The sequence below is a fragment of the Lacrimispora sp. YZC11 genome (assembly GCF_057543815.1).
The window spans coordinates 115,344-173,014 of sequence record NZ_BAAJYQ010000002.1 but is presented as its reverse complement, the minus strand read 5'-3'; the positions used below and the strand labels follow the sequence as shown (position 1 = coordinate 173,014).

The following is a 57,671-nucleotide window of genomic DNA, read 5'->3' as shown; positions in this document are numbered from 1 at the left end:
GGGACCTTTTTAAGCCGCCCCAACCGTTTTATTGCCCACGTCCTGATTGCAAAAAAAAGCCATGGGGAAGAAGAGGTGATCTGTCATGTTAAAAATACAGGACGCTGCCGGGAGCTGCTCATCCCCGGTGTTAAGGTGCTGGTGCAGTTTCATCCGGAGGCCGCGGCCCTGGGAAGAAAAACAGAATACTCTTTGATCGGCGTATGGAAAGAACGGGAAAGGGGAGGGCCGCTCCTCATCAACATGGATTCCCAGGCCCCCAATCAGGCGGCTTACGAATGGCTGCAATCCATCCGGGAAAATCCGCCACTGCCTTTTCATCAGGCTGTGGAGAACCCTTCCATTTATCACCCTGCCATAAAAAACATCAGACGGGAAATCACCTATGACCAGTCACGGTTCGACCTGGCTTTTCAGGCGGTGCTGCCGGGAAGATGTGAGGAGCACCAAGAGGAAATCCCTGCATTCATGGAAGTTAAGGGAGTCACTCTGGAAGAAAACGGACTTGCCATGTTTCCCGATGCGCCGACGTTGCGGGGAGTAAAGCACATGCAGGAGCTTATAAACGCCCACAGTGAAGGGTATGAAGCCTACATCCTGTTTGTTATCCAGATGAAAGAGATGGAAGCATTTACGCCAAATAGAAAAACGCATCCGGAATTTGCGGAAGCGTTAAAAAGTGCGAAGGAGGCCGGTGTCCATATTTTAGCTTATGACTGTGTCATTACGGAGGATTCCATTTCCTTAGACATGCCCATTCCGGTATATCTGGCCTGATAAATGAAGGGTTTTCATAGAATATCATCCATCAAGCACAAAAACCTGCTAAAAAAGTTTTGACTTTTATCAGCAGGTTTTTGTGTTTGTTTTTCAGGGAGAAAATCTTTTATTAAAATTTCCGTCCCCCGCCCCCCATGGTGTGTCCTGAGGAGGTGTGGGTGGTACTCCTGCCGCCGGAGGAAAAACCGCCGCCGCCATTGCCTCCATTCCCCTGATTCCGTGGAATTATCATAAAGGTCACAGTCTTGTTCACCAGATGGTCGTACTGGTCCGAATACCGGAACTGACAGTTTGCACGATAGGCCATCAATGAGTTTCTGGCCCCGCCTCTCTCCTTTTTCATGGAATACCGGCTGGTCACTCCACCGCAGGCAGCGGCCGCTGCAATCAGCCCGATGAGAGCTGCCAACGCTGCCTCATACCACCGGATGCTGCGGTAAACGCTTATTTTCCCTGTCTCCTTATCATAATTATACTGTCCTCCGGGAATCCCGGCCTTGTAATATTTAGCCACGCCGTCCAGAAAGCTCCCAGCACAGGCAACGTAGTTCTGGCCGCTTACTTCTTCATAGGCGGCATCCAAAATGGAATTCCAACGTTTATCCGTTAAAAAGCGGTTCATTTTTCCTACGGGAAGGATGTAAATCTCACGGTTATCCATGTCTATCAGGAACAACGCTCCGCTGTAATCCTTTCCAACTCCAAAGGCTCCTCTTATGTAGAAATCCTCCGCATATTCCCCGGCTGTCTTTCCGCCTGCCCGGTCTGTGGTTGTGATCACCACATCCATGTTCATCTCTACTCTCAACGCCTGGATCCGGGATTCCAGCGCTTCTGTTTCCTCTCTGGAAAAGAGTCCCGCTTCATCATAGACCCGCTTTTCCCCGGAAACACCTTCAGGGCTCCCGCTTTCGGCATAAGCTTTCATGCCTCCGGAAAGAAAGGTCAGAAGCAGAAGAACCACGGGCAGAAATACAGCCACCCGGCATATCCGAAGAAACAATCCCTTTGTTTTCATCATATCAGATACCCCACAATCAGCATGGCAAAAAATACGGGCAGGAATATTTCAAGAAACAAAAGCATCAGCTTATTACGGTCCACAGGAAGCTTACCGCATACCTTACCTGTCTGCCCATTCACTGTAAAATAATACATCTGGTCTTTTGCTCCGTCATGGTAGGTAAGGGTCCACACAGGCAAAAGAGCATACTCCCACTTTTCTTCATCCAGATGGACGGTTTGATTCTGAACTCTCACAGAATCATAGGATGTAATGCTGCTTTTTAAGGACTCTTCGGCAAAATGGCGCACCTCTGACTTTACTTCTTCAGAAAATTCCTGCTCTCCCATATCCCGCCGTTCTGCCACAAAGCCGGAAAGAAACCCCATGGTAAAGGGTTTCATTTTCTCTGTTTCAAAGGGCAGTACCCCCTCCACCAGCTCCCGGTTGGATTTTTTCAAGGCATTGCGGGGCACGAATTTCACTGGCATGGTGCCTTCTCTGCGGACATCATAGGTCTGGGTCTCCGTATAGCGGCGGTCACCGCTTACCCATACCCGCAGACGGTCTGCTTTTGCATCCAGGCTTCCCTCCGCCCGGCAGCTGTAAAGCATGTAAGGAAAATATACGCCGGAGATTTTCTCGATCTGGTCTTCACTGTAAAAAGCCTTTGGAACAAACCGCTTCTTTTTCATCCATTGTTCAAAGATTTCCACAGCCCGCTTCTTTTCCATTGCAAACGGAATTACATAATCCGGATGGAATTCGCCGGAAAGCCTGCCCGAAAGGATCACCGGGTTATGGCAATAATAGCAGAAGGTCGCAGCGGTTGTTTCATCCGTTACGATCTCGGCCCCGCAGCTGGGGCAGGTATATAATACAGGCTCTCCGCCCTCTTTTTTCTTTCCTGCCTCAGGCTCCTGCGGCTCCCCGCTTTCTGTTTCTTTCTGGTTGAATTCTGATAAACAGTATTCACAGGCATACTTCTGCTTTTTCGGATCAAAGATAAGCGGCCCGCCGCAATTTGGACATTTATAACTTATGATCTCACTCATGGTCTTGGTTTTCCACACTCCGAACAAAATCTGCCATTGTTTACAGTTTTACATTCACAGGTCCATGTTTCTGCCGGCTTTGGATTTCCGCATTCCGGACAGAATTTTCCTGTGTTAACATTTCCGCAGCTGCAGGTCCATGGGCTGTCAGAGGGGCTTTCGGCCTTACTCTCTCCGCCTGCTGCCGTCCGTTCCCCAGGATTTCCCTGCTGGGTCCGATCCATCTGCATCTGCTGAAAGTTGGTGCTTGAAGCTGCTCCCATAAAGCCGCCTCCTGCATTCATTCCCATGCCCATACCCATAAATCCTGCCATGGAACCATTGGCATTGCTTCCTGCCGCTTCTAAGCCTCTGGCCACTGCTCCCTGCACATAACCCTCCCTGACACCGGGATCGCTTAACATGGCCCCCTGGTTGCGAAGGTGGATCAGCTCCTTTGATTCCTCATCATAGGAAATACTGGCAATACCTACGGACTGTATCTCTATTCCTCTCTGGATCTTCCACTCATCATCAAGAATATCAGCCATATACTGGCCCAGCTCTCTTCCCTTGGAAGCTACATAAGAAATCCGGATGCCATCGGCGGACATCTGGTTTATGGAAGACTGAAGAGCCTCTAAAAATTCAGATAAATACTGGGCGTTGATGTCATCCACTTCAACCCGGGAAGTATTTTTCGGTATGGCCTCCGCATAGAACTGCAGAGGGTCTGTCACCTTGATGGAATACGTTCCATGTGCCCGTAAAAACAATTCCGCATTATAGAACTGGTCAAAGTAGTTAATTGGATTTGGGGTACCGAACTTGATTCCTTTAATCTCCTGTAGATTGATAAAATATACTTTCTGGGCAGTGGGCGTCTGACCGCCAAAGCGGATCCGGTCAAAGGATTCCTTTAACGCCTCATCAAACTGGCCGTTAAAGAGGGAGGGAAGGGAAGAGTTCTTCACGGTAAAATAGCCTGGTTCCCCTGTGTAATCGATCACCTTTCCGCCATCTACCAAAAGCATGAACTGATTGGGGTAAACGTGAATGACGGAACCGTCGGATACGGTATAATCTGTGCTCTTGGTATTGGATCCCTTGCGGATCTTCACTCCGCCTGCGAATACGGTCTGGTCTCCCATATTGCCTGCTTCTATCACTTCAAGCCACTGGTCTGCCAGTGAACCTCCTACTGCGGTAGTAAGTGCCTTAACAATTCCCATGTCATTTCCTCCTTAACGGTTATTTATTTTTATGCGGTTCTTAATCGGCATTCGCCGTTCGCGCCGATGAGCAAGCTCATCTTCGCTCTCTTTCGCTCTATATATCACGAACCTGCGGTTCCTGATCGTCATTCGCCGTTCGTGCCGATGAGCAAGCTCATCTTCACTCTCTTTCGCTCATTATACTACACCATTAACTGGTTGGCTATACCGTTCCTCTCATCATGGATATTTCTTTCGCATACCCGGAAAGGTCATTGGGCGTTTCCAGATAAAAAGGAAGGCCCTTTAAAGCCGGGTGAACCGTCATCCGCTTCAGCGCCTCAAAACCGATAAAGCCCTCTCCGATTTTTGCATGGCGGTCCTTGTGGGCCCCCAGAGGGTTCTGGCTGTCATTTAAATGGATTGCCTTTAATTTATCCAGGCCGATAATCCGGTCAAACCGGTTTAAGACTCCGTCTAAATCACCGGAAATATCATAGCCCGCATCCCATACGTGGCACGTATCCAGGCAGACTCCTATGTGGTCCTTTTGTTCTACCCGGTCCAGGATCTCCCGCAGCTCCTCAAATTCCCGTCCTATCTCACTGCCCTTGCCGGACATGGTTTCTAAAAGGACCGTGGTATGATGTTCCGGAGTCAGAATCTGATTTAACATATCTGAAATATAGCCGATCCCCGTTTCCGCCCCCTGACCTACATGGCTTCCCGGGTGAAAATTATAGCAGTTTCCTGGAGTGTATTCCATCCGTTCTAAATCATCCTTCATGGTGTCTATGGCAAGGGCCCGAAGCCCTTCATCCGCGGAGCAGGCATTTAAAGTATAGGGCGCATGGGCCAGAATCCGGTTAATTCCATGTTCCTTGGCAAAGGCCAGGAAACGGTCCACATCCTCAGGATTCATGGCCTTGGCCCTGGTTCCCCTGGGATTTCTTGTAAAGAACTGAAAGGTGTTGGCATCAATCTTCACAGCCTCCTTCCCCATGGCTAAATAGCCTTTTGAGGAAGACAGATGACATCCGATTGTAAGCATAAAAACCTCCTGTCATTTTATTTTTCTTATTTTTTTCCCTTTGGCCGGACTGATGGCCTTCACGGCGATGAACATAAATATGGCGGCCAGAGCCAGCTGGATGAAAATGCTTAAGACCACCCAGTTTTCCATGATAAAGTTATCCGGATGGGGACCGAACCAGCTGTTTAAACTCCTTACCACCTGATTATCCCCTGTCTGGCCGTTGATCATGGCATAAAAGGTAGCTACCGGGTTTAACAGGAGCAGATACAAGCATGCGCCGGAATTGGTCTGGTCTGCCATGCCGCCAACGGTCATGGCATAGGTGCTGCTCATATTCATCCGTGCCATGGACAGTGCAAAGACATTGATCGCATAGGTACCTGCGGCAATGACAACCAGCACCCCATAGCTTACCACGGTGGCAATGGTGGACCGCTTGAACAGGGTAGAAAAACAGATTCCCATGCTTCCGCAGAGAAGGGCAACAGCCAGGTAGCAGAAAAGCAAGAGTAATACGTCGTAAACCATCACTCCCCCATATACAAATGATACGGCCAGAAGAGGAAAACTGGACATGATCATGAGGAACATGGTACTAAAGGATGAGGTAAACTTCCCCACTATGATCTCCCATGGTTTCAAGGTGGTGGTAAGAAGAAGGTCAAGGGTCTGGCGTTCCCTTTCTCCGCTGATGCTTCCTGCGGTCAGCGCCGGCATGATGAACATCAGCATCACAAATTCCACCGCAGCTACGAATACATACAAATTGGTAAAAGAAGAATACTGGATTTCCGCAGTGAGTTTTACTCTCTCTACCACGGAATACATATTAAGCAGAACCACCAAAGCCAGAATCGTATTAAAAAGAGCCAGGATCAGCGCCAGACGGAAGCTTCTGGAGCTGACCGTTGTCTCCCTCTTATAAACCGGATTCAATTTCATGTACAAGCACCGCCTTTTCTTTATCATGATCCGTGATCTGCATAAACAGGGATTCCAAGCTTCCCTGTTCTCTGCAGAATCCATGTACCAGCACTTCGGCATCCACCAACTGCTGCAAAAGAAGGGCCTCATCCTGCTCATCTCCAATGAAATTCACCCGGATGTCCTCGTCCTTCACCGCGATGGTCTGGACGCAGGGCTGGCTTTTTAAGATGGTCAGCGCTTTTTCCTTATTTCCTAGAACAGAGATAACCAGAGGATTGGAAGCATTGACCCTGCGCAGGATCTCCTCCATGCTGCCGCTTAAGATCATCTTTCCCTGGTCAATGATCCCAATGTCCGTACACAGTTCGGAAAGTTCGGAAAGCACATGGGAGCTGATGAATATGGTTTTTCCCTGCTCCTTTAATTCCTTTAAGATTTCTTTAAATTCAAACCTGGTTCGTGGGTCCAGCCCTGAGGCCGGTTCATCAAGGACCAGCAAAAGGGGATCGTGGATTAAAGCCCTTGCCAGGCACAGGCGCTGCTTCATTCCTCTTGATAAGCTGTCTACGTAAAAATTCACCTTATCCTCTAACCCCACCTGATCCAAAAGGGTCATATATCTGGTCCTGCCTTTAAGCCCGTCGATCCCGTAGCAGGAGGCAAAAAACTCCATATATTCATTGACTTTCAAATTGTCATAAACGCCGAAAAAGTCCGGCACATAGCCGATCTTCAGCTTTAATTCATTTAAGCCCCTGGACACATCCACGCCGTCGATCATCACCTTACCGCTGTCGGCAAAAAGAAGCCCTGTCATGATCTTGATGGTGGTGGTCTTTCCTGCTCCATTAGGCCCTACAAAGCCATAAAGAGATCCTTGGGGGATATGAAGATCCAGGCCGTTTAACGCATGGAATTTTCCAAACTTTTTCCGCAAATCCTTAATCTCTAACATCATTTATCCCTTCCTGCCACAGTCAGCATTGGCAGAGTCACATACCAGTTATTCTCAGATGTATTGTCACATACATATTTTACGGTCAGCGTGTTGCCGGGAGACAGATAAGGGGTAAGCTCCCAGGCTTTATACACGGTTTTATCTGGCTCCATGGCATCGTAATTCCCCGTATCGTGATTATAGAAATAAATATTCCCCTTAAAGATGGTGGTATAGTAAAAGTTTTCGCTGTTTAAAAATTCATCAGATGGGTTTTCAAAGGTCAGCTTTTCCACCTCCATATCATTTCCGAGAAAATACTCCAGGGATACCGGGTCTACGCCGTAAATGGCGTTAGAATCCGCATAATACTGCCCGCTTACCACCGTAGGAGTCTTCATAAGAGCAGAACGGGAGGTTTCCCCATCTTTTTTTGTCTTTACATTAATGGTAGACGTAAACATGGACATGCCGTAAGTCTCATAATTTCCCCCGGCAAGAAACTGGCTGTCTGACTGGTCCTTGCTGAAAGCCACGATCCTGGCTTCCGGATTATAGAATGAGGAATATTTATCAAGGTAAAAGCTTAAAATATTGGTTCTTGATAAAGCCAGCATATAAGCCGGGTCTTCAATATCCGCTTTTGGATATTGATAGCTTCCCGTTACCCGTGCAGATACCAGGAAGGAATTATTAATGGGATAGTTGATGACAGGCAGCCCGTTAAGGTTCATGGTCTCTCCCGGCTTCAGTTCATCAATGACCACCATTTTCCCGTACATCAGGATTCCCACCTTTTCTACCTGGAAAGGATATTCATTGGTCACAGTGCCGTATACGTTTCCCTCAAACAGGGTGATGTCCCCCAAAAGACCCTTATGCTCTGTATTAGAAGTTCTTTTCCTTAAGGAATAATATTTGGGGGTAAAGGCAGCTGCATTCTGGGCCGAAATCCTGGTGTCCTTATCTCCATAGGATATCTTCACCTTATAGTCCTCACTTCCCATAAATCTGGGAACCGGCTTCATCTCATAGGAACTGCTTCTGGTAATGGGAAGCAGATCGTATGACGGATCCAGGGCGATGGTATATGCCTTGTTGTAAGGTGTCCTCATGTTGATATAGGTATATTCATCTACATAGTTTTCCGTGGTGTCCAGAATGGTCGCATAAGTAAAAAAGGTGTCCTTAAACCTGGTTCCTACTCCCATTAAATAAACCACTGCCGAAAAAGACAGGGAAACCGTCACAACCGCGGTCCGGTAAAACCTTCTCCGTTCCTGCTTCTTCAAAAACAGGTACAGTCCCGGGCCCACTAAAACAATGTATCCCAGAATTACTGCGGTATAAAGAACCAGGTTCGGCAGCTTATCTACATTTCCGGTATTTAGCATATTCTGCACGGACCAGAACTGGCCGGAATTGCCGCTGTAAAGGTATGAGGATAAATCATTTAACTTGGTTTCTCCCAAAAGCGCCGTGAAAAGCTTATCCACATAGGAACGCTGGACCTGGCAGAAAGAAGCAATATCCACAAAATCATAGGCAGCCACACCTACTCTCCCTTTTCCCTTTGAGACGGAGGTAAGGACAGGGAATTCATCGTTGGACAGAACACCGGTCCCTCCTTTTAGGGAAACGTCTGCGCAAACCAGATTCATGAAGGAATCCCCCGGACCGTTGGAGGAATATTCCACTCCCATGTCCACGGATTTTTCCGATGGGGGAGCATAATCCTCCTCCAGGATATCGGACCGGAAGGCATAAAGGGTGTCATCCACCCGGCTGCCTGTTCCAAGAAGAAGGGTTCCCCCTTCCTTCACCCATTCCCAGATTGCAGATACCTGGTCGGTTGACAGTCTTTTGGTATCGTAATCCGTAATGACCAGCACATCCAGAAGGTCCAGCCCGATGACTTTATCGGGCATCTTTTCTGTATCCATCTCAAAGGTCTTGATCTTGACAGAGCTGTAATTCACTCCCACCCCATCCATATAGGACATAGTCTCCGGCTCATCGGATAAAACCCCAACAAACAGTTCCGCAATATCTGACGTAACATTCATTTTTAAGCGTTTGCGGATCAGCTCTCTTCCCTGGGAGTCCAGAAGCTTCACATAAAGAACATCTGCCCTTCCCACCGGAATATCTAAGGATTCCTCCGAAGCTTCAAAGGCCTTTAAGGAAACCGGATATTCATACTGGTAAATGTCGTAATCGGATTCCATGGCAATGGCCTGGACCGTCCCTTGAAATTCGGAATCCAGCTGGTTTTTGAACGAAAAATTTACCGGTACGTAGCGGCCGCTTTTTGCATTCCCCTCATAGCCGTAGGAAACATCCATGGAAACGCCGGAATTAAAAGCCGCATAATTTCCGTCTGTAAAGGAATTCCCTGCCTCCATTCCAGCCGTTGTTTCATATGCCATACCGAAAGCAGGCAGCGTTACGCTGCCTGCTATGGTGACCGCCATGGCACAAATCAGGGATATCTTTCTGAATTTCATTCTCTGTCACCCAATCTTTCCAAAGTTCTCTTTATTTATATCAAAATCCACCTGCAGCTTTATCGTAAATACCGTTCCGGATAAATCACTGGTCACTTGAATGGTTCCGCCGTGCATATCCACAATATTCTTTGCGATGGCAAGCCCCAGCCCTGTTCCTCCCGTATTGGTAGACCGGGACTGTTCCACACGGTAAAACTTATTGAAGATAAGAGGCAGCTCTTCCTCCGGGATTACGTAACCATAATTGATCACCTGGATGGTAACCAGTTCTTCGCTGCCATGGACCTTAACCAGGATGCGCTTTCCATCCGCTCCGTATTTGATGGCATTGTTGATCAGATTATCAAACAGACGGGCCAGAAGGTTGCCATCCGCTGAGATTATTTGGGCGGGAACATTGCTTTGAAGCTCATAAGATAGGTTCTTATCCACAAAACTGGGATAAAATTCTTCCAGAAGCTGACTTAAAATCTTCACCACATCCACCTTGGATACGTGCATGGAGATCTTTCCATAGTTCAGCTTTGTAAATCCGAATAAATCCTCGATCAGCTTTTCCAGCCGCTTTGTCTTCACGTATGCAATGCCTATGTACTTTTTCTGGACTTCCGGATCAAGCTTCGTCTCTCCGGACAAAAGCTCCAGATACCCGATGATGGATGTCAATGGAGTCCTTAGGTCATGAGCAATATTGGTGATGAGCTCGTTCTTGGTCCGCTCCGCCTCCCGTTCCTTATCCATGAGGCCTCTTAAATCTCCAACCATCTTATTTAAACTGGCAGCCATGACGGAGAATTCATCATCTCCCTCAATGTCAACCGTAATATTTAAATCTCCCTCAGAAATACTCTGCATGGCATCAGAAATCCGGCTGATGTAACGCATCGATTTTTCCTGGAGGAGGAGAAATGTGACCGTGAATATTCCGATCCCGAAAACCACATAAATCAGGATCACCACCACATCAAAGGAGGTCAGCATCTCCACAAATGCATTGTCCTTTTCTGTGTTTCTCATGTAGGAGGCTACCAAAGATACGTTGGTTACCAGAAATATCTCGATCAGGACCGTGACCACTGCACTGTAAAAAATATTGGCAATGACCCGTGTATGAAAACGGCGGTTAAGATCACTTTTCAATTTTGTATCCTACCCCCCAAACAGTGGTGATGATCTTGTTCTGTCTGGTATCCTCCTTCATCTTACCCCGCAGCCGTCTGATATGTACCATTACTGTGTTGTTTGCCTCATAAACCTTTTCATTCCACACCTTTTCAAAAATCTCATCGGTGCTGAACACCCTTCCGGGGTTGGAGGCCAGTAAGTAGAGGATGTCAAACTCAATGGGGGTGAGCTTGATCTCTTCCCCATAAACAGTCACCTTATGGTTATCCTTGTTAATGGTCAGTCCTCTTATTGCGATTTCATTCTTAGCTGATTCGTTTACTGCGCTGTTGGGGTTTAACTGGGTATAACGGCGAAGCTGGGATTTTACCCGCGCCGTCAGCTCCAGGGGGTTAAAGGGCTTTGTCACGTAATCATCCGCCCCTGTTCCAAGTCCCAGAATTTTGTCCAGATCCGTGGACTTGGCGCTGAGCATGATGATGGGGATGTTATTGGTCTCCCTTATTTTCTTGCACATTTGCAGGCCATCCATACCAGGCATCATGATGTCTAAAAGTACCAGATGGATCTGGTTCTTTTCCAGAATTCCCAGTCCTTCTTCCGCATTATCCGCTTTAAAAACTTTATATCCATCACTGACCAGGTAGATCTCCACCAGGTCTGCAATTTCTTTCTCATCATCCACAACCAGAATGTTTATTGTTTCGGACATGAAAAATACCTCCCTTGTCGTTATGTAAGCAGCTTTTCTTTTTATATTAAGGAAAAGCCTGCATCCATTTTACCACAAGAAAGGTATCTTTGCCTTACTATTTTCTTACAAAAAAGCTATAATTCGGTAACTTTGGAGAGCTTTCCCTTTGGCTTATCCCTGACTTTCCGTAGGAATAAATATCCGGCTGCCTACCGGATCTGACTTGCCAAGCTCCGCCTTAACGTTCTGGATTGCCTCTTCACAGAACTGTTCCTGACTATTGACCAGGATCTTGCCCCTTTTATCAGGTTTTTCATAGGTTCCGTCGGGTTTTAAGATATGGGCCTTCACGTTATCCTGAAACTGCACCTTAAGAACATGGAGGATCTGCTCTGCCAATATTTCATCCTCTACAGGGAACATGATCTCCACCCTTCGGTCTAAGTTTCTTGGCATCCAGTCGGCGCTTCCCATATAAAGCTCCGGGCTGTTGTCATTTTCAAAATAAAAAATCCGGGCATGCTCCAGGAAATTTCCAACAATGGAATGAACCGTAATATTTTCACTTAAGCCCGGGACCCCCGCCTTTAAGCTGCATATCCCGCGGACGATCAATCCGATCTTCACTCCCGCACAGGAGGCTTCATAAAGGGCCGCTATGATCTCCTTGTCGCAAAGGGAATTCATCTTGGCCATAATATGAGCCGTTTTCCCGCTTTCCGCATTTCTCGTCTCCCTGCGGATCATCCTTAAGAACCTGGCCCGCAGCCAGATGGGAGCCAGCACCAGCTTATTCCAGTGAAGAGGCTCCGAATAGCCTGAAAGCATGTTGAATACGGCGGTGGCGTCTTCCCCGATCTGAGGATTGCAGGTCATAAGGCCGAAATCCGTATAAAGCTTTGCCGTGGAATCATTGTAATTTCCAGTACCCAAATGAACATAACGGCGGATGCCATCCTCTTCCCTTCTCACCACCAGAGTGATCTTACTGTGGGTTTTTAGGCCTACCAGCCCATAGATGACGTGGCAGCCGGCCTTTTCCAGCTTTTTTGCCCAGTTAATATTATTTTCCTCATCAAAGCGGGCTTTTAATTCCACCAGAACCGATACCTGTTTTCCATTGTCGGCAGCCTCTGCCAAAGCGGCAATGATGGGGGAATTTCCGCTGACCCTGTAAAGGGTCTGTTTAATCGCAAGGACCGACCGGTCAATGGCAGCGGTTTTTACGAAATTTACCACAGGATCAAAGGATTCAAAAGGGTGGTGAAGCAAAATGTCGCCTCCCCGGATGTTGGTAAATATGTCCTCCTCATTCATAAGCCTTGGAACCTGCTGGGGAATATAGGGAACGGCCTTTAAATGGTTAAAGCCTTTCATTCCATACATCTTCATGAGAAAGGTCAGATCCAGAGGACCTGCGATCTCAAAGATATCGACGGAGCTGATGCTCAGCTCCCGCTTGAGTATTTTTAACAGGCGTTTATCCATCTTTTCTTCCACTTCCAGACGGATGGCCTCGCCCCACTGCCGCTTCTTAAGCTGTTTCTGGATCTCCTCTAAAAGGTCCTCCGCTTCCTCCTCGTCAATGGTGAGATCCGAATTTCTCATGATGCGGAAGGGATGGGCGGTAATGACATTGTAATTTAAAAACAGGCTGCCGATATTCCGTTCAATGATCTGTTCCAGCAAAATGACCGCACGTTCATCCTTTTTCCCGGTGGGAAGCTCCACAATCCTCGGAAGGACGCTTGGAACCTGGACCATGGCAAATTCCAGTTCCTCTTCCCCGCTTTTTTTCTGAAGGAGAGCCGCGATGTTTAAGGATTTGTTTCGGACCAGAGGGAATGGCCTGGAGGAATCCACAGCCATAGGAGTGAGCACCGGATACACGTTCCTCTCAAAATAGCTGTCCGCATAGCTTCCCTCTTCTTTGCTTAGGTCTTCATGGACCTGGACCACCCGGAGCCCATTCTGTTTTAATGCAGGCAGAAGGGAACGGTTATAGGTAGAATACTGCAAAGCAACCAGCTCATGGGTCCGTCCGCTGATCTTTTCAAGCTGTTCCGGCGGCTTCATGCCGGCAATATCCGGCTTTGTATATTTGGCATGGACCATATCCTTTAGGGAGGCCACACGGACCATATAGAATTCATCTAAGTTGGAGGCGGTGATGCTTAAAAACTTCAGCCGTTCAAAAAGAGGGAGGGTTTTATCTCTCGCTTCACTGAGCACGCGGTAATTAAATTCGATCCAGCTCAGTTCCCGATTTACATAACTTTCAGGATTGTTGTAAATTTCATTGGTGCCTGTCATCAGGATAACCTCCTCTTCTGTTTTAATATAGGCCTTATTCCGAATATCTCTTCAAAAAAGTCTGCTTTCTGGCGAAATGACACCGCTTCCAGGGTGATATCACCTTCATGTGAGACGGTCACCATCAGCTGCCCGTTCTTTACGCTCATATGGCTGTCTGAAAGCTTTTGCTTGTGACTGCGGTCCATGGAATTGGCCAGCCTTAAGATGGCTGTCAGCTTTCCCACAAGTATGAGGCTGTCCTCATGAGGAAATTCTCCCTTTGTGTTATGGAACACCTCCTCACTTAAATGGATCCGGTTATAATCAAATTCCACCCCGTTGTAGCGGACTGCATTGGCAATGATCTCCCGTTCCATATGGGACAGGCCGATGATCTCCGTTGACATGATGATATGGTAGGCGGATTCGCTGGGATTTCTCATACTGATAAATTTGCCGCAGGCGTGAAGGATGGCGGCAATCTGCAAAAGCAGCCTTTCCCTCTTTCCCATTCCGTGATATTTCTTCATGCTGTCAAAGATTTCAAGCACGTATTTTTCCATATTGACCGTGTGGGGACCATGGCATTTATAACGCTTTGCCATGTTGCGGGAGGCCGCAAGAATATCCTCGGAAAAATCATGGTTAAATTTTACCGCCTTTGTCTCTTCCGCATATTCAGCGGCAATGCTGTCACACAGGCGGATTCCCGGTATCCAGAAAAGCTCTGCCTTGGTCAGTTCCAGAACACGTTTAAAGATGATAGCCGCCGGGACCAGTAGAGACGCATATTCCGCGTTGACCCCAAACCGATCCTGGATCTGGTCTAAGGACATTCCCACGATCTTTTCATGAAAATATGCAAATTCCTCCGCAGTGACCCGCTCCACAGGCTTTCCGCCGCGGCTGCCCCTGGACAGATAAAGGATGCTCTCTCCGATCCCGATCAGGTTTTTGATCTCCCTGTCCTTTAAGTAAACCTTGCGGAAAGTGTACAGTTCATTATCTACCATTTCTTCGATCAGGGTATTCTGCATCTGGTTGTCGACCTGTATGGTACCCATCATTTCACGGATCCTTAAAACGCCCAGCATCAGGTTATGGGTGGAAACAAGGGCATCCCTGTCAAACAGGGAAACCTGCATGCTTCCAAAGCCAACATCTACGATGGCAGTTCCTTTTTGTATGATCTTATGGAATTCCGCATCCTTTGAGGCGATAGCCTTATAGCTGATAAAGCGCTGTTCGGAGTTGCTGATGACCCGCACTTCGATCCCGGTCCTCACCCGGATCTGATCCAGGACGATCCGGCTGTTTTTCGCTTCCCGCAGGGCGCTGGTGCCATAGGCCCTGTAGCCGATCACCTTGTAGGACTGCATGATATCGGCAAAATCCTTGACGACCTGACACATTTCCTCCACCAGCTCATAGCTGATCTTTCCATCGTTATAGGTGTCTCTTCCAAGGGCAATGACATGGCGGACATGGTCCACCTTCTGGATTCCGGTTTTCGCGGAAATCTCATAGATACCAAGCTCTAATTCAAACGATCCCACATCAATGGCGGCAAATAATCTTATTGCCATACCTTTCCTCCTTACTGCCCATTACCCAGGCAGCTTTTTATTTATTCCACTCTGTCTTTTCATCTTTCCTGACTTGCTTTCCGGGCATAAAGGTATGCCCGCAGTGCGTTCATCGGTTGTTCCTAAAATGTGTGTGATAAACTGGCTTGCCGTTCTGCCGGATAAGCCCCCGTGATTTAATTCCCATATATTCGCTTTTGCATACAGTTCTTCCAGAGGCATGTTTATGTCGCTGCGGGCGGCCAGCTCCTTTACGATCTCCTGGAATTCTCTTCTGTCCGGCGAACCGAAGTAGATGGTCACACCGAAGCGGGCCACCAGGGAAAGCTTTTCCTGGACGGTGTCATTATTATGTAAGTCATCATCCAGCTCTCTTTTATCACTGAATTTTTCCCGTATAAGATGCCTGCGGTTGGAAGTGGCATAGATTAACACATTGCCCGGCTTCTTGCCCAGACCTCCTTCAATGATTGCCTTTAAATACTTATACTCCAATTCAGAATCCTCAAAGGAAAGGTCATCCATGTAAATAATAAACTTGTAATTCCGGTCCTTTACCTGCTCCTGGACCTTTGAAAGCGATTTGAACTGATGCTTGTAGACCTCAATGATACGAAGCCCCCTGTCATAATATTCATTGAGGATTGCCTTGATGCTGGAGGATTTTCCAGTTCCGCTGTCTCCGAACAGCAGGACGTTGTTGGCAGCACGTCCATTTAAAAATGCCTCCGTATTTTCGATCAGCTTCTGCTTTTGCAGCCGGTAGCCGATGATGTCGTCCAAACGGACGTGTTCCATGCTGGTAATGGGCAGAATCTGAGGCTCTCCCACCCCATCTTCTATGCGGAAGGCTTTATTAAGGCCGAACTTCCCTACTCCGAATCTGCGGTAAAACTCCGTTACCTCAGAAGCAAAAACCGTTTCATCCCCAGCCTGTTCCAGAGCAACAGCCAGGGCAACGATCTGATCCCTGATCCTCTTATTGTAGATCTTGCTGCTGACCTCTGCCGTCCTGTAATCGGAAAGGGCGGTCCATATCCCTTTCCCCTCCCCGGGGGTTAAACGGTCCAGCTTTCGGATGTCATAATCGAACAATTCCATAATGACCCGGAAGTCGTGGGCAGCCAGTTCATTTAAGGTCCCTTCCATGGGACCTACGATCTCACAGGAGGTGCTGTAGGCGTTTTCATTATTTGCCAGGCAGAATGCTAAAAAACAATGCCAGAGATTCCCCTCAAAGCCATAGGAAGCCGCCAGCTCTATGAGCTGACCGGCGCAGGCATAGGAATCCGGCATTGTTTCTGTTTTCGACCGCTGTTCCAGGCTCAAAAGCCCGGCGGTTTTGTCAAAAAGTTCACGATGATTTAAATTGCGGTATAATATCAATTCCTGGGATTTCATAATTTGCCTCCTGAATGAATCAGGCGGATATGATTGTGTATCCGGCTGATTCATAAACTCAAGGTTAAAAGACGTTCTTCTTTCAACCATCCTCTTTTTTGTAAAACAATAAGAAACACGCTATGCGGGTTTCTTATTGTTATCGCGGCAGCCGCCGATTGAACATTCAAGCATGTTCGGTCGGTCCGCATCCCGCTTATATCCATGCCTGGCCCGATCACCAGGACGAACCTTTGCAAGCCTTTAATAATTTCCTAAAATCCTCATGTTGCTCCCCTCTTCGGCGATTCCCTTTAGGGCATTCTGAATGGAGGCATCACTTAAATTCCCTTCGATATCTATGAAAAACCGGTATTCCCAGTTTCTTCCAAGTATGGGCCTTGACTCGATCATCATCATGTTGACCCCATTATAGATAAAATTACTCAGCATATTATATAGAGAACCGCTCTTATGGGGCAGTTCAAAGCTTATGCTTATCTTTCCCGCAGCTTCCCGGTATACCGGCTCCCTTGACAGGATGATGAACCGGGTCGAGTTGTTTTTATTATGGTTGACGGAAGACTTTAAAACCTTCAGCCCATAAATCTTCCCTGCGATCTCACTGGCTACCGCCGCCTGGGTCGGATCTCCATCCTCAAGGACTTTTTTGGCGGCCACAGCAGTATTCTCCAGGCTGATCTGCTTCCAGCCCCTGTTGGAATTCAAAAATTCGGAGCACTGCATAAGAGCCTGGGGATGGGAAAATACCGTTTGGATTTCCTCCTCCTTTGACTCCGAAAGCCCAAGCAGCGCATGGTCTACGGAAAGGAAGGTTTCCGCAACAATGTAATTGTGGTACTTTATGAGCAGGTCATAATTATGGGTAACAGCCCCTGCCGAGGAATTCTCAATCGGCAGCACCGCATAATCCGCCGTTCCTGCCTCCACCTCTTTCATGGCATCCTCCCAGGAGTCCACATGGCGGGCATCCGCATCGGCTCCAAAATATTTTAAGGCCGCCTCGTGGCTGTAGGCGCCTTCCACTCCCTGATACACCACCCGTACCTGCTTTACAGGGAGTTCGTTTACCGGGCGGAAATCATTTTCCGCTTTCAATCCGTGCTCCGCCATAAGCTTGTACTGTAAATGGCGGCTAATGGTCATCATCTGGGTGAACAGCTCCCGTACCGCATGTTTATGGAATTCATCCTCCACCATACCGGTCACGGCCTCGATCTTTTGCTGTTCCCTTTCCCTGTCATAGACCTGCTTGCCTGATTCAATCTTATATTCCGCCACCTGGCTGCTAAGCTCCATCCGCTTTTCAAATAACGCTACAATCTCACGGTCAATTCCGTCAAGCTGCTTTCTGATCTCCTGTAAGTCCAATGTCTTCATGGGTATTATCATTCCTTTGTCTTATCTGTCTGTGTGCTTAAGCTCTGTCTGTAAGCTTTCCCTGGCTTTTAAGCTCTGCTTTCAGCATAGCCTTTACCTGATTCTCTACATAGGCGCCGGGGAATTTCCGGAACTCCGGCTCCAGCTCCTTTGGATAAAAGGGGTTACCAAATACAATAGTCACCTGGGAGGGAAGCATGCGGGGAAATTGCCGTTCAAACACCTCCGCAGTTCCGGTAATTGCCACCGGTACTACCGGGCAGCCGCTTTTTTCCGCAATTTTAAGACTTCCTTCCTTAAAAGGAATCAGATCCAGGGGATTTTCCTCCCGGTTTCTGGTACCTTCCGGGAAAATCCAGACGGAAACGCCCTTTTTTACCTGATCGATTCCTGTGAGAATGGTTTTTAAGCCTTCCTTTAAATTCTTCCTGTCAAGAAACAGGCAATTGACTAATTTCATCCAGGTGGAAAGGAGGGGGATCTTCTCCATTTCTTTTTTAGCCACAAATCCCATGAGACCGGGAACCGTCACATATCCTACAAGAATATCAAAATAGCTTCTGTGATTTCCCACATACAAAACGGCCTGGTCTGTCGGAATATTCTCCTTTCCCTTAACCGTAATGCTCACGCCGGCCATTTGAAGAATGATCCGGAAAATCCACTGGACCACCGCCAGACTCTGCACATCCCGCTGGCGGCGGTCCTTTTTACCAATCATACACTCAAAAGCCATGACCGGAATGCTTAAAATCAAAAATAAAATGACTGTTGCTGCTACAAGAATAAAACGTATCATTGGTCTAGCCCTCCATTTCATCTATTATATAAAATGGCGACTTTAATTACAATACTACCTGCCTTTCTTTTTTGTAATTTGTTCGAACAACAGTCCTGTGGCAAACCACAGCGGTGCAAAGTCCAGACGGATCAGCCCGTCTATATTGGTGTTTCGTCCCGTATAATCCCACGGGCACATCCCTCTGCCCCGCAAAAGTGAGCCTGCTAAATATTCCGCCACAAAAATGAGAACCATGTAAAGAAATCCATGGCGGATGGCCAGCTCCGCTTTTTTTGCCGTAAACCCTGAACCGGGAGTCACCCACCGGTCAATAAGATCTCCAATGGGGCCTAAAAGAGCTCCGCATCCATAGATGGGAAACATTAAAAGAGAGGTCTGCCCCATAAGCCGCCAATCATGGCGCAAAATGGATTCCGTGGAGGTAAATATAACCTCCAGGCACCAGCCTGTCACCCCGCATTTGCAGAAATCAAGTGGCAGCTGTTTTAAGTTTATTTGTGATAGTGTCTTCATACCCTCCATTATGCGCCGGTTATGGACTTATTATGTTCTTCTGTAAAAGAATTCTATAAAAGAGGGGACAGCAGCCTGCTGCCCTGTTCCTTGATCCGGATGATAATACTTCTCTCCTCATAAACCTCTCTTGTGATCTCTTTGCACACCTTTAGGTCTTCTAAGAACAGAGCCTCCAGCCTGCGGGTGGTCTCCTCGTCGTAGATTACGGCATTCACTTCAAAATTAAGCTCAAAGCTTCGAATATCCATATTTGCAGTGCCATAAGAGCTTACTTTTCCGTCGGTCATGACCCCCTTGGAATGGAGAAATCCGTTTTCATAAGTATAGCATCTGGCTCCGGCAGATATTAAATCTCCCACATAGGAATAGGAAGCCCAGTAAACAAAGGGGTGATCCGGCTTACAGGGGATCATAAGCCTTACATCCACACCGGAACGTGCAGCTACCTGCAAAGTGGAAAGCACAGCATCATCAGGTACAAAATAGGGCGTCTGGATGTAGATGTGATTCCTGGCCTTTGAAAACAGGCGGATATAATTGTCCCGGATCTGACGGCTCCTCGCATCCGGGCCGCTTGCAATGATCTGGATTCCAAGTTGTTTATCCTCACTATTTATGTCAACCACTCCGAGTAATTCCAGGCACCTTCCGTCTTCGTCTTCACAAAAATATTTCATGTTTCTAAACAGGTTTTCTCCTGTTGCATAATTCCAGTCCAGGGCAAAGCGGATCTGGAGGCTTAACACGGAGCCTCCCTGCAGCTTTAAATGGGTGTCTCTCCAATAACCGAACCTGGCATCCTTGGAAATGTATTCCCGGCCGATGTTAAAGCCCCCCACATATCCGACCCTGTTGTCAATGACCACGATCTTTCTGTGGTTTCTGTAATTTACCCGAAGCTGGAGCCTGCCAAGTATGGGAGGGAAAAAGATTCCCACCTTTACCCCGTTTTCCTTGAGCCGGTTCCATTTGTTCTTTGGCATGAAACGCCCTCCCATGCCGTCGCAGAGAATGCGTACTTCAACCCCTGCTCTGGCCCGCTCGATGAGGATGGGGATCATGGAATCAAACACTTCATCATCCTTAATGATGTAATACTGCATATGAATGAAATGGGCCGCATTGGAAAGCTCCATTCTTAAATCTTTAAATTTTTCCTCACCATCAGCAAATATCTCAACCGTGTTGTCAACAGTCAGCACTGATCCGGAAGTCTCTAAATTGTATACCACCAGATCCTCATAGTCACGGGACAAAGAGGATACCAGGCTGATGTCATGATTTTTTAGAAATTCCTCCTGGTTTTTTGCGGAATAACGCACACGGTCTTCCACTTCCTTAATCCGGAACAGCTTGCCCTTGCGCATATCCTGGCCCAAAAGCAGATAAACAAGAATGCCGAATACGGGAACAAAATACAGGGCCAGGAGCCAGGTCCAGACCGCTTTGGGATCGCGGCGCTGGAAAAATACGATGATAATTGAAAGAATCAGGTTGATATAGATCAGATGATCGATCAGCCAGTTCCAGATTTCAACCGTCTGTAAAAAAACCGTCTCCATAATAAATCCCTCCTGTCTAAGCGGTCATTATCCGCTTTATTCCTGCAAGCAATGAAACAGGTATAAGTAGCTTTTGCAGGGTATCTGATTGCAGAAAGGGCCACCGCTGCTGCGATGACCCCTTTATACAAACTGATTTCTCTCTCTGTTGTAATGATAATCAATCACGGCCAGAGAAAGGGTCAGGTCCTCTTCCCGGATCCCAAGACTATGGCAGCATTCCTCCAGAGAAGGATAATAATCTCTTAACTGAGTATTGACATAGCTTAGCAGCATAACCGGATCTTTAGGTATATTAAACATTTTTTCTTCCTCCTATTCTGTTACCATATTTATTCTATCATAATTTTTCCCAGTTGTGAATCTTTCAGAACGGGGGCAGAGAAAAATTCATGGAAAAATCCCTGGGCAAGCTTCATGTCTAAAGCCCTGTCTTACCCGTTTACACTCCAAAATTCTTGACAAGCCTTCGAAGCAAACGATATAATACCTTCATCGGATATTATTATAAAATTATATCGGGAAGGAAAAAGATTATTATGTTAAAAAAGTTAACGTCACTCGCAACCGCATTTCTTCTGCTGTTCAGCCTTACTGCCTGCAGCGGAAATACTCCGGTCCAGACCTCCGCAGCCTTAAGCGGAGCTGAAACGCAGGCCTCTAAGCCTGTGGAAAGCACTCTGGAAACTACATCTGAACGTGCTGCCAAAGAACGGCCTGAGACAAACATGATTCTGGTAAGCGGGTTTCTAAGTATTGGCGCCGTCAACTTACTGGAAGCCAATGAAGCCGGAACCTCTCTTAACCAGTATCACTGGACACTTGCCACTGCTCCTGACGAGGCCAGCGCCAAGCTGTTGTCAGGGGAAGCTGATATTGCCGCAGTGCCTACCAATATGGCCGCTACCCTTTACAACAAGTCAGAGGGAAAGGTAGTGATCGTAGCTGTCAACACGCTGGGAGTCACAAAGCTGATGAGCACCGATGACTCCATTAAATCTCTTGATGATTTAAAAGGCAAAACAGTATATGGAAGCGGACAGGGTTCCATTCCGGAATATACCTTTGATTATGTGCTGCGCCAGAACGGATTGGAACCAGGTGTGGATGTGACCGTTGAATACAAACCAGGGCATGAAGAGGTATCTGCCCAGATGTCAGCAGGCAATATTGAAATCGCCACCATCCCCATGCCTTCCGCAGCGCAGGTAGCCGCCAACAATCAGAATGCCCATGTGATACTGGATTTGACTGATGAATGGAACAAGCTTGATACCAAGGCCCTTATTTCCCAGGGATGTATTGTGGTCCGGCGTGACCTTATTGAAAAACGGCCTGAGGTTTTAAAAAACTTTCTGACAGATTATGAGTCTTCCTGTAAGGCTGTTCATTCTGATCTGGAAAAGACATCTGAATTATGCGAAACGTTTGGAGTATTGAAAAAGCCTATAGCCATGAAGGCCATACCGGAATCTCATCAGGTATATATTGTTGGACAGGAAATGAAGGATGGCCTGGAGCCTTTCTTTGAAGTCTTATTTAAAGCCAATCCAAAATCTGTAGGCGGAGCTCTTCCTTCGGAAGACTTCTACTACCTTCCGTAGCCTATGAAAGGTCCGTTTCGGCTAATTGCCGTTTTGTTATTCTGGCTGGGGGTGTGGCAGCTTCTCTACAAAGCAGTCGGACAATCCGTGCTTGTAGCCGCACCGGCTGACGTCATATCCAACCTATTGGATATGATGAAGACCAGAGACTTTTATATTACTGTACTTCATACGCTGCGCAACATAATTGCAGGTTTCTCCAGTGCGATGCTTATTGGCATCGCACTGGCTGTATTTACCTATGCCATACCTGTGGTACGGATTCTCATTCCTCCTTTCATCTCAGTGATGAAGGCCACGCCGGTGGCTTCCTTCATTATTTTAGCCCTGGTATTTATGAAATCGAAAAACCTGCCCATTCTGGTATCCTTTTTAATGGTCATGCCTCTTGTATGGGGAAACATGACGGAAGCACTCCACGCAGTAGACAGAAATTTACTTGAAATGTCCCGGATGTTTCAAGTCCCATTTTTATCCCAGCTGCGCCGCATTTATCTTCCTGGCTCCATTCCCTATTTCCTGGCCGCGTTTCAAACCGGATTTGGCTATGCCTGGAAATCAGCGATAACAGCTGAGGTCATGTCCTCCCCAATGCTGACCATTGGCCGCAACATGGCTGATGCCAAGGTTTACCTTGATACATTGAACCTATTTAGCTGGACTCTGGTGGTGATCCTGCTCAGCATTGTCACCGAAAAACTGGCTGCTGGTGGAATCCACCTGTGGCTGAACCGGCACTTTCCGCCGTTACATGTAAAAGGAACAAACTCCTATGATTGAATGCCGAAAAATATCCAAAGCTTTTGGAAATACAATAGTATTTAAAGATTTTGATTATATTGTGGGAGAAACCGGACTACATACGGTGACGGGCCCATCCGGCCGGGGAAAAACCACCCTTGCCCGCCTGATCATGGGATTGGAAAAACCCGACTCAGGAGAAATCCTGTATAAAGAGGGTATCTGCATCTCCCCGGTCTTTCCTGAAAACCGCCTGATTCCCACTATGACATGCCTTGAAAACGTAGAATATGCGGCAAAGGACAGGGCTAAAAGCCAGGAAATGCTGGATCTTTTAAAACTGGACGGATGGGAAGGTGCCTATCCCGGCCAATTATCCAGCGGCATGAAACGCCGGGTGGCTCTGGCCCGGGCATTGGCCTACGGAGGGAATATACTGATTTTGGACGAACCCTTTGCAGGCCTGGATGAAGCATTAAAAAGCCATGTCCTTGAGCTTTTGCTTCATTATGCAAAAACCATGCCGGTCCTGCTGTTTTCACACGAAATTTCCCTTGTTAAACCTGTATCCCTTCAGTTTTTGGATTTACAGATGCTTCCAAAACCCAATTGAAAAGGAGAATCCTATGTTTTTTACCTGTGCGGAAATTGATCATTTTATCGAAGAAGATATGCCATATATGGACTTGACCAGCCACCTTCTGGGCCTTACAGAATGGCCGGGCAATATTTCCTATTTCACCCGGGAAAGCGGGGTGGCGTGCGGTACGGAGGTGGTGGAACAAATGTTCCGCCGTCTGGACATCCGGACAGAGGAAATCATTGCGTCAGGGGAACGGATTGAAGCCGGACGTGTGCTGATATCAGGCTCAGGCTCTGCCAGACAGCTTCATACCGTTTGGAAGGCCGCCCAAAATGTACTGGATCACTGCAGCGGAATTGCTACGAAAACGCGGAACATGGTGGATGCGGTTCAACGCGTAAATAAAAACATGATGGTCCTGACCACCCGCAAGAACTTTCCAGGTGCTAAAAAGCTGAGCATTTACGCCATACTTTCAGGCGGTGCCATGCCTCACCGACTGGGTCTGTCTGAAACAGTGCTCATCTTTGAACAGCACGTTTCCATGATCGGCGGGTATGCAGAACTGAAAAAAATGCTTCCAGCCATGAAAAAACAATGTCCTGAGAAAAAAATTCTCATTGAAACCAATGAACCGGAATTAGCGGAAGAATTCCTTTCCCTTGGAGCTGACGGGATTCAATTTGATAAAATGAATGCAAAGGACATAAACCATACAGCCACATCCATCAGACGGCTTTATCCCCAATCCATATTGCTGGCAGCCGGAGGGATTCATCCTGGAAATGCGACTGAATACGCAAATACCGGAGTTGACGGCCTTGTCACCACAAGCCTGTATACCGCTTCACCCCTGGATATTGGAGTCAAAATCAGCATAAAGGATTGCTAAGCAAAAGTCCCCCTGTACGAATGAGGAAATCAGTGCTACAATCAGATATTGAAATCCTTTAGGAGGTATCCTGTATATGAAAAAAATACTTATGCTTGGAACAGGGGGCACCATAGCCTGTAAGCGGAGCGACAGTGGTTTAAAGCCTCTCCTCACCACTGACGAAATTCTTTCCTATGTTCCGGAAGCGTCAGAATTCTGTCAGGCAGACAGCCTGCAGATACTCAATATAGACAGTACCAATATGCAGCCAGGCCATTGGCTTACCATGGCAAAAGCTATTGAAACCCATTATAAGGATTATGATGGCTTTGTCATCTGCCACGGCACGGATACCATGGCTTATACGGCTTCTGCTCTTTCTTACCTGGTCCAGAATTCGGAAAAACCAATTGTCATCACCGGCGCGCAAAGGCCCATTGACATGGAGAATACCGATGCCCGTACCAATTTATCTGACAGCCTCCGGTTTGCCAGCGAACCTAAGGCTCATGGCGTTACCATAGTATTTGACGGCAAGGTCATTGCAGGCACAAGAGGGAAAAAAGAGCGCACCAAGAGCTATAATGCGTTCTCCAGCATCAATTTTCCTTATATTGCTGCGATTCAGGATGGGCATGTTCTGTTTTACGTAGATGACAAGGCTTCCTGCCCCAGGCAGGTACAGTTTTTCCAAAAACTGAATCCTAATGTGGCATTAATGAAGCTGATCCCTTCCATGGGGTCGGATGTTCTGGATTTTATGGCAGAGCATTATGATGCGGTGATCATAGAATCCTTTGGAGTGGGCGGCCTTCCCTCCTATGATACAGGTGATTTTTATAAGGCCGTAAAAAAATGGATCTCCCTTGGAAAAACCGTGGTCATGGCCACCCAGGTGACCAATGAAGGCAGCGATATGTCCGTGTACGAAGTAGGACATTCCATCAAAAAGGAGCTGGGCCTTATAGAGGCCTACGACATGACTCTGGAAGCCACAGTGACAAAGCTCATGTGGATTCTGGGACAGAGCAGCAACGAAAAAGAGATCCAGGAATTGTTTTACCGGACTATTAACAGAGACATTCTTTGGCAGGTATAAAAATACGGCGCTGCAAAACAGATGAGCGATCATCCCTTTTGCAGCGCCTTCTTAAAACATGCGTATTATCTCTTATCTTTTATTCCAGATAGGCAATCAGCCTCTGGCCGTCTTCCGATACATCGATCACAATTACATTTCCTGCCCGGACCTCATCCCCAAGGATGATCCTGGCTGCTAAGGTTTCCACATGCTTTTGCAGATAACGTTTCAACGGACGGGCTCCGTAAACCGGATCATAGCCCTGTTCCACCACAAACTCTTTTGCCTGTTCAGTCAGTTCAAGCTTTAATTCCCGGTCACCAATCCGTTTATTTAAGTCCGCAAGGAGCAGGTCTATGATTCCTGCAATATTTTCCTTTTCAAGAGGCTTGAACAGGATTATTTCATCCAGACGGTTTAAGAATTCCGGTCGGAAATGGTTCCTTAAATCATTCATCACCATTGCTTCGGCGTCTTCCCTGATCCTACCTGCCTCATCAATGCCCGTCAGCAGATACTGGGAGCCGATATTGGAGGTCATAATGATGATGGTGTTTTTAAAATCAACGGTTTTTCCGGAAGAATCTGTGATCCGTCCATCGTCAAGGACCTGAAGCAGTACGTTAAATACGTCGGGATGGGCTTTTTCCACCTCATCAAAGAGCACCACGGAATAGGGCTTTCTACGGACTGCCTCTGTCAGCTGGCCGCCCTCATCATAGCCCACATATCCTGGAGGCGCACCGATCAGCCTGGATACGGAATGCTTTTCCATGTATTCGCTCATATCAATCCTGACAATGTTATTTTCATCGTCAAACAGGCTTTCTGCCAAAGCCTTGGCAAGCTCGGTCTTTCCCACGCCAGTCGGTCCTAAAAACAGGAAGGAGCCAATGGGCTTTGTGGGGTCCTTGATCCCTGCCTTGGAGCGGATGATTGCCTCCGTAACCTTTAATACCGCCTCTTCCTGGCCGATGACCCTCTTATGAAGCTCCTTATCAAGGTGAAGGGTTTTATTCCTTTCCCCTTCTGTCAGCCTGGCAACCGGTATTCCAGTCCACTTGGATACGATTCTGGAAATCTCATCTTCTGTTACGCTCTCATGAACCAGGCTCATATCCTGATTCCTTACCCGCTCTTCCTCTTCCGCCAGTTCCTTTTGAAGCTGGGGAAGTTTTCCGTATTGCAGCTCTGCCGCACGGTTTAAATCATATTTTTGCTGTGCTGCCTGGATCTCCCGGTTCATATTTTCAATTTCTTCCCGCAGGGAGGATAACCGTTCAACGGATGCCTTTTCATTTTCCCACTGGGCCTTCTGGGATGCAAACTCGTCATGAAACTCCGCCAATTCCTTCTGAAGCTCTGCAAGGCGGTCCTGGCTTAAACGGTCGGTTTCCTTTTTTAAGGCAGCCTCTTCGATCTCCATCTGCATAATACGCCTGGAAAGCTCATCAAGCTCAGCCGGCATGGAGTCCAGTTCTGTCTTTATCATGGCACAGGCTTCATCCACTAAGTCAATGGCCTTATCCGGCAAAAAGCGCTCGCTGATATAACGGTCAGACAAATACGCAGCCGATACCAGGGCAGAGTCCGTGATCTTTACCCCATGGTAGACCTCATACCGTTCTTTCAGTCCCCTTAATATGGAAATGGTATCCTCCACCGTAGGTTCGTCGACCATAACCGGCTGGAACCGCCGTTCCAAAGCCTGGTCCTTTTCAATGTACTGGCGGTATTCATCAAGTGTGGTGGCGCCGATGCAGTGAAGCTCGCCTCTTGCAAGCATGGGCTTTAACATATTGCCTGCATCCATGGAACCTTCCGTCTTACCTGCGCCTACAATGGTATGAAGCTCGTCAATAAACAGAATGATCTGGCCGTCGCTTTTCTTCACTTCATCAAGAACCGCTTTTAAACGTTCCTCAAATTCTCCCCGGTACTTGGCACCTGCCAGCAATGCTCCCATTTCTAGGGCGAACAGTCTTTTATCCTTTAATCCCTCCGGCACATCGCCCCGGACAATCCTTTGGGCCAGACCTTCCACTACGGCTGTCTTACCGACTCCAGGCTCACCGATCAAAACCGGGTTGTTCTTCGTCTTTCTGGAAAGTATCCGCACCACATTCCGGATCTCGCTGTCCCTTCCGATCACCGGGTCCAGTTTCTGGTCCCTGGCACGCTCCACCATATCATAACCGTATTTGGTAAGGGTATCATAGGTGGCCTCCGGGTTGTCATTTACAACGCGCTGGTTTCCTCTCACCGTGGAAAGGGCCTGTAAAAAGCTTTCCTTGGTTATGCCATAGCTCCGGAACAGTTCCTTTACCGCCTTGGATGGCTGCTTTAACATGGCTAAAAACAGATGCTCTACGGAAACGTACTCATCTCCCATGGACTTCGCCTCATCCTCGGCGCTTATTAATACCTTATTTAATTCATTGCTGATATAAAGCTGCCCTCCCCTGACCTTGGGAAGTTTTTCAATTGCCTGAGCCGTTTCATTTAAGAACTGCTCTTTTTGTATATTCATCTTGGTAATGAGTTTCATAATCAGGCTGTCTTCAATGGTAAGAAGACTGTACAGCATGTGCTCTTGTTCTATTTGCTGATTCCCATATTCATATGCAAGTTTTTCGCAATTTTGGACCGCTTCCACAGATTTTTGCGTAAATTTATTGATGTTCATAATAGCTTCCTCCTTCTTCTCCGAATATGTAAAGTATTGCTTTATTTGTTCTATATGTAATATAACAAATAGTGTTTCGTGTGTCAAGATAATTTTCTCCGGATTCCAACAGAATTCAAACAAAAATCTTACAGTTTTCTTCTCTGCATTGTGTTTTTTAAGCCCTTCACCTATAATCAAAGCAGTGATCCATATCCCATTCATTCAGGAGGTGACGTTTTTATGAAAAATCTTTCCCGCTGCGGGTTGATGCGCCATGGAGCAGCAGCTGCTGCTGTTACCCTGTTTCTTTTTGCAGCCGCCGTCCCCTTTGACAGCTTTGCCCACACAAAGGATGAATCCATTTATCTGGCCGGTACCTGGGTAAAGGATGAGGTTGGCTGGCGTTTCTTTAATCAATGGAATTCTACATTTCCCGCCGGAAAATGGGCGGAATACCAAGGCCATTCCTATTACTTCACAGATAATGGGTACATGGCAACGGGATGGCGTTTTATTAACGGCTGCTGGTATAATTTTAATCCCTATCAGGGAAAAGAGGAAGGCTCCATGGTAACCGGCTGGGTTTATGACCCTGATGTTAGCGGCTGGTTTTACACAAACCAGATAGGAATCATGGTAACCGGCTGGCATAAAATCGATGGCTTTTGGTACTATTTTAACCCGAATTCCGATGGCCTACTCGGACTTATGGCCGTAAGCCGCGTCGTTGACGGCTCTTATGTGGATGCAAACGGTCGTATGAATGAAGTCAGGTAAACCATCGTTCGGCTCATTGACAGCAAAAAAAGAGCAGTGCTGCTTAAGAAACAGACACTGCTCTTTTTTCTATTCCCCGGAATCTCCAGCTAAATAAAACAGCACGGAAAATCCAGTCGATAAACATTCCATACCACACGCCCATTACGCCTGTGTTCATCACACGGACGAAGAAATAAGCAAATGCGATCCTAAAAAGCCACATGGAGAATATGGACACCACCATGGTAAATTTGGCATCCATAGAGGCTCTCAGGGCATAAGGAACGGTAAAAGCCAGAGGCCATACGATCATCGCATAGCTGTGGACCACCACCATCCGGGCGGATATTTCTGCCGCCTCTCCCGAAAGATTATAGACAGAGGCAAGCTGTCCTGAAAATACGACCATAACCGTACACAGTAAAAGAAGGATTCCGTAATTAGCCCCAACCAGAAGTCTGGTATACCGCTTTGCCTCTTTTTTCTCTCCTGCTCCCACGCATTGTCCCACAATGGTGATCAGGCCTAAGCCTATGGCGTTGCCAGGCAGATACAGCAGGGTCACCAGGTTGGATGCCACTGCATAGCTGGCGATGGCCGCCGTTCCCAGGGAAGAAACCAGACTTTGCAGAGCAAGCTTTCCGAACTGGAACATGCCGTTTTCCAGGCCGTTTGGAATGCCGATGGACAGTATCTTCTTAATCATCGGAAGGTTTGGCTTAAGCTCCTCCAGACGGTTGATTCTCAAAACATTGCCGGGACTTTGGATCATAAAGAGCATCAGCACCGCGGCGGCAATCCGGCTGAACAGGGTGGGCCAGGCCAGACCGGTCACCCCCATATGAAGGCCGTATACACATACCGCATTTCCCACAACATTAACGGTATTTATCACCAGGGAAACTGCCATGGAAGCTTTGGAGTTTCCCATGGAGCGGAATAGGGCCGCACAGGAATTATAAACTGCAACAAAGGGATAAGACAGGGCCGTAATCCAGAAATAAACCACGGCGGCGTTCATAACCGCCTCATCCACATTTCCGAATATAACCTTTAGCAGACTTCCTCTGCCTGCCAGTGCAACAAGGGTAACAAGCACGGAAAGTACGGTCGTGACTCCAATGAGCTGTCCCGCTGCCCTGCAGGCATTCTCTGACTGCTTTTTCCCAAGATACTGGGAGGATATAACCGCTCCACCGGTAGCCAATGCCGACAGCATCTGAATAATCAGAATGTTGATGGATTCCACCAGGGCAACTCCGGAAACAGATGCCTCTCCCACTGCCGCCGCCATCACGACATTCACCATTCCTACCAGAACGATCAATATCTGCTCCACGATCAGAGGGCCCAGCAGTTTTATCAAATCTTTTCTAGTAAACATTTATCTTCCTCTTATTATGCCTCAAACGGATAACGGATTCCCCACTGTCTTCTTAATTCATCCATGACCTTCATAATATCCAGGATCGTCTTATGGGGCATCTGGGGACACTCTGTCCAACCATTTCTGACGGCTTCCCTGCTGGCTTCAATCTGGTACTCATATCCGGATATCTGCTCCGGTCTGATGTGAGTTTCAATCAGCTGCCTCTTTGCATCATAAACCTTGATGGTCTCAAAATTATTGACATTCTCAACTACAAGGTATCCCTTGGTTCCGTATATAATTCCCAGGCGGTCAGAGAGCACCCGAAGAGAACTGTTTAAGATTGCCATCTTTCCTCCCGGATAGCATAAGGTAATGCTGTTCTGGGCATCCACTCCGCTGTCTGTTTTAATCACGCTGGACTGGATATCTGTAATCTCATCGCCAAAAACAATGGAAGCGAAATTAAGAGTGTACACTCCTACATCAAGAAGGGCTCCTCCTGCAAGCTCAGGCTTAATAAGGCGTGGCGTATCCGAAATCAGGTAACAGAGATTTGCCGTAAGGGTCATAGGCTCTCCGATAACGCCTGAGTTTAAAACCTCTTTCAGGGTTTTTGCCATGGGCATGTAACGCACCCACATAGCTTCCGTTATCATAAGATTCTTTTCCTCCGCTAAATCGGTCATCTCTTTGGCCTGGGCGTAGTTTGCTGCAAAGGCTTTTTCACAAAGAACATGCTTTCCATTTTCCAGGCACAGCTTCGCATTGCTGTAATGCTCGGAATGAGGTGTGGCAATATAGATCAACTGAATATCCGGGTCTTTTACAAGTTCCTCATAAGAGCCATAAGCCCTTTCTATGGAAAAACGCGCCGCAAATTCTTCCGCTTTTTCTAAACTTCTGGAGGCTGCTCCCATCAGAACTACCTGCGGCATCTGAAGCATTGTATTTGCCAGTACCGATGCGATCCCACCCGTTCCCATGATTCCGATTTTTAACGCTTCCATGTCTTAATCCTCCGTGCATTTATTTCATTTATTTTCCTGTTCAGTATAGCACATCAAAACAGTCTGTACAATTAATCTTTTGGAATGTCTGGAGGGGCTGTCTCTTTGCACTCCTGCTCCCTCCTTTGAACCAGCTCAATAAATGCTTTCATCTCTCTGCTGATCCATTTATCCTTGTGATAGACCATCTGCCTCCAGGTCTGCAAGTGAAAATCCTTCATGTTAAGGGGCATTAAGGTTCCTTCCTCAATATCCCTGCAAATAGTGAACTCCGGAAGAAAGGAAATCCCTGCATTGCTGCGAAGAAGTTTGATGATGAATTCCGTATTGCCGATTTCCAGAAAGGGATGAACCTTTTTTCCATAAGCCGCCAGGTATTGTTCCAGCATGAGCCGGTAACTGGCATCCTTTTCCGTAAGAATCATTGGCTGTGAAATGACCTGATCAATGGTAAGACCTGTTTCGATTCCAAAAGGGTGGTTTTTTGATGCTGCAAAAATTATGTTTTCAGGCTTTTCCATCACCTTTACCCATTTTGAATCATACATGCGCTTATCAAGGAAATACACCAGATCAATGGTATTATGGTTCATCATGGTAAGAAGCTCATCGGGAGAATCCACCACAATGCTTACGTTGACCTGGGGATAAAGGCGGTGGAACTCCTGTATGAGAGATGGAAACAAGGTGGAGCAGATGGATTCTATGGTCCCGATCACCAGCCTTCCCGTAAGCTCCGAAGTTACGGATAAAATGTTTTTTACATGGGTCAGGGTCTTTACAACCTCAGCCGCATATTCATAAAAGGTTTCACCCTCATGGGTCAGGGTCGTCTTCTTCCCGATCCGGTCAAACAAATGGACATTTAATTCTTTTTCCAGCTGCTTGATCTGTACAGTGACAGCGGCCTGGGAATAACCCAGTTTTTCAGCCGCCTTACAAAAGCTTTTTCTGTTAGCTACCTCTAAAAATGTCCTTATTTCCCGAAGCTCCATCTTTAAAACTCCTCTCTTCAATCAATTTAAAAATATTAAACGTTATCTTAAAAACATTAAATTTTACATCTATATTTATCTATGGTACATTATAACTAAAGAGAAATCAATGTTTATTGACAGACTGTTTACGAAAAATCAATTACACTTTCAGAAAGGAATTGATGTTATATGGATAAGGCAAGTAATAAATACCGCGCCTATGTGCAGATATTGAAGGAAGAGCTGCTTCCGGCCATGGGCTGTACCGAACCGATCGCTCTGGCTTATGCCGCCGCAGTAGCCAGAAAAGCACTGGGACAAATGCCTGATAAAGTGGTGGTGGCCGCCAGCGGAAGCATTATTAAGAACGTGAAATCCGTGATCGTTCCCAATACAGGCCATTTAAAGGGCATTCCTGCGGCAGTGGCGGCAGGCATTGTGGCAGGCAATCCGGAAAGAGAACTGGAGGTCATTGCAGAGGTCTTGCCGGAGCAGATAATACAGATGAGAGAATTTATGAAGGAAAGGGAAATCACGGTAGTACACTTAGACCAGGGGATTAATTTTGATATCCTTGTTACCCTGTATAAAGGAACTTCCTTCAGCAGAGTGCGCATTGCGGGTTACCACACCAACATCGTTCTCATTGAAAAGGATGGAACCATACTGATGCAGAAGGATGCGGCTCTTGAAGATGATCCGCTGACTGACCGGAATTTACTCAACATGGAGGATATCTGGGACTTTATCAATTCTGTGGACATCTCTGACATCCAGGAGGTCCTGGAACGCCAGATCCGTTACAACTGGGCCATTGCCGAAGAGGGGCTTAAGGAAAGCTATGGAGCCAATATCGGCAAGGTACTTCTTAAAAATTCCGGAGATGACTTATCCGTCAGAGCAAAGGCCATGGCAGCTGCAGGTTCTGATGCCCGAATGAACGGCTGCGGACTGCCGGTGGTTATCAATTCCGGAAGCGGAAATCAGGGGATCACGGTTTCCGTGCCTGTCATCGTATATGCAAAGGCCTTAAAGGTCAGCAAAGAGAAATTGTACCGGGCCTTAGCCTTATCCAATCTGGCCGCCATTCACCAGAAAACCCCCATCGGCAGATTATCCGCCTATTGCGGAGCAGTCAATGCAGGAGCCGGGGCCGGAGCTGGAATTGCTTATCTCTGCGGAGGGGGCTATGAGGAAGTCATCCATACCATAGTCAACGCACTCGCCATTGTTTCCGGTATCGTATGCGATGGTGCAAAATCCTCCTGCGCGGCAAAGATCGCCTCTTCCATAGAAGCCGGAATTCTAGGTTACAACATGTACATGCAGGGGCAGCAGTTCTTTGACGGCGACGGAATCGTCACCAAAGGCGTGGAGGCTACCCTTAGAAATGTTGGGAGACTGGGGAAAGAAGGAATGAGGGAAACCAACGAAGAAATTATCAGGATCATGATAGGGGAATAACATAGACAAGACAGCAATTCCAGGGGCATCCTGGAATTGCTGTCTTTTAACCTTCATCAGCTATATCATTTATCAATCTTAAAGGGATCTCCATACATTTCCCACTCAAGAGGCTTTTGTAAGGAATAATTCTCTTCCTTTAAGAATTTCCTTTGGGCAATTGTTCTGCTTAAGTCTTCATGAGCACTTTCAAGCTTCATTACCTTATCTCTTTCATCAAGGAAAGCCGTTAGATAATCCACTTCATTTCCTCCATCTGCCGGAGACTTCGCTTTATTTAATGCTGCTTCTCTTATGCCTGGAAAACTTTCTTCATATGGAACAGATCCATCACCAGGGCCATGCATTACGATTGCATCATAGTAAATGAACTGACCTAAAATGGATAATCCATCTTTTACCGCCTGGTCAACTGCCGGATTAAAATATATATCATCTCTGATTATGTTCTGCGCTTCCTGAAATTTCGCATCTTCGCTGGCGGCCTTCCAGTCACTTTCAAAAGCTTCCCCTAAGCCTTCATGAGAATCCGAACCATTCACTTTTTCAAGGGCTTCTACGTATTTAGCCAGCAGATTCTCTGACTTTGTTTCTGTATAGCCTTTTACTAATTGCAGCATATCTCCCGTTCCAGAACAAAACCCGATGATTCCGGCTGTATAACCTCTCCCATCTTGAATATCTTCAATATAGCTGTATTGAGCCTTCCAATCCAAAGATGAATTTTCTGCGCTGGAAACCAACTCCATAGCTATCTCTTTCTTTTCTGAGTCTTTCAAAGATATGCTGCTTTCGCTCTCTTTCTTTAATTGACCGCCGGTTTGGTTCGAAGTACATCCTGTCAAAAGCAATAACCCTATGAAAAATACAATAACCGTGATTTTGTTTACCTTTTTATTCAAGAAAAATTATCTCCTTTCATCAAACAAAGTTACTTATCCATACATTACCAATGACTGACGGCCTATTGAAAGAAATTAGGAAGATGTTTTTTATGTGCTTCCAGTAATTCCTCCATTACCTGTTTGGCTACGTCTCCGCTTGTAATGAGCGGATTCATCATAAAGGCTTGTAATAATGTACCTCTATCCCCTGTAACAGCAGCTTCAATGGTTAATTCCTCCATAGCTTTCATCAATTGCAGTAATCCTCTTTCCTGAGGTTTAAAGCTTCCGAAATTATAAGGAATCGGTCCTTTTCCTGTTAAAGTACAAGTAACTTCAACCGCACAATCGTCAGGCAGATCTTTTATAGTACCGTTATTACGGGTACTGACGGCCATGGTTGTTCTTTTATCATTATAGATTGAAGTGATCGTCTCACAAGCCGCATCACTGTATCTGGCTCCGCCGCGTTCTTCTAACTGTTTCGGTTTATAATTCAGATTAGGATCCTTATATAATTCATATAATTCAGCTTCAATTTTCTTGACTTTTTCTGCACGGGTTCCATTGTTTTTAAAGTCTTCTAATTCCTCGGCCAACATTTTATCAGTATAGTAATAATAATTATGATATGGGCATGGAACCATATGAAGATTTTCAACTTGCTCAAAAATCAAACGATTATCCTTAATATTTGCAACAATTGAATTTGTTTCTCCACTTCCATACATCTTTTTAATAAGTTCATCCGTTCTGTCGATTCCATTTTTATCAACCACAGTGTGCCAGTGCAGATGATTAATGCCTGCAAACTGGAAGAATAAGTCTGATGGCATTTCATCAAGTATTGCAGCTTCTTCATAAACCGCATTAATGGGAATATTGCATAAGCCAACAACCTTGTTCCAATTGCCATATCTTAAAACAGCTTCCGTAACCATACCGGACGGATTAGTAAAGTTGATTAACCAAGCATCAGGACACAGCTCTTTCATTTCTTCTACAATATCTAAAATTACCGGAATGGTTCGTAATGCCTTAAAGATGCCCCCGGCCCCATTGGTTTCCTGACCGATTAATCCGTGGCTTAATGGGATACGTTCATCCAAAATGCGTGCATCTAATAATCCGACCCGCAACTGCGTGGTAACGAAATTTGCATCCTTTAAAGCTTCCCGCCGGTCCAGCGTTAAATAAACCTTGCAGTCAATTCCTGCTGCTTCTACCATCCGCTTAGCCATTTCTCCCACAATCTCTAGCTTGTGCTTTCCTTCTTCGATATCCACCAGCCACAATTCACTGATTGGAAATTCATCATATCTTTTAATAAAGCCCTCGACTAATTCTGGTGTATAGCTGGATCCTCCGCCAATTGTTACAACTTTAATTTTTTTTGACATCGTAAATACCTCCATGATCAATTTTTTGCAGCTCCATCAACTTCAATTTCTGCTGTTTCAAATGTTTGATTTTCATTCTCCAACATTTGTTTTTCAGCAATTTTGAAAAATGGCATATAAATGACAATAGCAATTACAATTTCAAGTGCAGACCAGATAGCAGCTCTTATATCCCAGCCTGTTGCCATTAGAGGTCCGATAATTGGTGGCATTGTCCATGGAACCATCATGATCGGTTTACCAACTAATCCAATGGACATAAGGAAATAACTGCTTGCCGCTAATACTAACGGAATAAGGATAAAAGGAATCATCATCAATGGGTTCATAATAATTGGGAACCCGAAAATTACCGGTTCATTTATTTCAAAAATCGAGCCTGGCAAAGCCACTTTTCCCAATTCCTTATAAGTTTTTGATTTTGAAAAAATCATTAAAAGAACTAAGGTTAATGTAGCTCCTGTTCCGCCGACATTAACAAATAAGCTGGAAAAGCCGGAAGCAGTGATATAGGGAAGTGCTTCGCCTTTTGCATAAGCAGAAGCATTTGCTGCAACAAAAGCTAAAAATATCGGATCAGCAACACCTTCTAATGTCATATCTCCATGGATTCCTGCGCACCACAATAAGCTTACCAAAAATGTATAAAGCAAAATACCGGGTAAACTATTTAATGCATGAAGTAAAGGTGAAAAGATACTCTGAATAAATTCAGTAATATTAAAATGCAGTGGAACACGAACTGTCCAGAACAGCAATAAAATCAGCATTGCAGGAATCAAAGAAACAAAGGAATTGCTGACTGCCGGCGGTACACCGTCAGGCAATTTAAATACCCAATTCTTTTTAATACAGAAATGATAAATTTCGGTAGTAACAATACCCGCAATAATTGCTGTAAATAGTCCCGTAGAATCAAAGCCTGCAGGATCAATTACAAAGCCGTCTGACAGTTGGGTGGTAATAAAAGCCATTACCGACAACGCTGCACCTGAAATTGCATCAAGGTCATAACTTTTACTTAGCTCATAGCCAATTCCAACTGCTGCCAAAAGTGAAATAATACCAAATGAAACATTAACAGCAGCATTAATCATCTCTTCATAAGGTGCTAAAAAATTAGTCCAGCTTTCTATCGGAATATTTCCTATGATAAGAAAAATACTTCCGCTTATGATTGCCGGCAACGTTAAGGTTAAACCATTACGTACTGCCACTAAATGTCTTTGATTACCTAATTTTGAAAGTGGCGGTATTATTGTGTTTTGCAGCCAATTCATCAATTTATCCATCTTTATTTCCCCCTTAATTTGTGCTTACATTCAGTCCCCCAAAGCTTTTTTGACCTGGGCTATGACCTTGGCACCGTTCATGGTGCCGTATACCTGCATATCAATGCATTCAATGATTTTGCCCGGACAATCCTTTTCTACTTTTGCCTTGCTGAAACGAACCTGAGGCCCCAGCAGAATGATATCCGCATCCTTCCCTTTCTCCTTGGTGCTTGCAAGTGCATAGGCATTGATCTTGCAGTCATAGTTTTCTTTGTCTGCAGCCTCTTTCATCTTATGGACCAAGAGACTGGTAGACATTCCCGCCGCGCAAAACAAAACAATGTTTCTCATAAATAACTTCCTTTCTAAAATGAATTATTTTATTCTTAAAATATCAATCATTTCCTTGCACAGATCCATGACCGTCATGGCATTCATCAGATGATCCTGAGCATGAACCATTAAAAGTCCGACTTCTGCCTTTTTGCCGTTTAGCTCATTCTGGATCATTTCTGTCTGGACCTCATGTGCTTCCTGAATCGTCTTTTCTGCATCCTCCATCAACTGGTCTGCATGTTTAAAATCACCGTTTTTTGCCGAACGCAGTGCTTCAATCGCATTGCTTCTGGCGTTCCCTCCGCAGACTACAAGCTTCATAACAATCATTTCAATATCCATTCTCACACTGCCTCTCTCTTAACCTGTAATTATGAGTCTCATAAATGTAATAAGGTAACTCATAATTACCTCAAGCTGATCTTGTATTATCTGTAATATTTCTATCTTCTGTTAAACTCTCCCTCTGTTGGCAGCTGGTACAATCCGAAAAACGTGTACAGAACGAACGATAGCTCCTGCTGCTGCAAGCAGGACGTTCATAAATTTTACTTTCATCACTTCCCTATCTCCATCGAAAATAACGCCTCTCCCGCCTGTCTGCATAAGTGCCAGGATTCAGAAAAATACCGGGGAGCATTGTGCATGATTGATATTTTATCAGATATCTAATGCATTTATCTATTGCACATTCACATACTACCATACTTTGTTTTTGAACTCCATGATGCCTTTTTCCATTTTCATAATGGCACCTTTTTCCGGCGGAATATAGGCCGCTGCAAAATTGGATAAACTTGCCTTACATCTGCCGGCCAAAATGCGATTAATGACATAACAGAACATGGGCAGTACTTACTTCTGCATCGATGCTTATATATACTGCGGATCCGGAATATCCGCTTTTTCAGTTAAAAACAACGATTTTCGCTTATTTATCGAAGAATCGTACTGACACAAAAAAGACGCATACAAAATGATTATCAGTTTGTACACGTCTTGCTTTATCTTTTACGCCTTTATCTTTTACGCCTTTATCTTTTACGCCTTTCCCTTATACATCCTTTGGAATCTGGGCTTCTATGCTGCTCATGGCTTCTATAAATGCGTCATAATCTTGTTTTTTTACAAGCTCCTGTATTTGTTTCTGGCTTAAAAGAAAGGCCGCCGTCATCTGATAGAATCGCTGCAGTTCTTCACTGGTATGATCCTTATTGGCTATGGACACCAGGAAAACAGCGCGAACCTTCTGCCCTTCCCAGTCCACCGGTTCATCAAGGATTCCAACGCACACAAATGTTTCCTCACTGATGGCCTTATAGACATGGGGCATTGCTACCAGGTTGCCAAAAGCTGTCTTGGCTAACCTCTCCCTCTTTAGCACGGATTCATAAAATTCTTTCGGGAGATTCTTCTTTTCCATAACAAACTGGCACATGCAGCGAAGGACCTCTTCCTTTGTCTGCAGCTTCAGATGAGGCAGAAACATCTCCCGTTCATAGTAATTCCGCACGGAAGATGCCTTATCGGAAGTGAGTACCTTTTTTACATTTACAATGTCTTTGTCATCAAGAAAATATTGTACCTCCAGTATCGGAAGAGGTACGGGAACCGTAATGGGTACGGTCGTAAAGATGTAGTCATATTTTGAAAAATCCACCTTATAAATACTTCCCACATCACATGCGGTGATATCGTTTATATATTCCTTAAACGAATTCTGGTATTTATACTGGAGAAGCTTCGCACTTCCCCGCCCGGAAGAGCATACCAGAAGTATATTCTTTTTCTCTATCTCCGTCTTCTTCCGCTCAAGGGCAAAAGCAAAGGCAAAGGCAAAGTACGCGATCTCATCTTCTGACAAAAGGATATGAAAGTGTTCGTTTATGACTGTTACCGCATTGCATGCCATGGTATAGGAAAGACAGAACTTTTCCTTAACATCCCGAAGAAGAGGATTCTTTAAATCCATATCATATTTGATCCTGATGCTTAAAGGAACCAGATGCTGGCACAATAGCATCCTCAGCTCCAAATCACTGCGGAAATCAAATTTGAACAGATCATACACCCGTTCCAGCATGACGGTTACAAGATCACTGATTTCCTGGGTGATGATGATATTTTGATCCGCTTCATCGGCATGGTATATCATCTTCTTCCCTGCCAGGTGTATGGAGATATAAACGATCTCCGTTTCAGGAAATGTGATGTGGAATGTGGATTCTATCTGTTCAGCAATTTCCTTTGCGATCCGATACTCATACCTGCCGCTCATATTCTTTATCGGCTCCTCAGGCATGGGCACATAATGGCATTCCATGATTCGGCTGATGGCTATGTAGAGATGAACAACAAGGTTCTGATAGGCCGCTCCGGGAATCAGAAAATCGTTCTTTTTAAGAACTTCCGATACACATACCGCAATCTCATCCATGCTCTGATTGCCCTTATGAAGCCGTTTTCCGGAAAAAGACGCGATGCATAATCTGGTCTCAAACTCTCCGCCTTCCAGCTTTATTCCGTAATTGGGTTTTCGAATAACTTTTATATTAAATTTATTAAGGTATTGTTCTACTTCCTTTAAATCTGCGGTCAATGTCCGCTTCGATATATACAGACTGTCACTCAATTCATCCAACTTTACATAAGAAGGGCTGTTGAACAAATATTCCAGCAGGTATTGTATCCGTTCCTCCGATGTATCAGGCAGATATTTATCTGAATGATGTGTGTATAATTCCTGGCTAAAAGAACCAAACTTTTCTTCATCCCATACGTTCAGATAATACCCTACACCGTATTTAGAAAGAATCGAAGCCCCATGGGGCTCCATTTCCTGATTTATCTCTTTCAGCAGATTGCGAATGGTCTTTGTCCCGATACAGATCTGCCCTGCAAGGTCTTCTGCCGTATAGTACTCTCTGTCCGACAAAATATCCAGGATCTGTCTCTTTCGCCTATCCATATATGTTCACTCCTATTTTTCTTGACAGCCTTCATTTATATATGATATCACCTAACTGACTCTATAACTATTTTTATGCATATTAACATAATATCACAGTTTATAAGGGAACTAAATGATTCTTTTTTCCAATTTAAAAGTGGTAATCTCTTCTCACAGAAAGCGGTAACTATTCCGTAACCACATTTGTTAAAAATTAATCATACTACAGAAGTGTAAAAAAATACGGTGGTAAAATCCTTATTTAGACAAAAAACCCCATTCCATCGCGGAATGGGGTAATGACATGTATCTATATTCTCTTCTTAATCCTTACGCCTCTTCATTTAACTTACTTAAGCGCACAGCTTGATCCGCCGCAATGAGAGAATCCAGAAGTTCCTGAATGTCTCCATTCATAATGGAATCAATCTTATAAAGGGTCAGCTTGATCCTGTGATCCGTTACACGGCCCTGAGGGAAATTATAGGTACGGATCTTTTCGGAACGGTCTCCCGTACCGATCTGGCTTCTTCTTTCCTCTGCCTCTGAATTCTGCCTTTTCTCCAGCTCCAAGTCATAAAGCTTGGAACGCAATAACCGAAAAGCCTTTTCCTTATTTTGAAGCTGTGACTTTTCCGTCTGGCTGTAAATCACGATTCCAGTAGGCATGTGAGTAAGACGAACGGCCGAATCGGTAGTATTTACACACTGTCCGCCGTTTCCGGAAGCACGCATAACGTCGATTCTCACATCCTTATCCTCGATCACTACATCAAACTCTTCTGCCTCAGGCATAACTGCCACGGTGGCCGTGGAGGTGTGGATTCTTCCTCCGCTCTCTGTCTCCGGCACCCGCTGTACCCGGTGAACGCCGCTTTCATATTTCATCTTGGAATAAGCGCCCTTGCCTGTAATCATGGCAACCACTTCTTTAAAACCGCCGATCCCATTTTCGTTGACGCTGATCAGCTCTACCTTCCAGCGATGTCCCTCCGCGTAATTTACATACATACGGTACAGCTCGGAAGCGAACAGGGCCGCCTCGTCACCGCCTGCTCCGGCACGGATTTCCAGAATAATATTCTTATCGTCATTAGGGTCCTTAGGTAAAAGTAAAATCTTAAGCTCCTGCTCCAGCGCCTCGATCTGCTTCTTTGCATCGGATAATTCCTCCTTTGCCATCTCCCGCATCTCCTCGTCGCTCTCTTCCTCCAGAAGAGCCAGACTGTCTTCCACGGTCTGCTTTGCCTTCTTATACTGGGTATAAGTCTCTACTAAGTCCGCCAGATCCGCCTGCTCCTTCATCAGCTTCCGAAACCGGTTCTGATCCTCTGCCACGGAAGGATTGTTAAGCTCCTGCATTAATTCTTCATAATGAATTAAAATATCATCTAATCTATCAAACATGGTAACCTCCTGAATTTCCTGGAAAGGACTGTCGTTCACATTGTATCATCAGTCCGCAGTGCAGCCGGTAAAACCTGCGGTTTTACCGGCTCACGGGCATTCGCCCTGTGAAACAGGCCAGGAGAAGATTTTCTTATGTGCAAGCACAACGATAATCTTTTCCTATCCTGTTTCGCACTGCTCATTGCTTTCGTGCACATACCACGCGGTCCAGTCCTGCCGCATCCTTAACCACCCGGATTTCTCCAAAGCCAGCGTCCTTTAACAAACTGCTGACAGCCTCTCCCTGATCATAGCCGATTTCAAAATAAACCGCTCCTTTAGGGACCAGATGAGGGCGGCTTTCCAACGCAAGCCTTCTGTAAAAATACAATCCGTCTTCCTTCCCGTCAAGGGCCAGCATGGGTTCGAAATCCCGGACTTCCGGCTGCAGTCCTTCTATAATTTTCGTTGGAATATAGGGAGGATTTGACACGATCACATCAAATTTTTTCTGTTTCCCGAATGAGGCAAATAAGTCACTTTCTATCAGTGTGACCTTTCCCTCTCCCAAAAGCTTCCCTACATTTCTTTCCGCCATCTTAAGGGCTTCCCTGGAAATATCCACGGCAGTCACACAGTCAAATCCGCCAAGCTTTGCCAGGCTGACAGCAATGCAGCCGCTTCCCGTGCATATATCCAGTACTTCCGGCTTCTTTCCTTTATAATCTTTTAAGACCAGTTCCACCAGAGTTTCCGTATCCTGCCTTGGGATCAGCACATGCTCATTTACCAAAAACTCAAGCCCCATGAACTCCCGGCTTCCTGTAATCTGCTGAAGGGGGACTCTTCTGGAACGTTTCTCTATCATGGAGCGGTATTCCGAAACGGCCTCCAGAGAAAAGTCCTCTTCCGGAAGCCTTCTGTTCCTGTCTATAAGAAAATGTGCCATATCTGTGTGGAACGCCTCAAAAAGTAAGTATCTGGAATCAAGAGAGGCCTCTTCCACCCCTGCCTTTGATAGCTCCGATTCTCCTTCTTCCAATAAACGCTGTAATGTTAAGTTCATGCACTTTTCTCCGGGAAATTCTTGTTAAGAAATGCCCTCCAGTCAAACACAGCCTCAACAGAAGCGATGCCCACCTGGATCATCTCATCATTCGGCTCCTTGGTAGTCAGTCCCTGCATCCACATGCCAGGACGGCTTAATAAATCCACAAGCTTTGAATTACTGCGCCCTGCCAGACGCAAAAATTCATAGGATACTCCGGCGATAAACGGAATCAGTATGATCCTGCTGAGAACCCGGAGAGGCAGCGTTTCCACTCTCACCACCATGAAAAACAGAATACTGATGATCATGACTATAAGGAGAAAGCTGGTACCGCAACGCTTATGTTCTTTCGAACTGTTTCTGACATTTTCCACGGTAAGAGGGAGTCCGTGCTCCAGGCAGTTGATGCACTTATGCTCTGCTCCATGATACATGAAGGTCCGACGGATATCCTCCATACGTGAAACCAGACCGATGTAGGCAATAAAGATTCCGATTCGGATCACGCCTTCCAGAATGGCCATAACCGTCTGGGATTTTATAAAATTCTGGAATATATTAGCAAGAAACATAGGAAGCACCATGAAAATAAGAATAGCCATTACCACAGAAAATGCCATGACTATGCTCATCAATGCCTTTTCCATCTTTTCCCCAAACAACCGCTCCAGCAGCTTTTCAAACCTGGAAGGTTCTAAATCCTCCTCATCGTCCTCAAAAAAGCTGGCAGAAAAGGTCAAAGCCCTCATACCTAACACCATGGAGTCCACAAAGCTGAATATTCCTCTGATAAAAGGCAGGGAAAATAGCTTCACCTTTTCTCCCATGCTTATATAAGTATCCTTTTTCACTTCAATGGTTCCGTCCGGCTTGCGGACTGCTGTGGCATACTCATCCCCGTTTTTCATCATAACGCCTTCAATCACGGCTTGCCCGCCGATTCCTGAATACTTCATACGCCAACCACCTTTCTGTTTAAAATAGAAGCTTTACACTTGTTCAAATCCCAAAAAAGGCTGAGCTAAAGTGTTTCCACCAAACTCAACCTCTTCTTTGCCCCTGATATAATAAGGAAGTTCCATACGCCCAATGAGCACATAGAACGGCTGATTTCCTGAATTCATGAAGGAAGTCCGATTCACCTGGCGGCTCATCGAACGGATAATTTACTAAATTCAGGCTGCACAACCCTTGCCTTCAATAAGTAAATTATGCTTCAGCCTTAACGCCATATTTACGATTGAATTTATCAATACGTCCACGAGCGGAAGCAGCCTTCTGCTGACCGGTGTAGAATGAATGGCATTTAGAACAAACCTCTACGTGGATATCTTCCTTTGTAGAACCAGTTACGAATTCATTACCACAGTTGCAAACAACTTTTGCCTGATAGTAATTTGGATGGATTCCTTCTTTCATGATTTTCACCTCACATACTTTGATTTCTATTATATCGCAGTCCGTAAACCGACTTTGTCTAATAAACAGCTTACACAGTATAACATAAAAAAAAATTTAATGCAAGTATTTATTTCTATAAAAAACCAGTATTATCTAGAAAAAGCGCATTTTTTTGGAGGTTTCCACGAATTCCCTGTTGTTTCTTGTCCTTGAGAATAAGTCCAATATTTTCTCCACGGCATCTTCCGGTTTCAGGGTATTGGTAGCCTTCCTGATGATATCAACCGCTTCCGCTTCTTCTCTGGTTAGCAACAGGTCATCCCTTCTGGTACCGGACTTAAGAATGTCAATGGCAGGGAAAATCCTCTTCTCAGACAACTTCCGGTCAAGAACCAATTCCATGTTGCCGGTTCCCTTAAATTCCTCATAAATAACGTCATCCATACGGCTGCCCGTTTCCACAAGAGCAGTGGCAAGAACAGTAAGGCTGCCTCCCTCTCTCATGTTTCTGGCTGCACCGAAGAATCGCTTAGGCATATGAAGGGCTGCCGGATCCAGACCTCCGGATAAGGTACGGCCGCTTGGCGCCACCGTCAGGTTATAGGCTCTTGCCAGACGGGTAATGCTGTCTAACAGGATCACCACATCCCGGCCATGCTCAACAAGGCGTTTGGCTCTTTCGATCACCATTTCCGACACTCTCTTATGGCGATCCGGAAGCTCGTCAAAGGTGGAGTAGAGCACTTCCACGTTATTTCCGAAAATGGATTCCTTAATATCAGTAACTTCCTCAGGACGCTCATCGATCAATAGGATCATGAGATGGATCTCCGGGTGGTTTACGGATATGGCCTTTGCTACATCCTTAAGCAGGGTGGTTTTTCCTGCCTTTGGCGGGGATACGATCATACCTCTCTGCCCCTTTCCAATCGGAGCTAAAAGGTCCAGGACACGCATGGCCGTGATATTCTTCCCTCCCGTTGTCTCCATATGAAGTCTTTCATCCGGGAATATGGGAATCATATTTTCAAAGTTAGGACGGCGTTCCGCTGCACTGGTGGGGTAGCCGTTGATGTTCTTTACATATAGAAGGGCTGCAAACTTTTCCGTAGCCGTCTTCACTCTGCGGCTTCCGTGAATGATGTCTCCTGTTTTCATGTTAAACCGGCGGATTTGGGAAGGAGCCACATAAACGTCATTTTCACCTGGAAGGTAGTTTTCACAGCGGATAAAGCCAAAGCCATCGGGCATGACCTCTAAAATTCCATGAGCCTCTATACCGCTGTCCAACTCCTGCAATTCAGGACTTGGCTGAAAATCTGCCCTTGGTTCTTCTGGCATTGATTCCTGTCTTGCCTCATTCCTGGCGGAAGGCTCTGTGTTGTTTCCCGGTGCCGGACGGTAGCCTGCAGGCCTTTGCTGGCCTTCCGGACGATAGGAACGGATAACCGTCTTCCTTTGGCCGCCGGCCGCAGACTGCATCTGCTGATCCATATTCATCTGTCCCTGCTGGCTTGCCGAATCCGGCTGAGGCTGGGCCTGAACGGCCGGCTGGGGTGTAGCAGCCTTAAAAACCTCTTTTTTTACTTCCTCCGCCTTTTCTACTGGAACATTCCCAGTCGAAGCAGGAAACGCAGGAGCCCCCTCTCCCTTTTCGCAAAGTAAATCTATAATTTCAGCTTTCCGCATGGAGCTGCATCCCTTAATTCCCTGGGCTTTGGCAAGCTCCTTTAATTCCGCTAACGGCAGTGTTTGTAATTTTTCACGCATATTATTCTCCTTCATGATTCCTTATAACAGTTGTTTCGTAATCTTGGGAATGCTTCACGATAGAATATCGCAACAGATGGCCGGAATGTTATTCCGGCCCAAATCATATTAAATCAGGTCGTACGATACGCCTATTATATACCTTAATATTAAAAAAGAAAAGTTATTTTTTCAGTTCCTTCAAGTGCTCTTTGATTTTACGCTCATAACCATTTTCCGTGGGATGATAGAACGACTTGTCTTCCATCCCATCCGGCAGATACTGCTGTTTTACATAGTTTCCCGGATAATCATGGGCATAGAGATAGCCCTGTCCATGTCCCAGCTTCGCCGCTCCCTTATAATGGGAATCCTGTAAATGAACCGGCACAGGCATGGTTTTCTGATTCCGCACAGTATCCAGAGCCTCAAACACCGCCATGCATGCCGCATTGCTCTTAGGGGCCGAGGCCACATAGGTGACCGCTTCCGCCAGAATGATCTGGGCTTCCGGAAGCCCGATTCTCTCCGCCGCCTGAGCTGCCGCCACTGCAACAACGAGAGCCTGGGGATCCGCATTTCCTACATCCTCTGCTGAGCAGATCATGATTCTTCTGGCAATGAACTTTATATCCTCTCCCGCATAAAGCATCCTGGCCAGATAGTAAACGGCTGCATCCGGGTCCGATCCCCTCATACTTTTTATAAAAGCTGATATGGTATCGTAATGATTGTCTCCTGTCTTGTCATAACGCACCACCCGCTTTTGGATGCACTCCTCGGCCACCTGGAGGCTGATATGGATTTTTCCGTCTGACGGATCCCGGTCCGTAGTCATGACTCCAAGCTCCACCGCATTTAAAGCGGCTCTTGCGTCTCCATTGGAAACATCCGCCAGAAATTCTTCCGCATCCTCGTCAATCACAGCATTATAGGAACCCATTCCCTTATCCCGGTCATATACCGCCCGGTGGATCAGTTTCCTGATATCCTCCTTTTCCAGGGGGTTCAGCTCAAATACCCTGGATCTGGAAAGAAGTGCGCCATTTACCTCAAAATAAGGATTTTCTGTGGTAGCTCCAATAAGGGTCAGCGTCCCATCCTCAACAAACGGAAGAAGATAATCCTGCTGCCCTTTGTTAAAACGATGGATCTCATCCACGAACAAAATGGTCTTTTTCCCATACATTCCCAAGGAATCCTTGGCTTCCTTCACGATCTCTTCCATGTCCTTTTTTCCGGCTACCGTGGCGTTGATCTGCCTGAAATCCCCGCTGGTGCTATTGGCAATCACTCTTGCCAGGGTGGTTTTTCCGGTTCCCGGAGGGCCATAGAAAATCACAGAGCCCAGCTTGTCCGCCTTAATGGCCCGGTAGAGCAATTTATCCCTGCCAATGATATGCTGCTGCCCCACTACCTCCTCAAGTGTCGACGGCCGAAGCCTTGATGCAAGGGGGGACTCCTTTTTCATGGTATTTTCCCTCATATAATCAAACAAATCCATTATTATTCTCCCGTATCTTAAAATCCCTTGAGGAAGAACTTCTTGCAGCCGATCCGAAAGAAGCCTTCCGGCTGTAACAAGAGTATATCCCTGCTTTGATAAAGTGTCAATGATATCCCATTTTCTCGCGCATTTTTAAGGGAATGGGTTATAATTCCTCAGGATACTTCATATTCCAGTCATTCCTTATTTTAGTCATCATATTCATGACATCTACCGTATATTCCAGCCGCATTTCGTCAGTTTCTCCGGAAACAGCTTTCTCCATATCCAGGATTTCATATAACAGGGCATCATCGGTATTTCCTGCTTCTATCACCTCCCGGCGGTTATCCTCCGTATAAGTAATCACTGCCTTGTCAGCCCTGGGATATTCATAAATTTCTATATAGCCTTTGTCAAAAGCCACTGTTCCCCGCTTTGGCTGCTTTGCGTGCAGGGACAGCGAAATGGAAGCCATTTCCTGCTGATTGTTCATTAGCAGGATTCCCGCCTGTTCATCCACACCGCTGGGAGCAAGCTTCACCTGTGACAGGATCTGGTCCGGCGCCTCTGCCATAAACCATCTTGCAAAGGAAATGGCGTATACTCCGATATCCAGCAGGGCTCCGCCGGCAAGGTTAGGGCTGAAAAACCTGTTTTCCATATTATAATCCTTGTAGCTTCCAAAGTTCATCTGAATAAAGCGCAGAGGCCCCAGTTGACCGCTTTGCGCAATTTCCTGCAATTTTTTATAGATCGGCATATGATAAATGGTCATCGCTTCGGCAAGCACCAGGTTGTTTTTCTCCGCAAGACTGACCGCCTCAGCAAGCTCATCCGAATTCAACGTGATAGACTTTTCACACAGTACGTGCTTACCATTCTTTAATGCCTCTTTTAAATAAGTAATATGGGTATTATGGGGTGTTGAAATATAAATAATATCCACATCGTCATCATGAAACATATCATAGACATTATGGTAAACTTTTTCAACCCCGTATGTCTCTGCAAATTTAACTGCATTTTCATAAGTTCTGTTTCCGACCCCAAATAAAGTTTTTCCCTGCTTCTTCATGTTTTCTGCCAGCTGCCTGGCAATTTCTCCACAGCCTAATGTTGCCCAACGATACTCTTTCATACTCATCCTCCTCAATAATCCTGAATTCATCATGCACCCGTCTTTTGCTGCTACTTCACAACTTCTACTATCTAATGCTTATTATGGGCAGTACCTGTCCCTTTGTCAAGTATTGCCGCCAGAGTCTTCTCCTCCGGAACGCAATGTTAATATTTTGTATACTAAAGCCCCTATCTGCTTCAGCATAAAACCTGCCTGGCAAATAGGGGCTGAACCTTGAATTTTTACAGTTGTCCCATGATCCCCTTTACGTTGGGCAGGTTCAGGGAACCATTAACAAGCACAATGGGAATATCATTCTGCATTCCGTTTCCTCTTTGTTCTTTTTTTAACAATGGCTAGTATTATAAATACGATAAGTAAAATTGTAAGGATTGATAAGGTAACGGTATTTGTCAACAGCCACTTTAAAAAATTCCATAATCCAATTCTACCATGCCGTTCGTAGATTGCAGTTGCCTGCTTTCGGTAAATGAGCTGACCTGTTTGATTTTCTGCATCTTCCTCAATATAAGCTCCGTGGTAAATATTGGCGTCTATAGACGGGAAGGTAACATCCCCTCCATAGGTTCCCCTGATATCTTTCACCAGTTTCCTGCCGTAAGCGGTCGCTTTCCGGATCATCTCTCCATCTTTTCGTACAGGATCCCCATCCCATTCGATTCTGGCAATTTTATAGTATTGGGGTGGCAAATTCAAATAATCCAGAAACTGGTCCCCATAGTCTATTAAAGGGGAACGATTAGAAATCTCAGTCTGGCCCAGCATGTATGAATCTCCATCATATCCGGTCACTGTAATGGGAAATGTAAAATTATAATCCCAGTAAGTGCCTTCCTCCTTATAATCAACCGCAGGAAGTCTTACCTTTAATTCCTGCTTTAAATCTTCATATATTACCTTGACCTCCGCATCTTCCGGAAGGGCGTCTATGTATTCCACTCCTTTGTATCGTATGGAAGCTTCTGAATATTTTGTAGTTTCCTCCGTGATCACTTTTGTAAGCTCGCTGGTTTTTAATATATATTTTTTTCCATTTCTCTCTATTGCTTCTTCCGGCGCATATTCCTCAAAACTTCCAACAAAGGGGGCGGAATCATATGTTACAGTATCGCCCGGAGCTATTTCTTCCACTTTATCGATCTGAACAGATTTCAACCGGTATATCATTCCGTCTTTTTCATAGACATCTTTAAACTGGGATCTTCCGTCTTCGTCTTTTATGGTTGTCCTATACTCCTTTTTAATTTCAACAAACATTTCTTCCGCATGTACAATTCCTGCGCACCCGAAACTGAGAGGTGCGGCAAGGAACATGGCAATAAAACCTTTCTTATGCTTATTATTCATCCTTTTTATCTCTTTTTCTCCTTACGATAGCAATGCCGGATATAATACCGGACAGCCCTATTAGTAAAAGCAATCCTCCGTCCAGTCCTATATCGCCTGTTTTAGGCAGCCTGCTCAGCCAGCTCCAGAATCCTCTTCCTTTATAATTGATGATACCAAGGCTGCTTAGATTTGATCGATATGTTGCTGTGATAAAGCCTTTTTTCTTGCCGTATACCGGACTGTTATACATCACAAATTCTCCTGTTGCAGTACCGGCATCCGTTACATAAATAGTCAGGTAGGTATCAGTCTTTCTATATCCTTCCGGGGCTTTTATTTCATGTACCGTAAACTTGCCAACGTGCGGCGGTTGGAATGATAATAGACCGCTTTCATTTGTTATTCCAGTAAATACCGGCATTCCAGCTTCATTTCTGATCTCCAATTCAGCTCCGGCCAATCTTTCCCTGGTTACAGCATCTGCCTTTTGGATCAGCACTTCCTGAGAAGGGTAATTTACAACCGTTATTATACTGTTTTCTGATACCTCACCGTTTTTAATGGTAAAGGAATAGGTATGATCTGCCGCAAGGTAGCCAGGAGCTGCCTTTGTTTCCTTGTAGTTATAGGTTCCGTTTGCCGGGATATCGAATATTGCATATCCATTCTTTCCTGTATCAACGGTCAGGTATAAGCTTCCGTCAGGCCGGTAAATGGAAAATTCCACTCCTTTAATGCCTTGACCCGTTAATGCATCCACCTTATAGAGATGCATTTTATTTAAGTCAGTACTTTGCTTCTTTGAATCTGTCATAGTGACTTCCAATAATTCTGCTGCGTTTGGTACTGTAAATGCTATATCAGCGGAAAGGAAATATCCTGACGGTGCTTTCACTTCATGAAGATAATAAGTTTTTCCTGCTGTTAATCTTCCGGTGATCTCTATAGCCAAATCTGTTGTTTCAAAGTCTGGAATGACTACATTTCTTTGCTGATCCAATACCTGTAAAACAGCTCCTTTTAAAATTTTTCCGGATGTATCTACTTTGATAAGTCGGACCGCAGTGACTTCATTTTTCATCTCGACCATATCAATTCTTCCGTTTTGGCTGACAGTAAAAGATACATCTTTCGCATAAGCATACCCATCTGCAGGGAGGATTTCGTGGAGCCAATAACGCTCTCCTGCTTTTAATTTTGCAATGAGTTCATGAGGTTGTTCCCCAGATATCCATTCCTCCATAATGTTTCCTGTCTTATCTTTTATGCCCATATGATTCCCTGGAAGCTCCTCATTGCCTGTAATCGCTTTTTTTGACAGAATCACATGAGTCGGATTGTCTTTCATAATTACCGTATTCATGACTCCGTTTAAGCTGACAGTAAAGGGAACATCTTCTGCGTAACCGTATCCATCTGCAGGGCTGACTTCGTGGAGCCAGTAATTTCTCCCGGATTCCAGCTGGCCTTTTATTTCTTCAAACTGCTGGCCGGTAGAAAAGATAAGGTCATCTCCGGCCTTTAATCCATTGCCAGCCCTAAGTACCTTGGTTGGGGTTTTATCCTCATTTAAAATTTGAAGGATACTTCCTGGCAATTGGCCGGCGGCATCTGATGAGGTTGCAGTTAAAAGAGAACCGTCGAGTTTTTTAATCAGAATCTCTGTTTTCTTATCTTTCATAATTACCGTGATTGCTCCTGGTTCCTTGGGAACGGTGAAGGTTACCTTCTTGCTAAAGGCGAAACCGGCCGGCGGTTCTTCTTCCACCAATTCATAGTCAGCTCCGGCAGTTAATAGCCCCTTTAAAAGATATGGTTTTCCCTCTGGTGTAAAGGTCTTAATAACAGTGCCAGTTTCTTTTTCCCGAATAGAAAAACGTCCTCCGGTTAAAAGCTCACCCGTTTCCTCATCTACCTTTTTGATTTCTACTTCTGTCATTTTATCCTGCATGATAATGGTTTCCGGGATTCCGCTATCCTCTGCCGTGAAGCGGATCTCTTTTTCATAGGCATAACCTTCCGGGGAGCGTTCTTCCTTTATGATGTAGTGCTTTCCTGGTGTAATGAACTCTGCCGGAATGGAAACCTTCTCTCCTTTCTCTTTGGTAAATTCATGGATCACTGTTCCTGTTTCTCCGTCTATAAGGCTGTAGATTCCTCCAATAAGTTCTTCTCCGGTTCCTGCATCCATTTTGTTAAAATATAAATGTACCGGCCGATCCTCCATATCCACGTTATCAACCATACCGGTAACATTTAACTGAAATCTGTATACTCCACTTGTAAGGCTGCTTCCGTCACTGTACGTTGTGGTTTCCGTGATCCGGTAGCTTCCTCCTGCCGTCAGGATCTCCCGGATTGTTTCATTATTCCGGTTGTTTTTAAATACTGCGCTCTGTATGACCTTTGAGACCTCTCCTGTTATCGTTCCTCCTTCTGTTTGCTCGGTAGAGCGTAGCACACTGTCATAGCCATCTTTTGGCTCCTGTGCGATCTCATATCTGGTCCCGTAGGGCAGCCTGTCAAAGATAATAAAACCATCACCGGTTATCGTAATATTTCCTTCTCCTTTGATCCGTCCCTCCGATGAACCGCAGTATGCCTGGTATCCGGTTAAGGTTTTTCCAGCAGCGTCCATAAGCCTTACATGGAAGATAAATTCGTCAGCCTGATCCTTTCCGGTACCAGTCAGCTTGTTTATGATGGTAATGGAACCATCCGAAGCAATGGGATTGATGAGAACAGTACGCTTTGTTACTGCCTCCACCTTTGTTTCAAAATACGCCTTTGTCTGCGTTCCTGTTTCACCATTGACCACTGCCACCAGGTCTACAGTATCGCTTTCATGGGCGGCGATATCCGTAATGTCCCAGGTAACAATTCCGTTTTCCTCTACTCCGTAATCTGTGGATCTTAAATAATCAAGCCCATCTTTAAGGACCGCCTTGATCCGGACATCTGCCGGATGGTTGTAAGGATTGGTATAGGAAACCGTGTATTTTATGACACTTCCAGTTTTTACTGCACTGTGATCCGCTCCTACGCTGCTTGTTATTTGTACTATAGGGACTTCCCTGGTAACTGGATTCTTGATGGTATAATCATGGTTGTCCTCATTGACAGTCCAGCTTGCAAGGACGTTTCCTTCTACATCGGCCAGCTCTTGTCTGGTTTCCAGATAAGTTCTGGAAGGAATAGTGCAGGATCCGTTTTCACCAAAATAAATCCGTTTCGTTTCCTTAAAGGACTTTTTCATCCTGCCATCGGAGTACTTTGTATACTCGGTAATCTCATATAGATGACCGTTTATGATGCCCTCCTCTGCTGTTACGGACTGGCCGCTTCCTGTTCCAATAAAGGGAGGAAGCTCGGTTCCTGCGTCTAAGTCTTTTAATACGGTATATACTTTTACAGGGACTCTTGCGGTGACAGTCAGGGCATCAATAGCGCCATTGTCACTGGCCAGCTTTAAAATACTAAAATCATTTGATACATTCCGGATTCCCGTTCCAGCTTTATTTAAGGTAAAGATTACTAGCTTTGAAAGGGCATATCCTGCTGGGGCTTTTAGCTCTTCCATGATGTAAACCCGGTTCGCTGACAGCTTTTTTGTCAGGGTAAAGCCGTCCGGTCCGGAAACGAAAGTCTCAATGGCTTCTCCATTCTTTTGGTACTCTCCATCAATGACCACTGCCTCATACACAGCTATTTCTGCACCTTCCACAGCCATCCCATTATCAAAATTTGTCTTTTTAAATTGAATTTTTGTTGGTTGGTTCTCAATTTCACAGGTATAAAGTACTTCTTTTCCGATCCCTTTCCCATCAAACTGGAACTTCTTCATTCCTTCGGAGATCTGGTAAAAGTCCGGTGGGGAAATTTCTTCAATGGCATAAGTGAAAGGTTTTATGGTTCCGTCTGTATGCACCATACCCACCGGAAGTCCGGTTATTTCCGCCTTTCCATCTGTGCCGGTTGCCATGTACCAGACAGCCCCGGTACCCTTGCTCGTTACCTTAAACCGGGCGTTTTCCAGTCCTTCTCCGGTATCGGATGCTTTCTTTTTGATTTCCAGCTTCCCAACGGTTGGGGTATTGACCACCCGATAAACAGGGATTTTTTCTGCTCCTACGGTGATTTTTACTGGCTCGGCTTTCTGCATATAGGCTGGAGGCGTAAGTTCTGCGATATAATAGGTCCCATAAGGGGTTTTATCAATCCGATGAGGCTTTAAATCTCCTACAGAAAATCCTTCCGGGATGTCGCCGTTAAATCTATCATTTTCCGTATATCTTCCGTCTAATCCGGATATCCAGGTTTCTATGAGATGAGCTTCATCTTCCACAAAGTTTCCGGCTTCATCGGCCCGGTAAAGGACCAGTTCTGCGTCCTCTGCGGCATACTCATTTGTTCCGTCCGTTACCACCTTCAAGACATTGATGTACTTTTCCTCGTTTTCAAAGCTGAATCTCTGCACAGCCCCGGTTTCGGTCAAGGTAAGGGCCTTGGGGTCCGCTGTTTCAAAACCAACCGGCGTTTTTTCTTCCACCAGGGCGTAATTTCCTACCATCTTCCCGTCTTTTACTGCATTAAAGGGTAAATAATCAACCCGGTGCATTCCCTCTAAAGTATCGTAGCTCTTAATCCCTCCTGATACTTCGTAATTAAACTGATACTCAAAATTCAAGGGGAGCTTTCCGCCCGGATCAAGTGCACCATTCTTTACATTCCGGTAAATGGTAATCCGGACTTTTTTTCCGGTATCAGTGACCCAAGTCTGTATGGTACCTTCTCCCTTTCCAGTCTGGAGACTTTCGCTGCGCTCTGCCGTCCGTTCCCCACCTTTTGTGTACCATGTGAGGGAGATAAGGCCCTCCCCTTTCTCTTGGTAAGCTGCTTCAAAGTCTGTGATAAAACTGGACTGATTTTCTGCCAGGCCAAGGAGATCCTTTATGCGGTCTATAAAACCAGTACTTTTTTCTGTTTTATCTGTATACTCGGTCAAGTCATCGGTTGTCCACCCTACTACTCTCTTTTCCTCGTCATATACTGGCATCCCTCCATCCATCAAAATATTTCCGTCTTTATCTGATTTTGCTTCATATAGAGCCAGGCCAGCTGCATGGCTGTTAGGAAGCTGCACCTTTTTTCCGGTGCTATCCTCATAATACTTATAGATTTCCAGCTTGGTATGGTCGTTCTTTAGATTTACAGTCTGTACTTCTCCGGTAGCATTTACCGTAAGTTCCATGGAGCTTCGGACATAGCCACTAGCTGCTTCTATCTCCTCTAGGATATAATCCCCAGCAGGGATTCCCTCAAAGTATTTCGGGGTCCCATCTGTGATCCAGTCGGCCACGATTCTCACCGGAGCATTATCAGCGGTATTTTCTACCGTCCATTCTGCCGGTTTACTTTCTGCCCTTATAAAATAGTAGCCTTTCGGATAGGTTACGCTGTCCGTGGTATAAACCCGCTTTGCTTTATAGAGTGTCAAATGCGCCCCGGAAACCTGACCATAACTGTAGGCTCCCTTCGGTTCCGTGATCATAAGTTCATCTTGATAATCGCTGAGTACATCAATCCGGTACTGATCTGGTGCATCGGTCTTTACGATTTCCACCTTGATCTTCTCATCCTCCATACCAGACTTTTGGATTTCCCTGGTTTCCATAACGGTAACACCTTCCGGGAAGCCCTTGGTATAGCCTGAAGGAGCTTTCAACTCCTCCATTATGTAGGTCCCTGGAATTACTCGTTTAACCATATCAGCCTGTCCTACAGTCATATCTGCTTTAAATGGATCATTGGGGTATTTCTCTCCGGTAGTCCAGGTGTTTTCCATAATCCAGGATTCTCCCTGGCGGTGATAAAGCTTCTTATCGTCCGTGATATTTTCTTCCATCCCGACATCTTCCATGGTGGTTTTGTTATTGATCTTGTAGGCAGCGTTGTTATAGGCCGGAAGAAGGTCATCGTATTTGTAACGGACGTAATCACCGTCTATGTCATAGATAGGATCACCCTTTTTATAAGTTGCAGCTGATCTCTGGTAATATTCTGGTAGGCCATGGCCGTTCAGGACAGGATTCATGTTTTTATTAAAACGATTTCCGTTATAAGTCCCTGTGATGTATTCCTGATCAGTATCGGCGTTGATGGTAGCAATTCTCCAAGTTTTAATTTTTTCCCTGGCAATAACCGCTCCGGTATTTGTCCGAGACACCTTTACCGGCCATATCAGGATTTTTTCTCCTTCTTTGGCATAGGCCATGCCGGTGGTTGGATCTACATACGCATCACGGTTTCCATTGCTGTCAAGGTGATAGAGGATGGTACCTGGACTTAAGGTGATCTTTTTGTCTAATAAAGAATATTTTGCCGTAGTTAAATCTCCGCCGGTCAATTCAAAGACAGGCTGACCGGCTTTCAGCACGTAGATGGATTCCCGGTTTTTCGCCTGCACCCGGTTCCCATTTCGGTCATAACCGTAATGCTTTCCGTCTGCTCCGGTTTCCGTTATCTTTAGCTCACCAAGGGAATAGAAAAAAATATCCGTATCCCCTCGCTCTATCGTCCGGTAAGTCCAGGTTCCTTCTCCTGGCTCTCCGTTTAAACTTCCTTCCTCATCCTCCTCTCGGATAAATTCAATGGTAGTTCCAGCGTATCCCGTTAATACCTGTATCTTTTGGACGTTGTTGTTGCGGTCCCTTTCTACCTTCACACCATCATATCCATAATCACCACTATCCCCGTTTTCCTTGATTTCTATGGCATCATAAAGCGTCATTTGTGCCCCGGCCACGTAGCGGTTATTATCGTCTGCGGTATCTAATGGCCTGGATATCAGTCCATAACCTGCAAACACGCCATCTATATAGACTGGCTCTGCATCCTCTCCAGCGGCCTTTCTGGATTCTAAGTATTCCAGGGTACCTTTGTACCAGCCATAGCCTAAGTAAGTTCCGTTCTTGTAAGCCAATTCCAAGTTTTCTGTTCCATACTTCTGTTTTAGTTCCAGCTCTGTCCCTTCTAGCCTGGTGTCGGTTTTGTATGTGACCTTCTGTTCAGAGTCCTTGATTTTGGATACCTCCAAGCGTACCGGGGTATTTCCTACATAGATTCTGGCCATGTCTACGGTTGACACATCCCCTGTCTGATCCTCATATATAGCTGCCGCCACCCGGTTATCCCGGTTTCCATCCAGGTAATAGGTGATTCTGTCGGAATAAATTTCTATGGCTACTGCCTCTGTCCTAACATATCCAGCTGGAGGCTTAATTTCACATAGGACATAGGTCCCGGATCCAAGAGGCTGTGGAGTAATTAAATATCCGGTATTCTGA

Annotated in this window: 44 protein-coding genes (2 of these 44 cut by a window edge); 8 read left to right on the top strand and 36 right to left on the bottom strand. The window is 45.7% G+C overall.

What is annotated here, in order from left to right; translation table 11 throughout:
• A protein-coding gene (sfsA, locus tag AC27IJ_RS00710) for a DNA/RNA nuclease SfsA (protein ID WP_487147256.1) crosses the window boundary here: on the top strand, window positions 1-777 show its 3' portion. The gene continues 24 nt to the left of window position 1, outside the view; 777 of the gene's 801 nt are visible here — the last part of the coding sequence; its start codon lies off the left edge, out of view; its stop codon occupies window positions 775-777.
• 112 nt (window positions 778-889) lie between these two features.
• Here sfsA and AC27IJ_RS00705 read toward each other — a convergent pair whose 3' ends face one another.
• The 17 genes from AC27IJ_RS00705 to AC27IJ_RS00625 form a co-directional block, all read right to left on the bottom strand.
• Window positions 890-1,801, bottom strand: a complete 912-nt coding sequence (locus AC27IJ_RS00705; RefSeq protein ID WP_487147255.1) for a TPM domain-containing protein — start codon at window positions 1,799-1,801, stop codon at window positions 890-892.
• Window positions 1,798-2,838: a TFIIB-type zinc ribbon-containing protein gene (locus tag AC27IJ_RS00700; protein ID WP_487147254.1), complete on the bottom strand. Its 1,041-nt coding sequence runs from the start codon at window positions 2,836-2,838 to the stop codon at window positions 1,798-1,800. Before AC27IJ_RS00700 ends, AC27IJ_RS00705 begins: the two co-directional genes overlap by 4 nt.
• Window positions 2,835-4,049, bottom strand: a complete 1,215-nt coding sequence (locus tag AC27IJ_RS00695; RefSeq protein ID WP_487147253.1) for an SPFH domain-containing protein — start codon at window positions 4,047-4,049, stop codon at window positions 2,835-2,837. Before AC27IJ_RS00695 ends, AC27IJ_RS00700 begins: the two co-directional genes overlap by 4 nt.
• Window positions 4,050-4,254: 205 nt before the next feature.
• Window positions 4,255-5,082 (bottom strand): deoxyribonuclease IV, encoded by an 828-nt coding sequence (locus AC27IJ_RS00690; RefSeq protein WP_487147252.1) that lies wholly within the window; start codon window positions 5,080-5,082, stop codon window positions 4,255-4,257.
• A gap of 12 nt (window positions 5,083-5,094) precedes the next feature.
• Window positions 5,095-6,009, bottom strand: a complete 915-nt coding sequence (locus AC27IJ_RS00685) for an ABC transporter permease (protein WP_312444916.1) — start codon at window positions 6,007-6,009, stop codon at window positions 5,095-5,097.
• Window positions 5,987-6,949, bottom strand: coding sequence for an ABC transporter ATP-binding protein (locus tag AC27IJ_RS00680; RefSeq protein ID WP_312445051.1), 963 nt, complete (start codon window positions 6,947-6,949; stop codon window positions 5,987-5,989). The genes AC27IJ_RS00685 and AC27IJ_RS00680 overlap by 23 nt, the downstream gene beginning before the upstream one ends.
• A complete protein-coding gene (locus tag AC27IJ_RS00675; RefSeq protein ID WP_312502781.1) occupies window positions 6,949-9,438 on the bottom strand; it encodes a hypothetical protein in 2,490 nt (829 codons plus the stop codon). Before AC27IJ_RS00675 ends, AC27IJ_RS00680 begins: the two co-directional genes overlap by 1 nt.
• Window positions 9,439-9,444: 6 nt before the next feature.
• Window positions 9,445-10,581: a sensor histidine kinase gene (locus AC27IJ_RS00670; protein WP_312444918.1), complete on the bottom strand. Its 1,137-nt coding sequence runs from the start codon at window positions 10,579-10,581 to the stop codon at window positions 9,445-9,447.
• Window positions 10,571-11,278, bottom strand: coding sequence for a response regulator transcription factor (locus tag AC27IJ_RS00665; RefSeq protein WP_312444919.1), 708 nt, complete (start codon window positions 11,276-11,278; stop codon window positions 10,571-10,573). Before AC27IJ_RS00665 ends, AC27IJ_RS00670 begins: the two co-directional genes overlap by 11 nt.
• Window positions 11,279-11,431: 153 nt before the next feature.
• On the bottom strand, window positions 11,432-13,573 hold the full coding sequence (locus tag AC27IJ_RS00660) for an RNA degradosome polyphosphate kinase (protein WP_312444921.1): 2,142 nt from the start codon (window positions 13,571-13,573) through the stop codon (window positions 11,432-11,434).
• Window positions 13,573-15,141: a Ppx/GppA phosphatase family protein gene (locus AC27IJ_RS00655; protein ID WP_312444923.1), complete on the bottom strand. Its 1,569-nt coding sequence runs from the start codon at window positions 15,139-15,141 to the stop codon at window positions 13,573-13,575. The genes AC27IJ_RS00660 and AC27IJ_RS00655 overlap by 1 nt, the downstream gene beginning before the upstream one ends.
• Before the next feature lie 21 nt (window positions 15,142-15,162).
• On the bottom strand, window positions 15,163-16,542 hold the full coding sequence (locus AC27IJ_RS00650; RefSeq protein ID WP_312444924.1) for an ATP-binding protein: 1,380 nt from the start codon (window positions 16,540-16,542) through the stop codon (window positions 15,163-15,165).
• Between the two features lie 243 nt (window positions 16,543-16,785).
• Entirely contained in the window at window positions 16,786-17,922 is a 1,137-nt protein-coding gene (gene pheA, locus AC27IJ_RS00645; protein ID WP_312444926.1) for a prephenate dehydratase, read from the bottom strand.
• A gap of 37 nt (window positions 17,923-17,959) precedes the next feature.
• Window positions 17,960-18,721: a lysophospholipid acyltransferase family protein gene (locus AC27IJ_RS00640; protein ID WP_312444928.1), complete on the bottom strand. Its 762-nt coding sequence runs from the start codon at window positions 18,719-18,721 to the stop codon at window positions 17,960-17,962.
• Window positions 18,722-18,775: 54 nt separating this feature from the next.
• Complete coding sequence (locus tag AC27IJ_RS00635; RefSeq protein WP_312444929.1) at window positions 18,776-19,246, bottom strand: putative ABC transporter permease; 471 nt, start codon at window positions 19,244-19,246, stop codon at window positions 18,776-18,778.
• 44 nt (window positions 19,247-19,290) lie between these two features.
• Window positions 19,291-20,802 carry a cardiolipin synthase gene (gene cls / locus AC27IJ_RS00630; RefSeq protein ID WP_312502780.1) on the bottom strand — a complete coding sequence of 504 codons (1,512 nt, stop codon included), beginning with the start codon at window positions 20,800-20,802 and terminating at the stop codon, window positions 19,291-19,293.
• A 123-nt stretch (window positions 20,803-20,925) separates the two neighbouring features.
• Window positions 20,926-21,105: a DUF4250 domain-containing protein gene (locus AC27IJ_RS00625; protein WP_312444933.1), complete on the bottom strand. Its 180-nt coding sequence runs from the start codon at window positions 21,103-21,105 to the stop codon at window positions 20,926-20,928.
• Between the two features lie 236 nt (window positions 21,106-21,341).
• Here AC27IJ_RS00625 and AC27IJ_RS00620 point away from each other — a divergent pair, with 236 nt between their 5' ends.
• From AC27IJ_RS00620 to AC27IJ_RS00600, 5 genes are all read left to right on the top strand, one after another.
• Window positions 21,342-22,406: an ABC transporter substrate-binding protein gene (locus tag AC27IJ_RS00620; RefSeq protein ID WP_312444934.1), complete on the top strand. Its 1,065-nt coding sequence runs from the start codon at window positions 21,342-21,344 to the stop codon at window positions 22,404-22,406.
• Window positions 22,407-22,409: 3 nt separating this feature from the next.
• The gene (locus tag AC27IJ_RS00615; RefSeq protein ID WP_487147251.1) at window positions 22,410-23,186 is read left to right on the top strand and encodes an ABC transporter permease; all 777 of its coding nucleotides are present in this window, start codon (window positions 22,410-22,412) and stop codon (window positions 23,184-23,186) included.
• Window positions 23,179-23,760, top strand: coding sequence for an ATP-binding cassette domain-containing protein (locus AC27IJ_RS00610; protein ID WP_312444937.1), 582 nt, complete (start codon window positions 23,179-23,181; stop codon window positions 23,758-23,760). The genes AC27IJ_RS00615 and AC27IJ_RS00610 overlap by 8 nt, the downstream gene beginning before the upstream one ends.
• Window positions 23,761-23,773: 13 nt before the next feature.
• The gene (gene modD / locus AC27IJ_RS00605) at window positions 23,774-24,622 is read left to right on the top strand and encodes a ModD protein (protein WP_313256986.1); all 849 of its coding nucleotides are present in this window, start codon (window positions 23,774-23,776) and stop codon (window positions 24,620-24,622) included.
• Window positions 24,623-24,698: 76 nt separating this feature from the next.
• Complete coding sequence (locus AC27IJ_RS00600) at window positions 24,699-25,703, top strand: asparaginase (protein WP_312444940.1); 1,005 nt, start codon at window positions 24,699-24,701, stop codon at window positions 25,701-25,703.
• A 79-nt stretch (window positions 25,704-25,782) separates the two neighbouring features.
• Here the strand turns inward: AC27IJ_RS00600 and clpB are convergent, their stop codons facing one another.
• Window positions 25,783-28,371, bottom strand: a complete 2,589-nt coding sequence (gene clpB, locus AC27IJ_RS00595) for an ATP-dependent chaperone ClpB (protein WP_312444941.1) — start codon at window positions 28,369-28,371, stop codon at window positions 25,783-25,785.
• 222 nt (window positions 28,372-28,593) lie between these two features.
• Here clpB and AC27IJ_RS00590 point away from each other — a divergent pair, with 222 nt between their 5' ends.
• Window positions 28,594-29,130 (top strand): glucan-binding protein, encoded by a 537-nt coding sequence (locus tag AC27IJ_RS00590; protein WP_312444942.1) that lies wholly within the window; start codon window positions 28,594-28,596, stop codon window positions 29,128-29,130.
• Between the two features lie 43 nt (window positions 29,131-29,173).
• On the opposite strand, the gene AC27IJ_RS00585 is transcribed toward AC27IJ_RS00590, so the two are convergent.
• The 3 genes from AC27IJ_RS00585 to AC27IJ_RS00575 all read right to left on the bottom strand — a co-directional run bounded on the left by AC27IJ_RS00585 (window position 29,174) and on the right by AC27IJ_RS00575 (window position 32,486).
• A complete protein-coding gene (locus AC27IJ_RS00585) occupies window positions 29,174-30,496 on the bottom strand; it encodes an MATE family efflux transporter (RefSeq protein ID WP_313153842.1) in 1,323 nt (440 codons plus the stop codon).
• Between the two features lie 14 nt (window positions 30,497-30,510).
• Window positions 30,511-31,491, bottom strand: a complete 981-nt coding sequence (locus AC27IJ_RS00580) for a Gfo/Idh/MocA family protein (protein WP_312444944.1) — start codon at window positions 31,489-31,491, stop codon at window positions 30,511-30,513.
• Between the two features lie 71 nt (window positions 31,492-31,562).
• Window positions 31,563-32,486: a LysR family transcriptional regulator gene (locus AC27IJ_RS00575; RefSeq protein ID WP_312444945.1), complete on the bottom strand. Its 924-nt coding sequence runs from the start codon at window positions 32,484-32,486 to the stop codon at window positions 31,563-31,565.
• Between the two features lie 171 nt (window positions 32,487-32,657).
• Here AC27IJ_RS00575 and AC27IJ_RS00570 point away from each other — a divergent pair, with 171 nt between their 5' ends.
• The gene (locus AC27IJ_RS00570) at window positions 32,658-33,932 is read left to right on the top strand and encodes an L-cysteine desulfidase family protein (protein ID WP_312502773.1); all 1,275 of its coding nucleotides are present in this window, start codon (window positions 32,658-32,660) and stop codon (window positions 33,930-33,932) included.
• 65 nt (window positions 33,933-33,997) lie between these two features.
• Here the strand turns inward: AC27IJ_RS00570 and AC27IJ_RS00565 are convergent, their stop codons facing one another.
• The 15 genes from AC27IJ_RS00565 to AC27IJ_RS00495 form a co-directional block, all read right to left on the bottom strand.
• Window positions 33,998-34,834: a chitosanase gene (locus tag AC27IJ_RS00565; RefSeq protein WP_487147250.1), complete on the bottom strand. Its 837-nt coding sequence runs from the start codon at window positions 34,832-34,834 to the stop codon at window positions 33,998-34,000.
• 62 nt (window positions 34,835-34,896) lie between these two features.
• Window positions 34,897-36,216 carry a 6-phospho-beta-glucosidase gene (locus AC27IJ_RS00560; RefSeq protein ID WP_312444951.1) on the bottom strand — a complete coding sequence of 440 codons (1,320 nt, stop codon included), beginning with the start codon at window positions 36,214-36,216 and terminating at the stop codon, window positions 34,897-34,899.
• Between the two features lie 17 nt (window positions 36,217-36,233).
• On the bottom strand, window positions 36,234-37,508 hold the full coding sequence (locus AC27IJ_RS00555; RefSeq protein ID WP_312502768.1) for a PTS sugar transporter subunit IIC: 1,275 nt from the start codon (window positions 37,506-37,508) through the stop codon (window positions 36,234-36,236).
• Window positions 37,509-37,538: 30 nt separating this feature from the next.
• Window positions 37,539-37,841 carry a PTS sugar transporter subunit IIB gene (locus AC27IJ_RS00550; RefSeq protein ID WP_312444954.1) on the bottom strand — a complete coding sequence of 101 codons (303 nt, stop codon included), beginning with the start codon at window positions 37,839-37,841 and terminating at the stop codon, window positions 37,539-37,541.
• Window positions 37,842-37,865: 24 nt separating this feature from the next.
• Window positions 37,866-38,168, bottom strand: a complete 303-nt coding sequence (locus tag AC27IJ_RS00545) for a PTS sugar transporter subunit IIA (protein ID WP_312444956.1) — start codon at window positions 38,166-38,168, stop codon at window positions 37,866-37,868.
• A 712-nt stretch (window positions 38,169-38,880) separates the two neighbouring features.
• Window positions 38,881-40,794 (bottom strand): BglG family transcription antiterminator, encoded by a 1,914-nt coding sequence (locus AC27IJ_RS00540; protein WP_313153356.1) that lies wholly within the window; start codon window positions 40,792-40,794, stop codon window positions 38,881-38,883.
• A 312-nt stretch (window positions 40,795-41,106) separates the two neighbouring features.
• Entirely contained in the window at window positions 41,107-42,183 is a 1,077-nt protein-coding gene (prfA, locus tag AC27IJ_RS00535; protein WP_312444960.1) for a peptide chain release factor 1, read from the bottom strand.
• 181 nt (window positions 42,184-42,364) lie between these two features.
• Window positions 42,365-43,231, bottom strand: a complete 867-nt coding sequence (prmC, locus tag AC27IJ_RS00530; protein WP_312444962.1) for a peptide chain release factor N(5)-glutamine methyltransferase — start codon at window positions 43,229-43,231, stop codon at window positions 42,365-42,367.
• Window positions 43,228-44,172: a DUF1385 domain-containing protein gene (locus tag AC27IJ_RS00525; RefSeq protein ID WP_312444963.1), complete on the bottom strand. Its 945-nt coding sequence runs from the start codon at window positions 44,170-44,172 to the stop codon at window positions 43,228-43,230. Before AC27IJ_RS00525 ends, prmC begins: the two co-directional genes overlap by 4 nt.
• Window positions 44,173-44,425: 253 nt before the next feature.
• On the bottom strand, window positions 44,426-44,635 hold the full coding sequence (gene rpmE, locus AC27IJ_RS00520; protein ID WP_013271164.1) for a 50S ribosomal protein L31: 210 nt from the start codon (window positions 44,633-44,635) through the stop codon (window positions 44,426-44,428).
• Window positions 44,636-44,770: 135 nt separating this feature from the next.
• Window positions 44,771-46,387 carry a transcription termination factor Rho gene (gene rho, locus AC27IJ_RS00515; protein WP_313256971.1) on the bottom strand — a complete coding sequence of 539 codons (1,617 nt, stop codon included), beginning with the start codon at window positions 46,385-46,387 and terminating at the stop codon, window positions 44,771-44,773.
• 163 nt (window positions 46,388-46,550) lie between these two features.
• Entirely contained in the window at window positions 46,551-47,870 is a 1,320-nt protein-coding gene (locus AC27IJ_RS00510; protein ID WP_312444967.1) for a replication-associated recombination protein A, read from the bottom strand.
• A gap of 148 nt (window positions 47,871-48,018) precedes the next feature.
• Window positions 48,019-48,993, bottom strand: coding sequence for a Gfo/Idh/MocA family protein (locus AC27IJ_RS00505; RefSeq protein WP_312502765.1), 975 nt, complete (start codon window positions 48,991-48,993; stop codon window positions 48,019-48,021).
• Window positions 48,994-49,287: 294 nt separating this feature from the next.
• Window positions 49,288-50,343 (bottom strand): hypothetical protein, encoded by a 1,056-nt coding sequence (locus AC27IJ_RS00500; RefSeq protein ID WP_487147249.1) that lies wholly within the window; start codon window positions 50,341-50,343, stop codon window positions 49,288-49,290.
• Window positions 50,336-57,671: the 3' portion of a SpaA isopeptide-forming pilin-related protein gene (locus tag AC27IJ_RS00495; protein ID WP_487147248.1), read on the bottom strand. The gene runs 6,770 nt beyond the window's last position; the window shows 7,336 of its 14,106 coding nt (coding positions 6,771-14,106); the start codon falls outside the window, past its right edge — the gene reads right to left on this strand; the stop codon is at window positions 50,336-50,338. The genes AC27IJ_RS00500 and AC27IJ_RS00495 overlap by 8 nt, the downstream gene beginning before the upstream one ends.

Excerpts from the sequence above, each read along its gene's own strand:
- AC27IJ_RS00665 (WP_312444919.1), bottom strand. The coding sequence starts at position 11,278 with ATGTCCGAAACAATAAACATTCTGGTTGTGGATGATGAGAAAGAAATT.
- AC27IJ_RS00550 (WP_312444954.1), bottom strand. The coding sequence starts at position 37,841 with ATGAGAAACATTGTTTTGTTTTGCGCGGCGGGAATGTCTACCAGTCTC.
- AC27IJ_RS00575 (WP_312444945.1), bottom strand. The coding sequence starts at position 32,486 with ATGGAGCTTCGGGAAATAAGGACATTTTTAGAGGTAGCTAACAGAAAA.
- modD (WP_313256986.1), top strand. The coding sequence starts at position 23,774 with ATGTTTTTTACCTGTGCGGAAATTGATCATTTTATCGAAGAAGATATG.
- AC27IJ_RS00675 (WP_312502781.1), bottom strand. The coding sequence starts at position 9,438 with ATGAAATTCAGAAAGATATCCCTGATTTGTGCCATGGCGGTCACCATA.
- cls (WP_312502780.1), bottom strand. The coding sequence starts at position 20,802 with ATGGAGACGGTTTTTTTACAGACGGTTGAAATCTGGAACTGGCTGATC.
- AC27IJ_RS00560 (WP_312444951.1), bottom strand. The coding sequence starts at position 36,216 with ATGTCAAAAAAAATTAAAGTTGTAACAATTGGCGGAGGATCCAGCTAT.
- AC27IJ_RS00695 (WP_487147253.1), bottom strand. The coding sequence starts at position 4,049 with ATGGGAATTGTTAAGGCACTTACTACCGCAGTAGGAGGTTCACTGGCA.
- AC27IJ_RS00705 (WP_487147255.1), bottom strand. The coding sequence starts at position 1,801 with ATGATGAAAACAAAGGGATTGTTTCTTCGGATATGCCGGGTGGCTGTA.
- clpB (WP_312444941.1), bottom strand. The coding sequence starts at position 28,371 with ATGAACATCAATAAATTTACGCAAAAATCTGTGGAAGCGGTCCAAAAT.
- AC27IJ_RS00635 (WP_312444929.1), bottom strand. The coding sequence starts at position 19,246 with ATGGAGGGTATGAAGACACTATCACAAATAAACTTAAAACAGCTGCCA.
- AC27IJ_RS00600 (WP_312444940.1), top strand. The coding sequence starts at position 24,699 with ATGAAAAAAATACTTATGCTTGGAACAGGGGGCACCATAGCCTGTAAG.
- AC27IJ_RS00700 (WP_487147254.1), bottom strand. The coding sequence starts at position 2,838 with ATGAGTGAGATCATAAGTTATAAATGTCCAAATTGCGGCGGGCCGCTT.
- AC27IJ_RS00505 (WP_312502765.1), bottom strand. The coding sequence starts at position 48,993 with ATGAAAGAGTATCGTTGGGCAACATTAGGCTGTGGAGAAATTGCCAGG.
- rho (WP_313256971.1), bottom strand. The coding sequence starts at position 46,387 with ATGCGTGAAAAATTACAAACACTGCCGTTAGCGGAATTAAAGGAGCTT.
- AC27IJ_RS00655 (WP_312444923.1), bottom strand. The coding sequence starts at position 15,141 with ATGGCAATAAGATTATTTGCCGCCATTGATGTGGGATCGTTTGAATTA.
- AC27IJ_RS00585 (WP_313153842.1), bottom strand. The coding sequence starts at position 30,496 with ATGTTTACTAGAAAAGATTTGATAAAACTGCTGGGCCCTCTGATCGTG.
- AC27IJ_RS00545 (WP_312444956.1), bottom strand. The coding sequence starts at position 38,168 with ATGGATATTGAAATGATTGTTATGAAGCTTGTAGTCTGCGGAGGGAAC.
- AC27IJ_RS00570 (WP_312502773.1), top strand. The coding sequence starts at position 32,658 with ATGGATAAGGCAAGTAATAAATACCGCGCCTATGTGCAGATATTGAAG.
- AC27IJ_RS00590 (WP_312444942.1), top strand. The coding sequence starts at position 28,594 with ATGAAAAATCTTTCCCGCTGCGGGTTGATGCGCCATGGAGCAGCAGCT.
- AC27IJ_RS00625 (WP_312444933.1), bottom strand. The coding sequence starts at position 21,105 with ATGTTTAATATACCTAAAGATCCGGTTATGCTGCTAAGCTATGTCAAT.
- pheA (WP_312444926.1), bottom strand. The coding sequence starts at position 17,922 with ATGAAGACATTGGACTTACAGGAGATCAGAAAGCAGCTTGACGGAATT.
- AC27IJ_RS00525 (WP_312444963.1), bottom strand. The coding sequence starts at position 44,172 with ATGAAGTATTCAGGAATCGGCGGGCAAGCCGTGATTGAAGGCGTTATG.
- AC27IJ_RS00540 (WP_313153356.1), bottom strand. The coding sequence starts at position 40,794 with ATGGATAGGCGAAAGAGACAGATCCTGGATATTTTGTCGGACAGAGAG.
- AC27IJ_RS00510 (WP_312444967.1), bottom strand. The coding sequence starts at position 47,870 with ATGGATTTGTTTGATTATATGAGGGAAAATACCATGAAAAAGGAGTCC.
- AC27IJ_RS00690 (WP_487147252.1), bottom strand. The coding sequence starts at position 5,082 with ATGCTTACAATCGGATGTCATCTGTCTTCCTCAAAAGGCTATTTAGCC.
- prmC (WP_312444962.1), bottom strand. The coding sequence starts at position 43,231 with ATGAACTTAACATTACAGCGTTTATTGGAAGAAGGAGAATCGGAGCTA.
- AC27IJ_RS00640 (WP_312444928.1), bottom strand. The coding sequence starts at position 18,721 with ATGATACGTTTTATTCTTGTAGCAGCAACAGTCATTTTATTTTTGATT.
- rpmE (WP_013271164.1), bottom strand. The coding sequence starts at position 44,635 with ATGAAAGAAGGAATCCATCCAAATTACTATCAGGCAAAAGTTGTTTGC.
- AC27IJ_RS00500 (WP_487147249.1), bottom strand. The coding sequence starts at position 50,343 with ATGAATAATAAGCATAAGAAAGGTTTTATTGCCATGTTCCTTGCCGCA.
- AC27IJ_RS00660 (WP_312444921.1), bottom strand. The coding sequence starts at position 13,573 with ATGACAGGCACCAATGAAATTTACAACAATCCTGAAAGTTATGTAAAT.
- AC27IJ_RS00555 (WP_312502768.1), bottom strand. The coding sequence starts at position 37,508 with ATGGATAAATTGATGAATTGGCTGCAAAACACAATAATACCGCCACTT.
- AC27IJ_RS00610 (WP_312444937.1), top strand. The coding sequence starts at position 23,179 with ATGATTGAATGCCGAAAAATATCCAAAGCTTTTGGAAATACAATAGTA.
- AC27IJ_RS00615 (WP_487147251.1), top strand. The coding sequence starts at position 22,410 with ATGAAAGGTCCGTTTCGGCTAATTGCCGTTTTGTTATTCTGGCTGGGG.
- AC27IJ_RS00620 (WP_312444934.1), top strand. The coding sequence starts at position 21,342 with ATGTTAAAAAAGTTAACGTCACTCGCAACCGCATTTCTTCTGCTGTTC.
- AC27IJ_RS00680 (WP_312445051.1), bottom strand. The coding sequence starts at position 6,949 with ATGTTAGAGATTAAGGATTTGCGGAAAAAGTTTGGAAAATTCCATGCG.
- AC27IJ_RS00650 (WP_312444924.1), bottom strand. The coding sequence starts at position 16,542 with ATGAAATCCCAGGAATTGATATTATACCGCAATTTAAATCATCGTGAA.
- AC27IJ_RS00685 (WP_312444916.1), bottom strand. The coding sequence starts at position 6,009 with ATGAAATTGAATCCGGTTTATAAGAGGGAGACAACGGTCAGCTCCAGA.
- prfA (WP_312444960.1), bottom strand. The coding sequence starts at position 42,183 with ATGTTTGATAGATTAGATGATATTTTAATTCATTATGAAGAATTAATG.
- AC27IJ_RS00580 (WP_312444944.1), bottom strand. The coding sequence starts at position 31,491 with ATGGAAGCGTTAAAAATCGGAATCATGGGAACGGGTGGGATCGCATCG.